Origin of the sequence: Pseudomonas koreensis, assembly GCF_024169245.1 — a bacterium.
Lineage (GTDB): Bacteria > Pseudomonadota > Gammaproteobacteria > Pseudomonadales > Pseudomonadaceae > Aquipseudomonas > Aquipseudomonas koreensis_F.
The window spans coordinates 567,690-623,271 of sequence record NZ_JALJWP010000001.1 but is presented as its reverse complement, the minus strand read 5'-3'; the positions used below and the strand labels follow the sequence as shown (position 1 = coordinate 623,271).

61 protein-coding genes (2 of these 61 only partly in view) are annotated in these 55,582 nt (G+C 57.9%); 48 read left to right on the top strand and 13 right to left on the bottom strand.

Features of this window, described 5'->3' with window-relative positions; genetic code table 11:
* From secE to bfr, 42 genes are all read left to right on the top strand, one after another.
* Nucleotides 1-285, top strand: partial view of a preprotein translocase subunit SecE gene (secE, locus tag J2Y90_RS02940; protein ID WP_253496296.1) — the 3' portion only. 84 nt of this gene lie to the left of the window's left edge; only the last 285 of its 369 coding nucleotides appear in the window; the start codon falls outside the window, past its left edge; it ends in the stop codon at nucleotides 283-285.
* A 9-nt stretch (nucleotides 286-294) separates the two neighbouring features.
* A complete protein-coding gene (nusG, locus tag J2Y90_RS02935; protein WP_007957598.1) occupies nucleotides 295-828 on the top strand; it encodes a transcription termination/antitermination protein NusG in 534 nt (177 codons plus the stop codon).
* 118 nt (nucleotides 829-946) lie between these two features.
* Nucleotides 947-1,378, top strand: coding sequence for a 50S ribosomal protein L11 (gene rplK, locus J2Y90_RS02930; protein WP_003176435.1), 432 nt, complete (start codon nucleotides 947-949; stop codon nucleotides 1,376-1,378).
* On the top strand, nucleotides 1,378-2,073 hold the full coding sequence (gene rplA, locus J2Y90_RS02925; protein WP_024014523.1) for a 50S ribosomal protein L1: 696 nt from the start codon (nucleotides 1,378-1,380) through the stop codon (nucleotides 2,071-2,073). The genes rplK and rplA overlap by 1 nt, the downstream gene beginning before the upstream one ends.
* Before the next feature lie 198 nt (nucleotides 2,074-2,271).
* A complete protein-coding gene (rplJ, locus tag J2Y90_RS02920) occupies nucleotides 2,272-2,772 on the top strand; it encodes a 50S ribosomal protein L10 (RefSeq protein WP_008081912.1) in 501 nt (166 codons plus the stop codon).
* 73 nt (nucleotides 2,773-2,845) lie between these two features.
* Nucleotides 2,846-3,211: a 50S ribosomal protein L7/L12 gene (gene rplL, locus J2Y90_RS02915; protein WP_003228750.1), complete on the top strand. Its 366-nt coding sequence runs from the start codon at nucleotides 2,846-2,848 to the stop codon at nucleotides 3,209-3,211.
* A 221-nt stretch (nucleotides 3,212-3,432) separates the two neighbouring features.
* A complete protein-coding gene (rpoB, locus tag J2Y90_RS02910) occupies nucleotides 3,433-7,506 on the top strand; it encodes a DNA-directed RNA polymerase subunit beta (RefSeq protein ID WP_016772939.1) in 4,074 nt (1,357 codons plus the stop codon).
* A 64-nt stretch (nucleotides 7,507-7,570) separates the two neighbouring features.
* Nucleotides 7,571-11,770, top strand: coding sequence for a DNA-directed RNA polymerase subunit beta' (rpoC, locus tag J2Y90_RS02905; protein ID WP_253496293.1), 4,200 nt, complete (start codon nucleotides 7,571-7,573; stop codon nucleotides 11,768-11,770).
* Between the two features lie 216 nt (nucleotides 11,771-11,986).
* Nucleotides 11,987-12,358 (top strand): 30S ribosomal protein S12, encoded by a 372-nt coding sequence (gene rpsL / locus J2Y90_RS02900; protein WP_003186084.1) that lies wholly within the window; start codon nucleotides 11,987-11,989, stop codon nucleotides 12,356-12,358.
* A 107-nt stretch (nucleotides 12,359-12,465) separates the two neighbouring features.
* Entirely contained in the window at nucleotides 12,466-12,939 is a 474-nt protein-coding gene (gene rpsG, locus J2Y90_RS02895) for a 30S ribosomal protein S7 (RefSeq protein ID WP_016772941.1), read from the top strand.
* Nucleotides 12,940-12,969: 30 nt separating this feature from the next.
* Complete coding sequence (fusA, locus tag J2Y90_RS02890) at nucleotides 12,970-15,075, top strand: elongation factor G (RefSeq protein WP_016772942.1); 2,106 nt, start codon at nucleotides 12,970-12,972, stop codon at nucleotides 15,073-15,075.
* A 31-nt stretch (nucleotides 15,076-15,106) separates the two neighbouring features.
* On the top strand, nucleotides 15,107-16,300 hold the full coding sequence (tuf, locus tag J2Y90_RS02885; protein ID WP_024014521.1) for an elongation factor Tu: 1,194 nt from the start codon (nucleotides 15,107-15,109) through the stop codon (nucleotides 16,298-16,300).
* 154 nt (nucleotides 16,301-16,454) lie between these two features.
* Nucleotides 16,455-16,766, top strand: a complete 312-nt coding sequence (gene rpsJ / locus J2Y90_RS02880) for a 30S ribosomal protein S10 (protein ID WP_003186070.1) — start codon at nucleotides 16,455-16,457, stop codon at nucleotides 16,764-16,766.
* 80 nt (nucleotides 16,767-16,846) lie between these two features.
* Nucleotides 16,847-17,482 carry a 50S ribosomal protein L3 gene (gene rplC, locus J2Y90_RS02875; RefSeq protein WP_003228738.1) on the top strand — a complete coding sequence of 212 codons (636 nt, stop codon included), beginning with the start codon at nucleotides 16,847-16,849 and terminating at the stop codon, nucleotides 17,480-17,482.
* Between the two features lie 12 nt (nucleotides 17,483-17,494).
* Nucleotides 17,495-18,097: a 50S ribosomal protein L4 gene (rplD, locus tag J2Y90_RS02870; RefSeq protein ID WP_003228735.1), complete on the top strand. Its 603-nt coding sequence runs from the start codon at nucleotides 17,495-17,497 to the stop codon at nucleotides 18,095-18,097.
* On the top strand, nucleotides 18,094-18,393 hold the full coding sequence (rplW, locus tag J2Y90_RS02865) for a 50S ribosomal protein L23 (RefSeq protein ID WP_002555488.1): 300 nt from the start codon (nucleotides 18,094-18,096) through the stop codon (nucleotides 18,391-18,393). Before rplD ends, rplW begins: the two co-directional genes overlap by 4 nt.
* Before the next feature lie 14 nt (nucleotides 18,394-18,407).
* Complete coding sequence (gene rplB, locus J2Y90_RS02860) at nucleotides 18,408-19,232, top strand: 50S ribosomal protein L2 (RefSeq protein ID WP_016772943.1); 825 nt, start codon at nucleotides 18,408-18,410, stop codon at nucleotides 19,230-19,232.
* 16 nt (nucleotides 19,233-19,248) lie between these two features.
* Nucleotides 19,249-19,524, top strand: a complete 276-nt coding sequence (gene rpsS / locus J2Y90_RS02855; RefSeq protein WP_011336172.1) for a 30S ribosomal protein S19 — start codon at nucleotides 19,249-19,251, stop codon at nucleotides 19,522-19,524.
* Between the two features lie 11 nt (nucleotides 19,525-19,535).
* The gene (gene rplV / locus J2Y90_RS02850) at nucleotides 19,536-19,868 is read left to right on the top strand and encodes a 50S ribosomal protein L22 (protein WP_003103908.1); all 333 of its coding nucleotides are present in this window, start codon (nucleotides 19,536-19,538) and stop codon (nucleotides 19,866-19,868) included.
* A gap of 13 nt (nucleotides 19,869-19,881) precedes the next feature.
* A complete protein-coding gene (gene rpsC / locus J2Y90_RS02845) occupies nucleotides 19,882-20,568 on the top strand; it encodes a 30S ribosomal protein S3 (protein WP_003176422.1) in 687 nt (228 codons plus the stop codon).
* Between the two features lie 12 nt (nucleotides 20,569-20,580).
* Nucleotides 20,581-20,994, top strand: a complete 414-nt coding sequence (rplP, locus tag J2Y90_RS02840; protein WP_003228729.1) for a 50S ribosomal protein L16 — start codon at nucleotides 20,581-20,583, stop codon at nucleotides 20,992-20,994.
* Nucleotides 20,994-21,185, top strand: coding sequence for a 50S ribosomal protein L29 (gene rpmC, locus J2Y90_RS02835; protein WP_002555481.1), 192 nt, complete (start codon nucleotides 20,994-20,996; stop codon nucleotides 21,183-21,185). Before rplP ends, rpmC begins: the two co-directional genes overlap by 1 nt.
* Before the next feature lie 2 nt (nucleotides 21,186-21,187).
* The gene (gene rpsQ / locus J2Y90_RS02830) at nucleotides 21,188-21,454 is read left to right on the top strand and encodes a 30S ribosomal protein S17 (RefSeq protein WP_003194644.1); all 267 of its coding nucleotides are present in this window, start codon (nucleotides 21,188-21,190) and stop codon (nucleotides 21,452-21,454) included.
* A gap of 23 nt (nucleotides 21,455-21,477) precedes the next feature.
* Nucleotides 21,478-21,846, top strand: coding sequence for a 50S ribosomal protein L14 (gene rplN, locus J2Y90_RS02825; protein ID WP_002555479.1), 369 nt, complete (start codon nucleotides 21,478-21,480; stop codon nucleotides 21,844-21,846).
* A gap of 11 nt (nucleotides 21,847-21,857) precedes the next feature.
* Nucleotides 21,858-22,172 carry a 50S ribosomal protein L24 gene (gene rplX / locus J2Y90_RS02820; RefSeq protein ID WP_003186046.1) on the top strand — a complete coding sequence of 105 codons (315 nt, stop codon included), beginning with the start codon at nucleotides 21,858-21,860 and terminating at the stop codon, nucleotides 22,170-22,172.
* 20 nt (nucleotides 22,173-22,192) lie between these two features.
* On the top strand, nucleotides 22,193-22,732 hold the full coding sequence (gene rplE / locus J2Y90_RS02815) for a 50S ribosomal protein L5 (protein ID WP_003210069.1): 540 nt from the start codon (nucleotides 22,193-22,195) through the stop codon (nucleotides 22,730-22,732).
* 13 nt (nucleotides 22,733-22,745) lie between these two features.
* A complete protein-coding gene (rpsN, locus tag J2Y90_RS02810; protein WP_003186042.1) occupies nucleotides 22,746-23,051 on the top strand; it encodes a 30S ribosomal protein S14 in 306 nt (101 codons plus the stop codon).
* A gap of 208 nt (nucleotides 23,052-23,259) precedes the next feature.
* Nucleotides 23,260-23,652: a 30S ribosomal protein S8 gene (gene rpsH, locus J2Y90_RS02805; RefSeq protein WP_016772944.1), complete on the top strand. Its 393-nt coding sequence runs from the start codon at nucleotides 23,260-23,262 to the stop codon at nucleotides 23,650-23,652.
* Nucleotides 23,653-23,664: 12 nt separating this feature from the next.
* Nucleotides 23,665-24,198: a 50S ribosomal protein L6 gene (rplF, locus tag J2Y90_RS02800; protein WP_003228722.1), complete on the top strand. Its 534-nt coding sequence runs from the start codon at nucleotides 23,665-23,667 to the stop codon at nucleotides 24,196-24,198.
* A 10-nt stretch (nucleotides 24,199-24,208) separates the two neighbouring features.
* On the top strand, nucleotides 24,209-24,559 hold the full coding sequence (gene rplR, locus J2Y90_RS02795; RefSeq protein WP_003186037.1) for a 50S ribosomal protein L18: 351 nt from the start codon (nucleotides 24,209-24,211) through the stop codon (nucleotides 24,557-24,559).
* Nucleotides 24,560-24,562: 3 nt separating this feature from the next.
* On the top strand, nucleotides 24,563-25,063 hold the full coding sequence (gene rpsE, locus J2Y90_RS02790) for a 30S ribosomal protein S5 (protein WP_093514287.1): 501 nt from the start codon (nucleotides 24,563-24,565) through the stop codon (nucleotides 25,061-25,063).
* Nucleotides 25,064-25,065: 2 nt separating this feature from the next.
* Nucleotides 25,066-25,242, top strand: a complete 177-nt coding sequence (rpmD, locus tag J2Y90_RS02785; protein ID WP_003176408.1) for a 50S ribosomal protein L30 — start codon at nucleotides 25,066-25,068, stop codon at nucleotides 25,240-25,242.
* Nucleotides 25,243-25,245: 3 nt separating this feature from the next.
* Entirely contained in the window at nucleotides 25,246-25,683 is a 438-nt protein-coding gene (gene rplO / locus J2Y90_RS02780) for a 50S ribosomal protein L15 (protein WP_003228720.1), read from the top strand.
* Nucleotides 25,684-27,012, top strand: coding sequence for a preprotein translocase subunit SecY (gene secY, locus J2Y90_RS02775; protein WP_042610655.1), 1,329 nt, complete (start codon nucleotides 25,684-25,686; stop codon nucleotides 27,010-27,012).
* A gap of 27 nt (nucleotides 27,013-27,039) precedes the next feature.
* On the top strand, nucleotides 27,040-27,156 hold the full coding sequence (gene rpmJ / locus J2Y90_RS02770) for a 50S ribosomal protein L36 (protein WP_002555468.1): 117 nt from the start codon (nucleotides 27,040-27,042) through the stop codon (nucleotides 27,154-27,156).
* A 130-nt stretch (nucleotides 27,157-27,286) separates the two neighbouring features.
* Nucleotides 27,287-27,643, top strand: coding sequence for a 30S ribosomal protein S13 (gene rpsM, locus J2Y90_RS02765; RefSeq protein WP_003186020.1), 357 nt, complete (start codon nucleotides 27,287-27,289; stop codon nucleotides 27,641-27,643).
* A gap of 30 nt (nucleotides 27,644-27,673) precedes the next feature.
* Complete coding sequence (gene rpsK / locus J2Y90_RS02760) at nucleotides 27,674-28,063, top strand: 30S ribosomal protein S11 (protein WP_002555466.1); 390 nt, start codon at nucleotides 27,674-27,676, stop codon at nucleotides 28,061-28,063.
* Nucleotides 28,064-28,081: 18 nt separating this feature from the next.
* Nucleotides 28,082-28,702: a 30S ribosomal protein S4 gene (gene rpsD, locus J2Y90_RS02755; RefSeq protein ID WP_003176404.1), complete on the top strand. Its 621-nt coding sequence runs from the start codon at nucleotides 28,082-28,084 to the stop codon at nucleotides 28,700-28,702.
* A 22-nt stretch (nucleotides 28,703-28,724) separates the two neighbouring features.
* Entirely contained in the window at nucleotides 28,725-29,726 is a 1,002-nt protein-coding gene (locus tag J2Y90_RS02750; protein WP_016772946.1) for a DNA-directed RNA polymerase subunit alpha, read from the top strand.
* A 42-nt stretch (nucleotides 29,727-29,768) separates the two neighbouring features.
* Entirely contained in the window at nucleotides 29,769-30,155 is a 387-nt protein-coding gene (gene rplQ / locus J2Y90_RS02745) for a 50S ribosomal protein L17 (protein ID WP_003176402.1), read from the top strand.
* 240 nt (nucleotides 30,156-30,395) lie between these two features.
* Nucleotides 30,396-31,850: a catalase gene (locus J2Y90_RS02740; RefSeq protein ID WP_253496290.1), complete on the top strand. Its 1,455-nt coding sequence runs from the start codon at nucleotides 30,396-30,398 to the stop codon at nucleotides 31,848-31,850.
* A gap of 149 nt (nucleotides 31,851-31,999) precedes the next feature.
* Nucleotides 32,000-32,467: a bacterioferritin gene (bfr, locus tag J2Y90_RS02735; protein ID WP_042610653.1), complete on the top strand. Its 468-nt coding sequence runs from the start codon at nucleotides 32,000-32,002 to the stop codon at nucleotides 32,465-32,467.
* A 65-nt stretch (nucleotides 32,468-32,532) separates the two neighbouring features.
* On the opposite strand, the gene uvrA is transcribed toward bfr, so the two are convergent.
* Nucleotides 32,533-35,367 carry an excinuclease ABC subunit UvrA gene (gene uvrA / locus J2Y90_RS02730; RefSeq protein ID WP_253496287.1) on the bottom strand — a complete coding sequence of 945 codons (2,835 nt, stop codon included), beginning with the start codon at nucleotides 35,365-35,367 and terminating at the stop codon, nucleotides 32,533-32,535.
* 191 nt (nucleotides 35,368-35,558) lie between these two features.
* Between uvrA and J2Y90_RS02725 the strand changes: the two genes are divergently transcribed.
* On the top strand, nucleotides 35,559-36,956 hold the full coding sequence (locus tag J2Y90_RS02725) for an MFS transporter (RefSeq protein WP_253496284.1): 1,398 nt from the start codon (nucleotides 35,559-35,561) through the stop codon (nucleotides 36,954-36,956).
* A 9-nt stretch (nucleotides 36,957-36,965) separates the two neighbouring features.
* A complete protein-coding gene (locus J2Y90_RS02720; protein WP_042610650.1) occupies nucleotides 36,966-37,487 on the top strand; it encodes a single-stranded DNA-binding protein in 522 nt (173 codons plus the stop codon).
* A 199-nt stretch (nucleotides 37,488-37,686) separates the two neighbouring features.
* Here the strand turns inward: J2Y90_RS02720 and J2Y90_RS02715 are convergent, their stop codons facing one another.
* The 7 genes from J2Y90_RS02715 to J2Y90_RS02685 all read right to left on the bottom strand — a co-directional run bounded on the left by J2Y90_RS02715 (nucleotide 37,687) and on the right by J2Y90_RS02685 (nucleotide 42,946).
* A complete protein-coding gene (locus tag J2Y90_RS02715) occupies nucleotides 37,687-38,844 on the bottom strand; it encodes a glutathionylspermidine synthase family protein (protein ID WP_253496282.1) in 1,158 nt (385 codons plus the stop codon).
* 1 nt (nucleotide 38,845) lies between these two features.
* Nucleotides 38,846-39,541 (bottom strand): DUF1190 domain-containing protein, encoded by a 696-nt coding sequence (locus tag J2Y90_RS02710; RefSeq protein ID WP_253496279.1) that lies wholly within the window; start codon nucleotides 39,539-39,541, stop codon nucleotides 38,846-38,848.
* A gap of 18 nt (nucleotides 39,542-39,559) precedes the next feature.
* Complete coding sequence (locus J2Y90_RS02705; protein WP_016772952.1) at nucleotides 39,560-39,985, bottom strand: DUF350 domain-containing protein; 426 nt, start codon at nucleotides 39,983-39,985, stop codon at nucleotides 39,560-39,562.
* 15 nt (nucleotides 39,986-40,000) lie between these two features.
* Nucleotides 40,001-40,651: a DUF2491 family protein gene (locus tag J2Y90_RS02700; protein ID WP_253496276.1), complete on the bottom strand. Its 651-nt coding sequence runs from the start codon at nucleotides 40,649-40,651 to the stop codon at nucleotides 40,001-40,003.
* A 212-nt stretch (nucleotides 40,652-40,863) separates the two neighbouring features.
* Entirely contained in the window at nucleotides 40,864-41,562 is a 699-nt protein-coding gene (locus J2Y90_RS02695; protein WP_253496273.1) for a PspA/IM30 family protein, read from the bottom strand.
* Nucleotides 41,563-41,579: 17 nt separating this feature from the next.
* Nucleotides 41,580-42,161: a YjfI family protein gene (locus tag J2Y90_RS02690; RefSeq protein ID WP_253505034.1), complete on the bottom strand. Its 582-nt coding sequence runs from the start codon at nucleotides 42,159-42,161 to the stop codon at nucleotides 41,580-41,582.
* A gap of 230 nt (nucleotides 42,162-42,391) precedes the next feature.
* Nucleotides 42,392-42,946 (bottom strand): cysteine hydrolase family protein, encoded by a 555-nt coding sequence (locus J2Y90_RS02685; RefSeq protein WP_253496270.1) that lies wholly within the window; start codon nucleotides 42,944-42,946, stop codon nucleotides 42,392-42,394.
* A gap of 101 nt (nucleotides 42,947-43,047) precedes the next feature.
* On the opposite strand from J2Y90_RS02685, the gene J2Y90_RS02680 reads away from it, so the two are divergent.
* The 3 genes from J2Y90_RS02680 to J2Y90_RS02670 all read left to right on the top strand — a co-directional run bounded on the left by J2Y90_RS02680 (nucleotide 43,048) and on the right by J2Y90_RS02670 (nucleotide 46,184).
* Nucleotides 43,048-44,028, top strand: coding sequence for a GlxA family transcriptional regulator (locus J2Y90_RS02680; RefSeq protein ID WP_253496267.1), 981 nt, complete (start codon nucleotides 43,048-43,050; stop codon nucleotides 44,026-44,028).
* A gap of 301 nt (nucleotides 44,029-44,329) precedes the next feature.
* The gene (locus J2Y90_RS02675; RefSeq protein WP_253496264.1) at nucleotides 44,330-45,439 is read left to right on the top strand and encodes a DUF3182 family protein; all 1,110 of its coding nucleotides are present in this window, start codon (nucleotides 44,330-44,332) and stop codon (nucleotides 45,437-45,439) included.
* Nucleotides 45,429-46,184: an alpha/beta hydrolase family protein gene (locus J2Y90_RS02670; RefSeq protein WP_071173737.1), complete on the top strand. Its 756-nt coding sequence runs from the start codon at nucleotides 45,429-45,431 to the stop codon at nucleotides 46,182-46,184. Before J2Y90_RS02675 ends, J2Y90_RS02670 begins: the two co-directional genes overlap by 11 nt.
* Before the next feature lie 94 nt (nucleotides 46,185-46,278).
* Here the strand turns inward: J2Y90_RS02670 and J2Y90_RS02665 are convergent, their stop codons facing one another.
* The 4 genes from J2Y90_RS02665 to J2Y90_RS02650 are packed head-to-tail and all read right to left on the bottom strand — an operon-like array spanning nucleotide 46,279 to nucleotide 50,256.
* Complete coding sequence (locus J2Y90_RS02665) at nucleotides 46,279-47,268, bottom strand: lysylphosphatidylglycerol synthase domain-containing protein (RefSeq protein ID WP_253496261.1); 990 nt, start codon at nucleotides 47,266-47,268, stop codon at nucleotides 46,279-46,281.
* Entirely contained in the window at nucleotides 47,265-48,539 is a 1,275-nt protein-coding gene (gene clsB / locus J2Y90_RS02660; RefSeq protein ID WP_253496258.1) for a cardiolipin synthase ClsB, read from the bottom strand. Before clsB ends, J2Y90_RS02665 begins: the two co-directional genes overlap by 4 nt.
* Nucleotides 48,536-49,333, bottom strand: coding sequence for an endonuclease/exonuclease/phosphatase family protein (locus tag J2Y90_RS02655; RefSeq protein WP_042610638.1), 798 nt, complete (start codon nucleotides 49,331-49,333; stop codon nucleotides 48,536-48,538). The genes clsB and J2Y90_RS02655 overlap by 4 nt, the downstream gene beginning before the upstream one ends.
* The gene (locus tag J2Y90_RS02650) at nucleotides 49,330-50,256 is read right to left on the bottom strand and encodes a DUF72 domain-containing protein (protein WP_253496255.1); all 927 of its coding nucleotides are present in this window, start codon (nucleotides 50,254-50,256) and stop codon (nucleotides 49,330-49,332) included. The genes J2Y90_RS02655 and J2Y90_RS02650 overlap by 4 nt, the downstream gene beginning before the upstream one ends.
* A gap of 403 nt (nucleotides 50,257-50,659) precedes the next feature.
* Between J2Y90_RS02650 and J2Y90_RS02645 the strand changes: the two genes are divergently transcribed.
* Nucleotides 50,660-52,762 carry a mechanosensitive ion channel family protein gene (locus tag J2Y90_RS02645; protein ID WP_253496252.1) on the top strand — a complete coding sequence of 701 codons (2,103 nt, stop codon included), beginning with the start codon at nucleotides 50,660-50,662 and terminating at the stop codon, nucleotides 52,760-52,762.
* Between the two features lie 114 nt (nucleotides 52,763-52,876).
* On the opposite strand, the gene J2Y90_RS02640 is transcribed toward J2Y90_RS02645, so the two are convergent.
* A protein-coding gene (locus J2Y90_RS02640) for a DEAD/DEAH box helicase (protein ID WP_253496249.1) crosses the window boundary here: on the bottom strand, nucleotides 52,877-55,582 show its 3' portion. 1,581 nt of this gene lie beyond the right edge of the window; 2,706 of the gene's 4,287 nt are visible here — the last part of the coding sequence; its start codon lies off the right edge, out of view; it ends in the stop codon at nucleotides 52,877-52,879.

Below are 55,582 nucleotides of genomic sequence, written 5' to 3'. Positions count from 1 at the left end.
GTTGGCAATCAGTATTACGCTGCTTCGCCGATCCTGTATCGTGTACTCGCTTTGCTTGCCATTGCTGCTGTAGCTGCCTTTGTAGGCCTGCAGACCGCGAAGGGCAAGTCTTTCTTTGTACTCGTTAAGGAAGCTCGTACCGAGATTCGTAAAGTCGTGTGGCCAACTCGCCAAGAAACCACGCAGACCACGCTGATTGTCGTGGCTGTTGTTCTGGTTATGGCGTTGCTGTTGTGGGGGCTTGATTCCCTGCTCGGCTGGCTTGTTTCCTTGATTGTCGGCTAAGGGTGTCCCGTGGCTAAGCGTTGGTATGTTGTGCATGCTTACTCGGGTTACGAGAAGCATGTGATGCGCTCGCTGATCGAGCGCGTAAAGCTGGCTGGCATGGAAGATGGCTTCGGCGAGATTCTGGTTCCCACTGAAGAAGTGGTTGAGATGCGTAACGGCCAGAAGCGCAAAAGCGAACGGAAGTTTTTCCCAGGCTATGTGCTGGTCCAAATGGATATGAACGAGGGTACTTGGCACTTGGTCAAGGATACTCCTCGGGTGATGGGTTTCATTGGCGGTACTGCCGACAAGCCTGCACCAATTACCGATAAAGAGGCAGAAGCGATTCTGCGTCGCGTTGCTGATGGTAGCGACAAGCCTAAGCCGAAGACGTTGTTCGAGCCAGGTGAGACGGTACGTGTCAACGACGGTCCATTCGCTGATTTCAATGGCGTTGTGGAAGAAGTTAACTACGAAAAGAGCCGGATCCAAGTGGCGGTGCTCATTTTCGGTCGCTCTACTCCGGTGGAGCTCGAGTTCAGTCAGGTCGAGAAGGTCTAACTGGACAAGCAATCCCAACCCCGCAGCCTTAGGCTGTGGGGTTTTGTCGTCACTGGGATAAACGCGCAAGTAACCGGGGAGCCTTTCGAGGCGTTCGAACCCGTAATTGGAGTGCCTCATGGCCAAGAAGATTACCGCTTACATCAAGCTGCAAGTGAAGGCCGCTCAGGCTAACCCAAGTCCACCTGTTGGTCCTGCTCTGGGTCAGCACGGCGTGAACATCATGGAATTCTGCAAGGCTTTCAACGCCCGTACTCAGGGTCTTGAGCCAGGTCTGCCGACTCCAGTGATCATCACTGTCTACAGCGACCGTAGCTTCACTTTCGAAACCAAATCCACCCCTGCTTCGGTTCTGCTGAAGAAGGCGGCCGGTCTGACCAGCGGTTCCGCTCGTCCGAACACCGTTAAGGTTGGCACCGTTACCCGTGCTCAGCTGGAAGAAATCGCGAAAACCAAAAACGCGGATCTGACTGCAGCTGATATGGATGCAGCCGTGCGTACTATCGCCGGTTCTGCTCGTAGCATGGGCCTTAACGTGGAGGGTGTGTAATGGCTAAGCTGACCAAGCGTCAAAAGGCTATCGCCGGCAAAATCGAAGCAGGCAAGGCCTACAACATTGTAGACGCCGCTGCTCTGCTGGCCGAGCTGTCGACTGTCAAGTTCAGCGAGTCGTTCGACGTTGCTGTAAACCTGGGTGTAGACCCGCGTAAGTCCGACCAGGTCGTTCGTAGCGCTACTGTGCTGCCACACGGCACTGGCAAGACCGTTCGCGTAGCTGTGTTCACCCAGGGTCCAGCTGCTGAGGCCGCTCTGGCTGCCGGCGCTGACCGTGTAGGTATGGACGACCTGGCTGCCGAAATGAAAGGCGGCGACCTGAACTATGACGTAGTGATCGCATCCCCGGATGCCATGCGTGTTGTAGGTCAGTTGGGTCAGATCCTCGGTCCACGTGGCCTGATGCCTAACCCGAAAGTCGGCACCGTAACTCCAGACGTAGCCAACGCGGTTAAAAACGCCAAGGCTGGTCAGGTTCGTTATCGCACCGACAAAAACGGCATCATCCACACTTCCGTTGGCAAGATCGGCTTCGACGCCGTCAAGCTGAAGGAAAACGTTGAAGCCCTGATCGCTGATCTGAAGCGTATCAAGCCAGCTTCTTCGAAAGGTATTTACGTCAAGCGCGTTACCCTGAGCACCACAATGGGCCCAGGTCTGGTTATCGACCAGAGCTCGCTCGACGCGTAAGACAAAGGTTGGCGCGGATTGCCGCGCCAATTGAAAGATTGGGGTCCCTGCCTGGCGGGGGCTATCCAAGACCGTAGGCGGCGCAAGCCTTAAACCTCAAGCCTACGCAGATGGTGCTCCCGGTTCCTTACCGAATCAGACACCAAAACGACATTCGGTTCCGATCGAATGAAACGGTAACAAGCAGGAGTTAAACCCGTGGCAATTAATCTCGAAGACAAGAAGGCCATCGTCGCTGAAGTCAACGAGGCTGCCAAAGTCGCTCTGTCCGCTGTCGTGGTTGATGCACGTGGCGTAACAGTAGGCGCAATGACCGGACTCCGTAAAGAGGCTCGTGAAGCTGGCGTTTACGTACGTGTTGTACGTAACACCCTGCTCAAGCGTGCTGTTGCTGACACTCAATACAGTGTCCTCAACGACGTGTTCACCGGCCCGACCCTGATTGCATTCTCCAACGAACATCCGGGCGCTGCTGCCCGTATCTTCAAAGAGTTTGCGAAGGGTCAGGACAAGTTCGAGATCAAGGCAGCTGCGTTCGAGGGCAAGTTCCTCGCAGCTAATCAGATCGACGTACTGGCAACTCTGCCGACCCGTGACGAAGCAATTTCTCAGCTGATGAGCGTGATTCAAGGCGCTACCAGCAAATTGGCTCGTACTCTGGCGGCAATTCGCGACCAGAAAGAAGCTGCCGCAGCCTAAGGCTCGTCACTTCTCGCGTTTTTTGTTTATTTCGATGGTCGCGTAGGCCGTCCCCCAATTCAGGAATTGAGTCATGTCTCTGACTAACGAACAAATCATCGAAGCAATCGGCCAGAAATCCGTAGTGGAAATCGTAGAGCTGATCAAAGCGATGGAAGAAACCTTCGGCGTTACCGCTGCTGCCGCTTCGGCTGGTCCAGCTGCAGCTGCCGCTGTTGTTGAAGAGCAAACCGAGTTCAACGTTGTTCTGCTGGAAGCTGGCGAGAAGAAGGTTAACGTGATCAAGGCAGTTCGTGAACTGACCGGTCTGGGCCTGAAAGAAGCCAAAGAGAAAGTAGACGGCGCTCCTCAGGTTGTAGCTGAAGGCGTTTCGAAAGAAGCGGCTGAAGACGCCAAGAAGAAGCTGGAAGAAGCAGGCGCTAAAGTCGAGCTGAAGTAAGCATCGACTTTGCTCCTCCAGCCCGAGCGTCAAGCGACAGGCTGATGGCTGGTGGCTCTTGCCACCGGCCTTTTTCCGTTATTGGCAGCCGACTGGGTCGGTGCCGATAAAGGCGCTGTAACCACCCGATGCGGTGGCGCAAACCATGGGGTTTGCACGATTTTCTGGCTGCTCCCGTCGGGAGGGGCCAAACAAGCAGGTGACCAAGCTGGGGAACGCTGATGGCTTACTCATATACTGAGAAAAAACGTATCCGCAAGGACTTTAGCAAGTTGCCGGACGTCATGGATGTGCCTTACCTCCTGGCCATCCAGCTGGATTCGTATCGTGAATTCTTGCAAGCGGGAGCGACTAAAGATCAGTTCCGCGACGTGGGCCTGCATGCGGCCTTCAAATCCGTTTTCCCGATCATCAGCTACTCCGGCAATGCTGCGCTGGAGTACGTCGGTTATCGCCTGGGCGAACCGGCATTTGATGTCAAAGAATGCGTATTGCGCGGTGTAACTTTCGCCGTACCTTTGCGGGTAAAAGTGCGCCTGATCATTTTCGACAAAGAATCGTCGAACAAAGCGATCAAGGACATCAAAGAGCAAGAAGTCTACATGGGTGAAATCCCCCTGATGACTGAGAACGGTACCTTCGTAATCAACGGTACCGAGCGTGTTATCGTTTCCCAGCTGCACCGTTCCCCGGGCGTGTTCTTCGACCACGACCGCGGCAAGACGCACAGCTCCGGCAAACTGCTGTACTCGGCTCGCATCATTCCTTACCGCGGTTCGTGGCTGGACTTCGAGTTCGACCCGAAAGACTGCGTCTTCGTGCGTATCGACCGTCGTCGCAAGCTGCCGGCTTCGGTACTGCTGCGCGCACTCGGTTACACCACTGAAGAAGTGCTGGACGCCTTCTACACCACCAACGTATTCCACCTGAGCGGCGAAACCCTCAGCCTGGAACTGGTGCCATCGCGCCTGCGTGGTGAAGTTGCGGTTCTGGACATCCAGGACGAGAAGGGCAAGGTCATCGTTGAGCAGGGCCGCCGTATTACCGCGCGCCACATCAACCAGATCGAAAAAGCCGGTATCAAGACGCTGGACGTGCCACTGGATTACGTCCTCGGCCGCACCACGGCCAAGGCTATCGTGCACCCGGCCACTGGCGAAATCCTGGCTGAATGCAACACCGAGCTGAACACTGAAGTCCTGGCAAAAATCGCCAAGGCTCAGGTCGTTCGCATCGAGACCCTGTACACCAACGACATCGACTGCGGTCCGTTCGTCTCCGACACGCTGAAGATCGACTCCACCAGCAACCAATTGGAAGCGCTGGTCGAGATCTATCGCATGATGCGTCCAGGCGAGCCGCCAACCAAGGACGCTGCCGAGACCCTGTTCAACAACCTGTTCTTCAGTCCTGAGCGCTATGACCTGTCTGCGGTCGGCCGGATGAAGTTCAACCGTCGTATCGGTCGTACCGAGATCGAAGGTTCGGGCGTGCTGTGCAAGGAAGACATCGTCGCGGTACTGAAGACTCTGGTCGACATCCGTAACGGTAAAGGCATCGTCGATGACATCGACCACCTGGGTAACCGTCGTGTTCGCTGCGTAGGCGAAATGGCCGAAAACCAGTTCCGCGTTGGCCTGGTACGTGTTGAGCGTGCGGTCAAAGAGCGTCTGTCGATGGCTGAAAGCGAAGGCTTGATGCCGCAAGACCTGATCAACGCCAAGCCAGTGGCTGCGGCGGTGAAAGAGTTCTTCGGTTCGAGCCAGCTCTCGCAGTTCATGGACCAGAACAACCCGCTGTCCGAGATCACCCACAAGCGTCGTGTCTCCGCACTCGGCCCTGGTGGTCTGACTCGTGAGCGCGCAGGCTTCGAAGTCCGTGACGTACACCCGACTCACTACGGTCGTGTCTGCCCGATTGAAACGCCGGAAGGTCCGAACATCGGTCTGATCAACTCGCTGGCTGCGTACGCTCGCACCAACCAGTACGGCTTCCTGGAAAGCCCGTACCGCGTGGTGAAAGAGGGCGTGGTTACCGACGAGATCGTGTTCCTGTCCGCTATCGAAGAAGCCGATCACGTGATCGCGCAGGCTTCGGCGACCATGAACGAGCAGAAAGTCCTGATCGACGAACTGGTAGCCGTACGTCACCTGAACGAATTCACGGTCAAGGCGCCGGAAGACGTCACCTTGATGGACGTTTCGCCGAAGCAGGTTGTGTCGGTTGCAGCGTCGCTGATCCCGTTCCTCGAGCACGACGACGCCAACCGTGCGTTGATGGGTTCGAACATGCAGCGTCAAGCTGTACCGACCCTGCGCGCTGACAAGCCGCTGGTAGGTACCGGCATGGAGCGTAACGTAGCCCGTGACTCCGGCGTTTGCGTCGTGGCTCGTCGTGGTGGCGTGATCGATTCCGTCGATGCCAGCCGTATCGTGGTTCGTGTTGCCGATGATGAAGTTGAAACCGGTGAAGCCGGTGTCGACATCTACAACCTGACCAAGTACACCCGCTCGAACCAGAACACCTGCATCAACCAGCGTCCGCTGGTGCGTAAAGGTGATCGCGTTCAGCGTAGCGACATCATGGCCGACGGTCCGTCCACCGACATGGGTGAACTGGCACTGGGTCAGAACATGCGCATCGCGTTCATGGCATGGAACGGCTTCAACTTCGAAGACTCCATCTGCCTGTCCGAGCGTGTGGTTCAGGAAGACCGCTTCACCACGATCCACATTCAGGAACTGACCTGTGTGGCCCGTGACACCAAGCTTGGCCCAGAGGAAATCACTGCGGACATCCCGAACGTGGGTGAAGCCGCACTGAACAAGCTGGACGAAGCCGGTATCGTTTACGTAGGTGCTGAAGTAGGCGCAGGCGACATCCTGGTCGGCAAGGTCACTCCGAAAGGCGAGACCCAACTGACTCCGGAAGAAAAACTGCTGCGTGCGATCTTCGGTGAAAAAGCCAGCGACGTTAAAGACACCTCCCTGCGCGTGCCAACCGGCACCAAAGGTACTGTCATCGACGTACAGGTCTTCACCCGTGACGGCGTTGAGCGTGATGCTCGTGCACTGTCGATCGAGAAGTCCCAGCTGGACGAGATCCGCAAGGATCTGAACGAAGAGTTCCGCATCGTTGAAGGCGCGACTTTCGAACGTCTGCGTTCCGCTCTGGTAGGCCACAAGGCCGAAGGCGGCGCCGGCCTGAAGAAAGGTCAGGACATCACCGACGAAGTTCTCGACGGTCTTGAGCACGGCCAGTGGTTCAAACTGCGCATGGCTGAAGATGCTCTGAACGAGCAGCTCGAGAAGGCTCAGGCCTACATCGTTGATCGTCGCCGTCTGCTGGACGACAAGTTCGAAGACAAGAAGCGCAAACTGCAGCAGGGCGATGACCTGGCTCCAGGCGTGCTTAAAATAGTCAAGGTTTACCTGGCAATCCGTCGCCGCATCCAGCCGGGCGACAAGATGGCTGGTCGTCACGGTAACAAGGGTGTGGTCTCCGTGATCATGCCGGTTGAAGACATGCCGCACGATGCCAATGGCACCCCGGTCGACGTGGTCCTCAACCCGCTGGGCGTACCTTCGCGTATGAACGTTGGTCAGATTCTCGAAACCCACCTGGGCCTCGCGGCAAAAGGTCTGGGCGAGAAGATCAACCGGATGGTCGAAGAGCAGCGTAAAGTGGCTGAGCTGCGCACCTTCCTGGACGAGATCTACAACCAGATCGGCGGTCGTAACGAAGATCTGGACAGCTTCTCCGATCAGGAAATCCTCGATCTGGCGAACAACCTGCGTGGCGGCGTTCCAATGGCCACTCCAGTGTTCGACGGCGCCAAGGAAAGCGAAATCAAGGCCATGCTGAAGCTGGCAGACCTGCCGGAAAGCGGCCAGATGCAGCTGACCGACGGCCGTACCGGCAACAAGTTCGAGCGTCCAGTTACCGTTGGCTACATGTACATGCTGAAGCTGAACCACTTGGTAGACGACAAGATGCACGCGCGTTCTACCGGTTCTTACAGCCTGGTTACCCAGCAGCCGCTGGGTGGTAAGGCGCAGTTCGGTGGTCAGCGTTTCGGGGAGATGGAGGTCTGGGCACTGGAAGCATACGGTGCTGCTTACACTCTGCAAGAAATGCTCACAGTGAAGTCGGACGATGTGAACGGCCGTACCAAGATGTACAAGAACATCGTGGATGGCGATCACCGTATGGAGCCGGGCATGCCCGAGTCCTTCAACGTGTTGATCAAGGAAATTCGTTCCCTCGGCATCGATATCGATCTGGAAACCGAATAACACGTGACGCGAATCGAGAGCGGGGCAGGACTGCCCGCTCTCTGCTCCGCCAGGAGGAAAGGCCTTGAAAGACCTACTGAATTTGCTGAAAAACCAGGGTCAAGTCGAAGAGTTCGACGCCATCCGTATCGGATTGGCCTCGCCGGAGATGATCCGTTCGTGGTCGTTCGGTGAAGTTAAAAAGCCGGAAACCATCAACTACCGTACGTTCAAACCTGAGCGTGATGGTCTGTTCTGCGCCAAGATCTTTGGCCCGGTAAAGGATTACGAGTGCCTGTGCGGTAAGTACAAGCGCTTGAAGCACCGTGGTGTGATCTGCGAGAAGTGCGGCGTTGAAGTTGCACTGGCCAAGGTTCGTCGTGAGCGCATGGCGCACATCGAACTGGCTTCGCCGGTTGCCCACATCTGGTTCCTGAAATCGCTGCCGTCGCGTATCGGCTTGCTGATGGACATGACCCTGCGTGATATCGAACGCGTTCTCTACTTCGAGAGCTATGTCGTTATCGATCCAGGCATGACCACCCTTGAAAAAGGTCAGCTGCTGAACGACGAGCAGTATTTCGAAGCGCTGGAAGAGTTCGGTGACGATTTCGACGCCCGCATGGGTGCCGAAGCTGTCCGTGAACTGCTGCACGCTATCGACCTGGAGCACGAGATTGGCCGTCTGCGCGAAGAGATTCCGCAAACCAACTCGGAAACCAAGATCAAGAAGCTGTCCAAGCGTTTGAAGTTGATGGAAGCCTTCCAGGGTTCCGGCAACCTGCCAGAGTGGATGGTGCTGACCGTTCTGCCGGTTCTGCCGCCAGATCTGCGTCCACTGGTCCCGCTGGATGGCGGTCGTTTCGCGACGTCCGACCTCAACGATCTGTATCGTCGAGTGATCAACCGTAACAACCGTTTGAAGCGCCTGCTGGATCTGTCCGCTCCGGACATCATCGTGCGCAACGAAAAGCGTATGTTGCAGGAAGCGGTCGATGCACTGCTCGACAACGGTCGTCGTGGCCGCGCTATCACAGGCTCCAACAAGCGTCCTCTGAAGTCCCTGGCTGACATGATCAAGGGTAAGCAGGGTCGTTTCCGTCAGAACTTGCTCGGTAAGCGTGTTGACTACTCCGGTCGTTCGGTAATTACCGTAGGCCCGACCCTGCGTCTGCACCAGTGCGGTCTGCCGAAGAAGATGGCTCTCGAGCTGTTCAAGCCGTTCATTTTCGGCAAGCTGGAAATGCGTGGTCTGGCGACCACCATCAAAGCAGCCAAGAAAATGGTTGAGCGCGAGCTGCCAGAGGTTTGGGACGTTCTCGCTGAAGTGATTCGCGAACACCCGGTTCTTCTCAACCGTGCACCGACCCTTCACCGTCTGGGCATCCAGGCGTTTGAACCGGTACTGATCGAAGGTAAGGCTATCCAGCTGCACCCGCTGGTCTGCGCCGCGTACAACGCCGACTTCGACGGCGACCAGATGGCCGTGCACGTACCGCTGACGCTGGAAGCCCAGCTCGAAGCGCGTGCGTTGATGATGTCGACCAACAACATTCTGTCGCCAGCCAACGGTGAGCCAATCATCGTTCCGTCGCAGGACGTTGTATTGGGTCTGTACTACATGACCCGTGAAGCGATCAACGCCAAAGGCGAAGGTCGTGTGTTCGCGGATCTGCAGGAAGTTGACCGTGTGTTCCGTGCCGGCGAAGCCGCACTGCACGCCAAGGTTAAAGTACGTATCAACGAAACCGTCAATGACCGTGACGGCAACAGCGTGAGCGGTACCCGTATCGTCGACACCACTGTCGGCCGTGCGCTGCTGTTCCAGGTTGTGCCAAAAGGTCTGTCGTACGACGTCGTCAACCTGCCGATGAAGAAAAAGGCGATCTCCAAGCTGATCAACCAGTGCTACCGCGTGGTTGGTCTGAAGGAGACCGTGATCTTCGCTGACCAGTTGATGTACACCGGTTTCGCTTATTCGACCATCTCCGGCGTTTCCATCGGTGTTAACGACTTCGTTATCCCTGACGAGAAAGCCCGCATCATCGGTGCAGCCACCGACGAAGTGAAAGAGATCGAGAGCCAGTACGCCTCCGGCCTGGTAACCCAGGGCGAGAAGTACAACAAAGTGATCGACCTCTGGTCGAAAGCGAACGATGAAGTTTCCAAGGCGATGATGGCCAACCTCTCGAAAGAGAAAGTCATCGACCGTCACGGCGACGAAGTCGACCAAGAGTCTTTCAACTCGATGTACATGATGGCCGACTCGGGTGCGCGGGGTTCCGCAGCACAGATTCGTCAGCTGGCCGGTATGCGTGGTCTGATGGCCAAGCCGGACGGTTCCATCATTGAAACGCCGATTACTGCGAACTTCCGTGAAGGTCTGAGCGTACTTCAGTACTTCATCTCGACTCACGGTGCTCGTAAAGGTCTGGCGGATACCGCGTTGAAAACTGCGAACTCCGGTTACCTGACTCGTCGTCTGGTAGACGTGGCGCAGGATCTGGTAGTGACCGAGATCGATTGCGGCACCGAACACGGTCTGCTGATGACTCCGCACATTGAAGGCGGTGACGTTGTAGAGCCGTTGGGTGAGCGCGTATTGGGTCGTGTGATTGCCCGTGACGTATTCAAGCCAGGTACCGAGGACGTTATCGTTCCTGCCGGCACTCTGGTTGACGAGAAGTGGGTCGAGTTCATCGAGCTGAACAGCATCGACGAAGTGATCGTGCGTTCGCCGATCAGCTGCGAAACCCGTTACGGCATTTGCGCCAAGTGCTACGGCCGTGATCTGGCTCGTGGTCATCAGGTGAACATCGGTGAAGCGGTCGGCGTTATCGCTGCCCAGTCCATCGGTGAGCCGGGTACCCAGCTGACCATGCGTACGTTCCACATCGGTGGTGCGGCAAGCCGTACTTCCGCAGCCGACAGCGTTCAGGTGAAGAATGGCGGTACTGTCCGTCTGCACAACCTGAAGCACGTTGAGCGAGTGGATGGCCACCTGGTTGCTGTGTCCCGTTCCGGTGAGCTGGCAATCGCGGACGACTTCGGTCGTGAGCGCGAGCGTTACAAGCTACCGTACGGTGCTGTGATTTCGGTCAAGGAAGGTGACAAGGTCGACGCTGGCGCAATCGTGGCCAAGTGGGATCCGCACACTCACCCGATCGTTACCGAAATGAAAGGTACCGTGACCTACGTGGGCATGGAAGAAGGCATCACGATCAAGCGTCAGACTGACGAATTGACCGGTATGACCAACATTGAAGTACTCGACGCGAAAGATCGTCCAGCTGCCGGTAAGGAAATCCGTCCAGCAGTGAAGATGGTCGACGACAACGGCAAGGATCTGTTGCTGCCAGGCACTGACGTTATCGCTCAGTACTTCCTGCCAGCCAACGCCCTGGTCGGTGTGGCTGACGGTGCGAAGATTGCGATCGGTGATGTTATCGCTCGTATTCCGCAGGAAACTTCGAAGACCCGTGACATCACCGGTGGTCTGCCGCGTGTTGCCGACCTGTTCGAAGCCCGTCGCCCGAAAGAAGCGTCGATTCTGGCTGAAGTCAGCGGCACCATCGCGTTCGGTAAAGAAACCAAAGGCAAGCGCCGTCTGGTCATTACCCCGAACGACGGTAGCGATCCGTACGAAGAGCTGATTCCGAAGTGGCGTCACCTGAACGTCTTCGAAGGCGAACAGGTAAACCGCGGCGAAGTTATCTCCGACGGTCCAAGCGATCCGCACGACATCCTGCGTCTGCTGGGTGTGAGCGCGCTGGCCAAGTACATCGTCAACGAGATCCAGGACGTTTATCGTCTGCAAGGCGTGAAGATCAACGACAAGCACATCGAGACCATCCTGCGTCAGATGCTGCGTAAAGTTGAGATCTCCGAGTCTGGCGATTCCAGCTTCATCAAGGGCGACCAGATGGAACTGACTCACGTGCTGGTCGAGAACGAGCGTCTGAGCACGGAAGACAAGTTTGTCTCCAAGTTCACTCGCGTTCTGCTGGGTATCACCAAGGCGTCGTTGTCCACCGAATCGTTCATCTCGGCGGCTTCCTTCCAGGAAACCACCCGCGTACTGACCGAAGCGGCAGTCACCGGCAAGCGCGATTACCTGCGCGGCCTGAAAGAAAACGTAGTCGTGGGTCGTCTGATCCCGGCTGGTACCGGTCTTGCCTATCACAGCGAGCGCAAGCGTCGCCGTGATGCCGACAAGCCGTTGCGCGTAAGCGCCAGTGAAGTGGAAGCTGCACTGACCGAAGCGCTGAACTCGAGCGGTAACTGAGTTCTGCGATAAACGAGCGTGAGGCCCTGATCGCTCCGTTCGTCGAATCGAGACATTTAGTCGAGGTTCGACGGGCGGGGAGGTCGGGGCCTTGCCTTGACTGGAATCAAGATCCTCTTTAGACTCTTGATCCCCTAAATTTGGCGGGAATTCGTTCCTGCCATTTTGCTTTTCTTGCAAGACAATAGCGTCGCAAGACAACAGTGGAGCTAGTAGATGGCAACTATCAACCAGCTGGTACGTCAGCCGCGTAAGCGTATCGTCGAGAAATCCGACGTACCTGCGCTGCAGAACTGCCCGCAACGTCGTGGCGTGTGCACCCGTGTGTACACCACCACGCCGAAAAAACCTAACTCGGCACTGCGTAAAGTATGCCGTGTGCGTCTGACCAACGGTTTCGAGGTTTCCTCGTACATCGGTGGTGAAGGCCACAACCTGCAAGAGCACAGCGTGGTACTGATCCGCGGCGGTCGTGTAAAAGACTTGCCAGGTGTTCGTTACCACACCGTTCGCGGCTCCTTGGATACCTCCGGCGTTAAAGGCCGTAACCAGGGTCGTTCGAAATACGGTACCAAGCGTCCGAAGTAATCGGCCGTTTTGCAGATTTTTATTTTATTGAGTCGATAAGAGTAAGGTCGGGCACGCATCCTCCGGATCTGTCCCGAGCTAACCTGAAGACCGCTTGAGGGCTTATCATGCCAAGACGTCGCGTAGCAGCAAAGCGTGAGATTCTGGACGATCCGAAATACGGAAGCCAGATCCTCGCCAAATTCATGAACCACGTTATGGAAAGCGGCAAGAAAGCCGTTGCCGAGCGTATCGTTTATGGTGCCCTGGAAACCGTTGCGGCCCGTAAGGCTGGCACCGATCCCCTGGAACTCTTCGAAAAAGCACTCGACGCCATCGCTCCGCTGGTCGAAGTGAAGTCGCGCCGCGTTGGTGGTGCTACTTACCAGGTTCCGGTCGAGGTTCGTCCTTCCCGTCGTAACGCTCTGGCAATGCGCTGGTTGGTAGACTTCGCCCGTAAGCGCGGCGAGAAGTCTATGGCTCTGCGTTTGGCTGGCGAACTGCTGGATGCTGCTGAAGGTAAAGGTGCTGCTGTTAAGAAGCGTGAAGACGTGCACCGTATGGCCGAAGCTAACAAAGCTTTCTCGCACTACCGCTTCTAATTTTAGCTTCACTAATTTTGCGAGGGCTTTATGGCTCGTACTACTCCGATTAGCCGCTACCGTAACATCGGTATCGTCGCTCACGTGGATGCTGGTAAAACCACCACCACCGAGCGCGTACTGTTTTACACCGGCAAAAGTCACAAAATGGGCGAGGTGCATGATGGCGCCGCGACCACAGACTGGATGGTTCAGGAGCAGGAGCGTGGTATTACCATTACTTCTGCTGCCATTACCGCCTTCTGGAAAGGTTCCGAGAAGCAGTACTCTCACGAGCACCGTTTCAACGTAATCGATACCCCGGGCCACGTTGACTTCACCATTGAAGTTGAGCGTTCCCTGCGCGTACTCGACGGCGCTGTCGTTGTGTTCTGCGGTACTTCGGGTGTTGAGCCGCAGTCGGAAACCGTATGGCGTCAAGCCAACAAATACGGCGTTCCACGTCTTGTTTACGTAAACAAGATGGACCGTGCCGGCGCCAACTTCCTGCGCGTGATCGGTCAGATCAAGCAGCGTCTGGGTCACACTCCGGTGCCGATCCAGTTGGCCATCGGTTCCGAAGACAACTTCCAGGGTCAGATCGATCTGATCAACATGCAAGCTGTCTACTGGAACGACTCCGACAAAGGTATGGTCCCTGTTCGCAAGGACATTCCTGCCGAGCTGCAAGAGCTGGCTGAAGAGTGGCGCAACAACATGGTTGAAGCTGCCGCCGAAGCCAACGAAGAGCTGATGAACAAGTACCTGGAAGGCGAAGAGCTGTCGATCGAAGAGATCAAGGCTGCTTTGCGTCAGCGTACTATCGCCGGCGAAATCGTTCTGGCCGTTTGCGGTTCTTCGTTCAAGAACAAGGGTGTTCCCCTGGTTCTCGACGCCGTTATCGACTACCTGCCTGCTCCGACCGACATTCCTGCTATCAAGGGTTCCAACCCTGATAACGAGGAAGAAGAGATGGAGCGTCATGCAGACGACAACGAGCCTTTCGCGGCTCTGGCGTTCAAGATCGCTACCGACCCATTCGTGGGTACTCTGACCTTCGTCCGCGTTTACTCGGGCGTGTTGAACTCCGGCGACGGCGTGATCAACTCGGTCAAAGGCAAGAAAGAGCGCGTGGGTCGTATGGTGCAGATGCACGCAAACGCCCGCGAAGAGATCAAGGAAGTACGCGCTGGCGACATCGCGGCCCTGATCGGCATGAAGGACGTCACCACTGGTGAAACCCTCTGCAACGCTGACAAGCCAATCATCCTGGTTCGCATGGACTTCCCGGAGCCGGTTATTTCGGTTGCCGTAGAGCCCAAGACCAAGGATGACCAGGAAAAAATGGGTATCGCTCTGGGCAAACTCGCTCAGGAAGACCCGTCTTTCCGCGTTAAAACTGATGAAGAGACTGGTCAGACGATCATCTCCGGCATGGGCGAGTTGCACCTGGACATCCTGGTTGACCGGATGCGCCGTGAGTTCAACGTCGAAGCCAACATCGGCAAGCCTCAGGTTTCCTATCGTGAGCGCATCACGAAGAACTGTGAAATCGAAGGCAAGTTCGTTCGTCAGTCCGGTGGTCGCGGCCAGTTCGGTCACTGCTGGATCCGTTTTGCTCCTGCTGACGAAGGTCAGGAAGGTCTGCAATTCGTGAACGAAGTTGTAGGTGGTGTGGTTCCTAAGGAATACATCCCGGCTATCCAGAAGGGTATCGAAGAGCAGATGAAGAACGGCGTTGTTGCCGGCTATCCGCTGATCGGCCTGAAGGCTACCGTGTTCGATGGTTCTTACCACGACGTCGACTCCAACGAGATGGCGTTCAAGGTGGCTGCTTCCATGGCGACCAAGCAACTGGCCCAGAAGGGCGGTGGTGAGTTGCTCGAGCCGATCATGGCGGTAGAGGTTGTTACGCCTGAAGACTATATGGGTGATGTGATGGGCGACCTTAACCGTCGTCGCGGCATGATCCAGGGTATGGAAGACACAGTGTCCGGCAAGGTTATCCGTGCCGAGGTTCCGCTGGGTGAGATGTTCGGTTATGCGACCGACGTTCGTTCCATGTCTCAGGGTCGCGCAAGCTACTCTATGGAATTCAAAAAATACGATACGGCTCCGTCGCACATCGTCGAATCCGTAACCAAAAAACAAGGCTGATTCAGCCCCTTTAGGCTAGGAGTTAATTGTCGTGGCTAAAGAAAAATTTGATCGTTCCCTACCGCACGTCAACGTTGGCACCATTGGTCACGTTGACCACGGTAAAACCACTCTGACTGCTGCTCTGACTCGCGTCTGCTCCGAAGTTTTCGGTTCGGCCGTCGTTGAATTCGACAAGATCGACAGCGCACCAGAAGAAAAAGCTCGCGGTATCACCATCAACACCGCTCACGTTGAGTACAACTCGACTATTCGTCACTACGCTCACGTTGACTGCCCAGGTCACGCTGACTACGTGAAGAACATGATCACCGGTGCTGCCCAGATGGACGGCGCGATCCTGGTTTGCTCGGCCGCTGATGGTCCGATGCCACAAACCCGTGAGCACATCCTGCTGTCCCGTCAGGTAGGCGTTCCGTACATCGTGGTTTTCCTGAACAAGGCTGACCTGGTAGACGACGCTGAGCTGCTGGAACTGGTTGAGATGGAAGTTCGTGACCTGCTGTCGACCTACGACTTCCCAGGCGACGACACTCCGATCATCATCGGTTCGGCTCGTATGGCGCTGGAAGGCAAAGACGACAACGAAATGGGCACCACTGCCGTTCGTAAGCTGGTTGAAACTCTGGATACCTACATCCCAGAACCAGTTCGTATGATCGACAAGCCATTCCTGATGCCAATCGAAGACGTATTCTCGATCTCCGGTCGCGGTACTGTTGTGACTGGTCGTATCGAGCGCGGTATCGTTCGCGTTCAGGATGCTCTGGAAATCGTTGGTCTGCGTGACACCACCACCACCACCTGCACCGGTGTTGAGATGTTCCGCAAGCTGCTCGACGAAGGTCGTGCTGGCGAGAACTGCGGCGTTCTGCTGCGTGGTACCAAGCGTGACGACGTTGAGCGTGGCCAGGTTCTGGTCAAGCCAGGTTCGGTCAAGCCGCACACCAAGTTCACCGCAGAAGTTTACGTTCTGAGCAAGGAAGAAGGCGGCCGTCACACTCCGTTCTTCAAAGGCTACCGTCCACAGTTCTACTTCCGTACTACTGACGTGACTGGTAACTGCGAGCTGCCAGAAGGCGTTGAAATGGTAATGCCAGGTGACAACATTCAGATGACTGTTACCCTGATCAAAACCATCGCGATGGAAGACGGTCTGCGTTTCGCTATCCGTGAAGGCGGTCGTACCGTCGGCGCTGGCGTCGTAGCCAAAATCATCGAGTAAGACTTTTAAAGTCAGCTTGATGGATTGAAAAAGCCCCCGCTCAGCGGGGGCTTTTTTATTGGGTTGACACCTATCGGGGGCGTCTATAGAATTGCGCCTCCTTTTAACGGGCGTATTGCGCCCGGTGGGAATAGCAGCCGGAGTCTGAAATCCAATGCAAAATCAGCAAATCCGTATCAGGTTGAAGGCTTTTGACCATCGCCTGATCGACCAATCAACCCAGGAAATCGTGGAAACCGCGAAACGTACTGGTGCTCAAGTGCGTGGTCCAATTCCACTGCCTACCCGTAAAGAGCGGTTCACCGTTCTGGTTTCCCCGCACGTCAACAAAGACGCGCGTGACCAGTACGAGATTCGCACTCATAAGCGTGTTCTGGACATCGTCCAGCCAACGGATAAAACCGTTGACGCGCTGATGAAGCTTGATCTTGCGGCCGGTGTGGAAGTGCAGATCAGCCTCGGCTAAGACTCGGTCTTGGTCGTGTAACGCTCTGAAATGGGCGGCCATAGCGGGTGAAAGCCCCGTACACTCATGAGGTTTACAACATGACTATTGGTGTAGTCGGTCGTAAATGCGGTATGACCCGTATTTTCACCGAAGAAGGTGTCTCCATTCCGGTCACGGTCATTGAGATCGAGCCGAATCGCGTCACCCAGTTCAAAACTGAAGAGACCGATGGCTATCGTGCAGTGCAAGTCACTGTCGGCGAGCGTCGCGCTTCGCGTGTAACAGCAGCTCAAGCTGGCCACTTCGCTAAAGCGAACGTTGCCGCTGGTCGCACCACCATGGAATTCCGTCTTGAAGAAGGCGAGTACCAGGCTGGCGATCTGATCAACGCTGAAATCTTCGCCGCTGGTCAACTGGTTGATGTAACCGGTCAGTCCAAGGGTAAAGGCTTCCAGGGTACGATCAAGCGTTGGAATTTCCGCGGGCAAGATAACACCCACGGTAACTCCGTATCCCACCGCGTCCCAGGCTCTATCGGCCAGTGCCAGACTCCTGGTCGTGTATTCAAGGGCAAAAAAATGTCCGGTCATATGGGCGCTGAGCGCGTGACCGTGCAGTCCCTGGAAGTAGTGCGCGTGGACGCTGAACGCAATCTGTTGTTGGTCAAGGGTGCTGTTCCTGGCGCTACTGGCGGCAACCTGGTTGTACGTCCAGCAGCCAAGGCTCGCGGTTAAGGGGAAGCTGACATGCAATTAAATGTAAATGACGCTCAAGCGATCGAAGTTTCCGAACTGACATTTGGCGGCGAATTCAACGAGACGCTGGTTCACCAAGCAGTCGTGGCCTACATGGCCGGCGGCCGTCAAGGTAGCAAGCAGCAGAAGACCCGTTCCGACGTTCGTGGTGGCGGCAAGCGCCCATGGCGTCAGAAAGGTACTGGCCGTGCTCGTGCCGGTACTATCCGTAGCCCAATCTGGCGTGGCGGCGGTACCACTTTCGCAGCTCGTCCACAGGATCACTCCCAGAAGCTGAACAAGAAGATGTATCGCGCAGCAATGCGTTCCATCCTTGCTGAGCTGGTGCGTACTGATCGTCTGGTCGTGGTTCAGGATTTCGCTGTTGAAACTCCGAAAACCAAAGATCTGCTGGGCAAACTGAACAACATGAGCCTGACCGACGTTCTGATCGTGTCGGACGCTGTTGATCAGAACCTGTACCTGGCTGCTCGCAACCTGCCGCACGTAGATGTACGTGACGTGCAAGGTTCCGATCCAGTTAGTCTGATCGCATACGACAAGGTGTTGATCACCGTGTCGGCCGTGAAGAAATTCGAGGAGCTGCTGGGATGAACCAGGAACGCGTATTTAAAGTTCTGCTTGGCCCGCACGTTTCCGAGAAGGCTACGGTTCTGGCAGACAAGAAAGGCCAGTTCGTTTTCAAGGTTGCTACCGATGCAACCAAGCTGGAAATCAAGAAGGCCGTCGAAAGCCTGTTCAGCGTGAAAGTAGAGCGCGTCACTACCCTGAATGTTCTGGGTAAGAGCAAGCGCACTGCTCGCGGTCTGGGCAAGCGTAATGACTGGAAGAAGGCAGTTATCTCCCTTCAGCCAGGCCAAGATCTCGATTTCAGCAGCAGTGCTGAGTAAGGAAGGGGTGCATCATGGCAATCGTTAAATGCAAACCGACTTCCCCTGGCCGCCGTTTTGTGGTCAAGGTGGTCAACCAGGAGCTGCATAAAGGCGCTCCTCACGCACCGCTGCTCGAGAAAAAATCGAAGTCTGGTGGTCGTAACAACAATGGCCGTATTACCACTCGTCACATCGGTGGTGGTCATAAGCAGCATTACCGTATGGTCGATTTCCGTCGCAACGACAAAGATGGCATCGTCGCCACTGTCGAGCGTATCGAATACGATCCAAACCGTACTGCTCACATCGCACTGCTCTGCTACGCAGACGGCGAGCGCCGCTACATCATCGCCCCTAAAGGCGTGAGTGCTGGCGACCAGCTGATCGCGGGCGCTCTGGCTCCAATCAAGCCAGGCAACGCTCTGCAACTGCGCAACATTCCAGTCGGTTCTACCGTACACGGCATCGAATTGAAGCCAGGTAAAGGTGCACAGATCGCTCGTTCCGCTGGTGCTTCGGCTCAGTTGATCGCTCGTGAAGGTGTCTACGTGACCCTGCGTCTGCGTTCCGGTGAAATGCGTAAAGTCCTGGCTGAATGCCGTGCGACCCTGGGTGAAGTCTCGAACTCCGAGCACAGCCTGCGTTCGCTGGGTAAAGCTGGTGCCAAACGCTGGCGTGGCGTTCGCCCAACCGTTCGTGGTGTTGCCATGAACCCGGTTGACCACCCACATGGTGGTGGTGAAGGTCGTACCTCTGGTGGTCGTCATCCGGTATCGCCATGGGGCTTCCCGACTAAGGGCGCGAAGACTCGTGGTAATAAGCGTACCGACAAAATGATCGTCCGTCGTCGCAAGTAAATAGAGGGATACGACAGTGCCACGTTCTCTGAAAAAAGGTCCTTTTATTGATCTTCACCTACTGAAGAAGATCGAAGTGGCGGCGGAAAAGAACGATCGCAAACCAATTAAAACCTGGTCGCGTCGTTCGATGATCCTGCCACAAATGGTCGGTCTGACCATCGCAGTACACAACGGTCGTCAGCACGTCCCAGTTCTCGTTAACGAAGACATGGTCGGCCACAAACTGGGCGAGTTCGCCGGTACCCGCAACTATCGCGGGCACGTGGCTGACAAGAAAGCCAAGCGTTAAGGGGTAAGGAAATGGAAGTAGCCGCTAAGTTGTCGGGCGCTCGAATCTCCGCCCAGAAAGCCCGCTTGGTCGCCGACCAGATCCGCGGGAAGAAGGTGGGCGAAGCGCTCAACCTGTTGGCTTTCAGCAGTAAGAAAGCCGCCGAGATCATGAAGAAAGTGCTGGAGTCGGCCGTAGCCAACGCCGAGCATAACGAAGGCGCAGACGTTGATGACCTGAAGGTCAGCACCGTTTTCGTCAACGAAGGGCGTTCGCTGAAGCGCATCATGCCACGTGCCAAAGGCCGTGCTGATCGCATCGTCAAGCGGTCTTGCCATATCACTGTCAAGGTTGCTGACAAGTAACGGAGTCGAAGAGATGGGTCAGAAAGTACATCCCATTGGCATTCGCCTGGGAATCGTCAAGGAGCACACCTCCGTCTGGTACGCAGACGGTCGGACTTATGCGGACTACTTGTTCGCAGATCTGAAAGTGCGTGAGTATCTCCAAGACAAACTAAAAAGCGCGTCCGTAAGCCGTATCGATATCCATCGTCCGGCCCAAACTGCACGCATCACCATCCACACCGCTCGTCCAGGTATCGTTATCGGGAAGAAAGGTGAAGATGTTGAGAAACTGCGTCAGGACCTGACCAAGCAAATGGGTGTGCCTGTGCACATCAATATCGAAGAGATCCGCAAGCCGGAGCTCGACGGTATGCTGGTTGCGCAGAGCGTAGCTCAGCAGCTGGAGCGTCGTGTAATGTTCCGTCGCGCTATGAAGCGCGCTGTACAGAACGCCATGCGCATTGGTGCCAAAGGCATCAAAATCCAAGTGAGCGGTCGTCTCGGCGGTGCTGAAATCGCACGTACTGAATGGTATCGCGAAGGTCGTGTGCCACTGCACACCCTGCGTGCCGACATCGACTATGCCAACTACGAAGCTCACACCACTTACGGTGTGATCGGTGTAAAGGTTTGGATCTTCAAAGGCGAAGTTATTGGTGGTCGCCAAGAAGAACTGAAACCACAAGCACCAGCGCCTCGTAAAAAAGCTGCTAAGTAAGGGGTACGCCAAATGTTGCAACCAAAGCGTACGAAGTTCCGCAAGCAGATGACCGGCCACAACCGTGGTCTGGCACTGCGCGGTAGCAAAGTCAGCTTCGGCGAGTTCGCGCTGAAGTCTGTTGCTCGTGGTCGTCTCACCGCTCGTCAGATCGAGTCAGCGCGTCGTGCTCTGACCCGTCACGTAAAACGTGGCGGCAAGATCTGGATCCGTGTATTCCCGGACAAGCCGATCTCCAAGAAACCTCTCGAGGTTCGTATGGGTAAAGGTAAGGGTAACGTGGAGTACTGGGTTGCCCAGATTCAGCCAGGCAAAGTCCTGTATGAAATCGAGGGTGTTTCTGAAGAGCTGGCGCGTGAGGCTTTCGCCCTGGCTGCTGCAAAGCTGCCGCTCGCCACCTCCTTTGTTAAACGGACGGTGATGTGATGAAAGCGAATGAACTTCGTGAAAAATCCGCACAGCAGCTGAACGAGCAACTGCTCGGCTTGCTGCGCGACCAGTTCAATCTGCGCATGCAGAAAGCAACTGGCCAGTTGGGGCAGTCTCATCTGCTCTCGCAAGTTAAGCGTGACATCGCTCGCGTGAAGACTGTGCTCAACCAGCAGGCAGGTAAGTGATCATGGCTGAAGCCGAAAAAACTGTCCGTACGCTGACTGGCCGTGTTGTCAGCGACAAGATGGACAAAACCATCACCGTTCTGATCGAGCGTCGCGTAAAGCACCCGATCTACGGTAAATACGTTAAGCGTTCGACTAAGCTGCACGCGCACGACGAAACCAATCAGTGCCACATCGGCGACAAAGTCACTATTCGTGAAACTCGTCCGATGGCCAAGACCAAGTCTTGGGCGCTGGTTGATGTTCTCGAACGCGCTGTGGAAGTCTAAGGGCTAGGGGTCGGAGAAATTATATGATTCAGACTCAATCCATGCTCGATGTGGCCGATAACAGCGGCGCTCGCCGTGTTATGTGCATCAAGGTGCTGGGTGGCTCCCATCGTCGTTACGCTGGTATCGGTGACATCATCAAAGTTACCGTGAAGGAAGCAATTCCTCGCGGTAAGGTGAAAAAAGGCCAAGTGATGACTGCTGTTGTAGTCCGCACTCGTCACGGCGTACGTCGTGCTGATGGCTCCATTATCCGCTTTGATGGCAACGCTGCTGTTCTTCTGAACAACAAGCAAGAGCCGATCGGCACCCGTATCTTTGGGCCAGTGACCCGTGAACTTCGTACTGAGAAGTTCATGAAGATCGTCTCGCTCGCCCCAGAAGTGCTGTAAGGAGATCCGACATGCAAAAGATTCGTCGTGACGACGAGATCATCGTGATCGCCGGCAAAGACAAAGGTAAGCGCGGTAAGGTGCTGAAGGTTCTTGCTGACAACCGTCTGGTTGTCGGTGGTCTGAACCTGGTCAAGCGTCATACCAAGCCTAACCCGATGTCGGGCGTACAGGGCGGTATCGTCGAGAAAGAAGCGCCACTGCACGCTTCCAACGTCGCCATCTTCAACGGCGAAACCAACAAGGCTGACCGCGTTGGTTTCAAAGTAGAAGACGGTAAGAAAATTCGTGTCTTCAAGTCGACCCAAAAAGCGGTTGATGCTTGAACACTGCTAGGTAGAAGACCATGGCACGACTAAAAGAGATTTACCGGAAGGAAATCGCTCCGAAACTTAAGGAAGAACTTAAGCTTTCGAACGTGATGGAAGTTCCGCGCGTTACCAAAATCACCCTGAACATGGGTCTGGGCGAAGCGATCGGCGACAAAAAAGTCATCGAGCACGCTGTTGCTGACCTGGAAAAGATCACCGGCCAGAAAGTCGTTGTGACCTACGCTCGTAAATCCATCGCTGGCTTCAAAGTCCGCGAAGGATGGCCGATCGGCGTCAAAGTGACCCTGCGCCGTGAGCGTATGTACGAATTCCTGGATCGTCTGCTGTCGATCTCCCTGCCTCGGGTTCGCGACTTCCGCGGCCTGAATGCCAAGTCCTTCGATGGTCGTGGTAACTACAGCATGGGCGTGAAAGAGCAGATCATCTTCCCGGAAATCGACTACGACAAGATCGATGCTCTCCGCGGTCTGGACATTACCCTGACCACCACTGCCAAGAACGATGATGAAGGCCGCGCTCTGCTGCGTGCTTTCAAATTCCCGTTCCGCAACTGATTGGAGTAGGAAAATGGCCAAGAAGAGCATGAAAAACCGTGAGCTGAAGCGTCAGCTCACCGTTGCCAAGTACGCCACCAAGCGTGCAGCGCTGAAAGCTATCATCGTCGACCTGAACGCAAGTCCAGAAGCACGTTGGGAAGCTACAGTAGCTCTGCAGAAGCAACCACGTGACGCAAGCGCTTCGCGCATGCGTAACCGTTGCCGCCTGACTGGTCGTCCGCACGGCGTGTACCGCAAGTTCGGCCTCGGCCGTAACATGCTGCGTCAAGCTGCAATGCGTGGTGACGTTCCAGGTCTGGTTAAAGCCAGCTGGTAACAGTTGTCAAAGTCTCGATGTTCGGGTTCGCAAGAACCTGACCATCGGTGGCCTTGAATCTGAATCAAGCCCCTTTTGGGGCTTGATTCATTTCTGGGGTGTGTCTAGAATGACCGGCTCGCCTGAGCCCGTGTTTTTCTGCCCGGAAGTTCTCGGCGACAAGTAGTAGCCGCAAGGCTAATTTTTCTGTATTAGGAGCGTCTAGCCCATGAGTATGCAGGACCCGTTAGCGGACATGCTAACTCGAATCCGTAATGCCCAGATGGCTGAAAAGTCTGTCGTAAGCATGCCGTCTTCCACGTTGAAGGCTGCTGTAGCAAAAGTCCTGAAGGACGAAGGTTACATCGCGGATTTTCAGATCACCACCGACGCCAAGCCGTCGCTGTCCATCTCGCTGAAGTACTTCGAAGGCCGTCCGGTTATCGAAGAAGTGAAGCGCGTTAGTCGTCCAGGCCTGCGTCAGTACAAGTCCGTTGAAGATCTGCCGAAAGTTCGTGGCGGTCTTGGCGTGTCTATCGTCTCCACCAACAAAGGTGTGATGACGGATCGTGCTGCGCGCGCTGCCGGTGTCGGCGGCGAAGTTCTTTGCACTGTGTTCTAAGGGGGGATAAGCATGTCTCGCGTCGCTAAGAACCCCGTTAAGCTGCCAGCCGGTGTCGAAGTCAAATTCGCAGGCCAACAGCTTTCGGTGAAGGGTGCCAAGGGTACTCTTGAACTGAACATCCATTCGTCCGTTGAGATCGTTGAAGAAGCTGGTGAGCTGCGTTTCGCTGCTCGCAATGGCGATCAACAAACTCGCGCAATGGCCGGTACCACGCGTGCGTTGGTAAACAACATGGTCCAGGGCGTAAGCCAAGGCTTCGAGCGCAAGCTCCAGCTGGTCGGTGTTGGTTACAAGGCGCAAGCAAAAGGTCAGGTTCTGAACCTGGCTCTTGGCTTCTCGCACCCAGTGGATTACGAACTGCCGGAAGGCATCACCGCTGAGACTCCTAGCCAGACCGATATCCTGATCAAGGGCATCGACAAGCAGCTGGTAGGTCAAGTGGCCGCCGAGATCCGCGACTTCCGTCCACCAGAGCCGTACAAAGGCAAAGGTGTGCGCTACGCGGACGAAGTCGTCCGTCGTAAAGAAGCCAAGAAGAAGTAGGGCATAGCAAATGACCGACAAAAAAGTTACTCGACTGCGTCGCGCTCGCAAAGCACGCCTGAAAATGCACGAACTCGAAGTCGTGCGTCTCTGCGTGTTCCGCTCGTCGCAGCACATCTACGCCCAGGTCATCTCGGCCGACGGCAACAAAGTCCTGGCAAGTGCCTCGACTTTGGATAAAGAACTGCGTGATGGTGCCACTGGCAACATCGACGCGGCCACAAAGGTTGGCCAGCTGGTCGCTACGCGTGCTAAGGCCGCTGGCGTATCGCAAGTGGCTTTCGACCGCTCTGGCTTCAAGTACCACGGCCGCGTTAAAGCGCTGGCTGATGCTGCTCGTGAAGCTGGGCTGGAGTTCTAAGTTATGTCAAATAACGACCAAAAGCGCGACGAAGGCTACATCGAGAAGCTGGTTCAAGTTAACCGCGTAGCCAAAACCGTTAAAGGCGGCCGTATCTTCACTTTCACCGCGTTGACCGTGGTTGGTGATGGTAAAGGGCGTGTTGGCTTCGGCCGTGGCAAGTCGCGTGAAGTGCCTGCTGCGATCCAGAAGGCAATGGAAGCTGCTCGCCGCAACATGATTCAAGTTGACCTGAATGGCACCACTCTGCAGTACGCAATGAAGTCCGCTCACGGCGCTTCGAAGGTGTACATGCAGCCTGCTTCTGAAGGTACCGGTATCATCGCTGGCGGCGCTATGCGTGCTGTCCTCGAAGTTGCTGGCGTTCAGAACGTTCTGGCCAAGTGCTACGGCTCGACTAACCCGGTAAACGTGGTTCACGCCACTTTCAAGGGTCTGAAGGCTATGCAGTCTCCTGAGTCCATCGCTGCCAAGCGTGGCTTGAACGTCAAGGAGATCTTCTGATCATGGCTACCGTTAAAGTTACGCTGATCAAAAGCATGACCGGCCGCATCCCTAACCACAAACTGTGCGTTAAGGGTCTGGGTCTGCGTCGCATCGGTCACACTGTAGAAGTCCAGGATACTCCCGAGAATCGCGGGATGATCAACAAGGCTTACTACATGCTGCGTGTCGAGGGTTAATCGATGAAACTCAATGATCTGAGTCCAGCGCCGGGTTCCCGTCGCGAAAAGCATCGTCCGGGCCGTGGTATCGGTAGTGGTTTGGGCAAGACTGGTGGCCGTGGTCACAAAGGTCAGACCTCCCGCTCCGGTGGCACCATTGCTCCAGGCTTTGAAGGCGGTCAACAGCCGCTGCATCGTCGCCTGCCGAAGTTCGGTTTCGTTTCCCTGAAGGCTATGGATCGCGCAGAAGTGCGTCTGTCCGAGCTGGCTAAAGTGGAAGGCGACATCGTCACCGTGCAGTCCCTGAAAGATGCCAACGTGATCAACGTCAACGTACAGCGTGTGAAAATCATGCTGTCCGGTGAAGTGACTCGCGCTGTCACTATCGGCAAGGGAATCGGCGCCACCAAAGGTGCGCGTGCGGCTATCGAAGCAGCTGGCGGCAAGTTCGAGGAATAAATGGCTAAGCAAGGTGCTCTCTCTGCGCTCGGCAAAGGCGGTATGTCTGAACTCTGGGCTCGTCTGCGTTTTCTGTTCCTGGCGATTATCGTCTACCGAATAGGCGCACACATCCCGGTTCCAGGTATCAACCCGGACCGACTCGCAGACCTGTTTCGACAGAATGAGGGGACCATTCTTAGCTTGTTCAACATGTTCTCCGGCGGCGCGCTGGAACGGATGAGCATCTTTGCACTGGGGATCATGCCGTACATTTCGGCATCGATCATCATGCAACTGATGACCGCCGTCAGCCCGCAGCTGGAGCAGTTGAAGAAGGAAGGTGAAGCTGGCCGTCGCAAGATCAGCCAGTACACCCGCTACGGCACCGTCGTCCTCGCTCTCGTTCAGGCTATTGGCATGTCCATTGGCCTGGCGGGGCAGGGCGTTGCGTTCACTGGTGACTTTGGCTTCCATTTCGTCGCGGTAACCACTTTTGTGGCTGGTGCGATGTTCATGATGTGGCTGGGTGAGCAGATTACTGAGCGTGGTGTAGGCAACGGTATCTCGATGTTGATCTTTTCGGGTATCGTCGCCGGTCTTCCGAGAGCAATCGGGCAGTCTTTCGAGTCTGCGCGTCAGGGTGATATCAACATCTTCGCCCTGGTTGCCATCGGTTTGCTGGCAGTAGCGATTATCGGTTTCGTGGTGTTCATTGAGCGTGGCCAGCGTCGTATCGCTGTTCACTACGCCAAGCGTCAGCAGGGCCGCAAGGTTTTTGCTGCGCAGACAAGCCACTTGCCGCTGAAGGTGAACATGGCCGGTGTTATTCCGGCTATTTTCGCGAGCAGCATTTTGCTGTTCCCGGCTTCGTTGGGTGCCTGGTTCGGTCAGTCTGAAGGTATGGGCTGGTTGCAGGACATCTCGCAGTCGATCGCTCCTGGTCAGCCGTTGAATATTCTGCTGTTTAGTGCAGGGATTATTTTCTTCTGCTTCTTCTATACGGCGTTGATGTTCAATCCGAAAGACGTAGCGGAAAACCTGAAGAAGTCCGGTGCCTTTATTCCGGGCATCCGTCCAGGTGAGCAGTCTGCGCGCTATATCGATGGCGTTCTGACCCGCTTGACCATGTTCGGTGCTCTTTACATGACGGCCGTGTGCCTGTTGCCCCAGTTCCTGGTGGTTGCAGCAAACGTTCCGTTCTACCTTGGCGGGACCTCGTTGCTGATCGTGGTCGTGGTTGTGATGGACTTCATGTCCCAAGTACAATCGCACCTCGTTTCGCACCAGTACGAATCCCTGATGAAGAAAGCCAACCTGAAGGGTTACGGCAGCGGCATGTTGCGCTGAGTACCCATAAGGTTCGAGGAGTTGGTGATGAAAGTTCGTGCATCGGTGAAAAAGCTGTGCCGTAACTGCAAGATTATTCGCCGCGAAGGTGTTGTTCGAGTAATTTGCAGCGCGGAACCGCGTCACAAACAGCGCCAAGGCTGAGTGTGATTGTGCTTCAAGCCCGGTAGCTAGTGCGCTACCGGGTTGATTATTTGTTATTACAGCGATATTATCTCGCGCCCTATTTCTTGGCTTCCGGGGCGTAGGTAGCTGTCAATTGGAGTCCCACTGAATGGCCCGTATTGCAGGCGTTAACATTCCAGATAACAAGCATACTGTTATCTCGCTGACCTACATCTATGGTGTTGGTCGCACTACTGCACAGAAGATCTGTGCAGTGACTGGGGTAAACCCAGCAGCAAAGATCAAAGATCTGAGCGACGAGCAAATTGAACAGCTGCGTGGCGAAGTGGCGAAGTTCACCACTGAAGGTGACCTGCGTCGCGAAATCAACATGAAAATCAAGCGCTTGATGGACCTCGGTTGCTATCGCGGTCTGCGTCATCGTCGTGGTCTGCCAGTACGCGGTCAGCGTACCAAGACCAACGCGCGTACCCGTAAAGGTCCGCGTAAGCCGATCCGCAAGTAATCGCCCCAGCGAATCGACAGGAATTTAATCATGGCAAAACCTGCTGCTCGTCCTCGTAAAAAAGTTAAAAAGACAGTGGTTGATGGCATCGCCCACATCCATGCATCTTTTAACAACACCATCGTGACCATTACCGACCGTCAAGGTAACGCTCTTTCCTGGGCTACCTCCGGTGGTTCGGGTTTCCGCGGTTCCCGCAAGTCCACCCCGTTCGCTGCTCAAGTAGCTGCTGAACGTGCTGGTCAAGCTGCGCTGGAATACGGCCTGAAAAACCTCGACGTCAACGTCAAGGGTCCAGGTCCAGGTCGTGAATCCGCAGTCCGCGCTTTGAACGGCTGTGGCTACAAGATCGCCAGCATCACCGACGTGACGCCAATCCCGCACAACGGGTGCCGTCCGCCGAAGAAGCGCCGCGTGTAATCCAGGAGATTGTAAAGAATGGCTCGTTACATTGGTCCAAAATGCAAACTCGCTCGTCGCGAAGGCACCGATCTCTTCCTGAAGAGCGGCGTGCGCGCGATCGAATCGAAGTGCAACATTGAAGCAGCACCTGGTATCCACGGCCAACGCCGCGGCCGCCAGTCCGACTACGGCACCCAACTGCGTGAAAAGCAGAAGGTCCGTCGTATCTACGGCGTTCTCGAGCGTCAGTTCAGCGGCTACTACAAAGAAGCTGCTGGCAAGAAAGGTGCAACCGGTGAAAACCTGCTGCAACTTCTCGAATGCCGTCTGGACAACGTTGTATACCGTATGGGCTTTGGTTCGACTCGTGCCGAATCCCGTCAGCTGGTATCGCACAAGTCGATCAGCGTCAACGGTCAGACCGTAAACGTCCCGTCGTATCAGGTTCGTGCTGGTGACGTGGTTGCAGTTCGCGAGAAAGCAAAAAACCAACTTCGCATTGTCCAAGCTCTCGATCTGTGTGCCCAACGTGGCCGCGTAGAATGGGTAGAAGTAGACACTGAGAAGAAGTCGGGCGTTTTCAAGAACGTTCCTGCTCGCAGTGATCTGTCCGCCGACATCAACGAAAGCCTGATTGTCGAGCTCTACTCCAAGTAAGGGCTAGAAAATAGGTGCATCCATGCAGATTTCGGTAAATGAGTTCCTGACACCCCGCCACATTGATGTGCAGGTTGTCAGTCCAACCCGCGCCAAGATCACTCTCGAGCCTCTCGAGCGTGGTTTTGGCCACACCCTGGGCAACGCGCTGCGCCGCATCCTGTTGTCCTCAATGCCCGGCTGCGCAGTAGTCGAGGCCGAGATTGACGGTGTGCTCCACGAGTACAGCGCCATCGAAGGTGTACAGGAAGACGTAATTGAAATCCTGTTGAACCTTAAAGGTCTGGCCATCAAGCTGCACGGTCGTGACGAAGTTACGCTGACCTTGTCGAAGAAGGGTTCGGGGGTGGTTACCGCTGCCGATATTCAGCTGGATCATGATGTCGAGATCGTTAATCCCGATCACGTAATCGCTAACCTGGCGTCTAACGGCGCCCTGAACATGAAGCTCACCGTAGCTCGTGGTCGTGGTTATGAACCAGCCGACTCGCGTCAGAGCGATGAAGACGAAAGCCGCAGCATCGGTCGCTTGCAGCTCGATTCTTCGTTCAGCCCGGTTCGCCGTATCGCTTACGTGGTGGAAAACGCCCGTGTCGAGCAGCGTACCAACCTGGACAAGCTGGTTATTGATCTGGAAACCAACGGTACTCTGGATCCTGAAGAGGCTATCCGTCGCGCTGCAACCATCCTGCAACAGCAGCTGGCTGCGTTCGTCGACCTCAAAGGTGAAAGTGAGCCGCTGGTTGTCGAGCAGGAAGACGAGATCGATCCGATCCTGCTTCGCCCGGTTGACGATCTGGAACTGACTGTACGTTCGGCTAACTGCCTTAAGGCGGAAAACATCTACTACATCGGCGACCTGATTCAGCGTACCGAAGTAGAGCTGTTGAAGACTCCGAACCTGGGCAAGAAATCCTTGACTGAAATCAAGGACGTTCTGGCCTCCCGCGGTCTGTCCCTCGGCATGCGCCTCGACAACTGGCCGCCTGCAAGTCTTAAGAAGGACGACAAGGCGACTGCCTGATCGTCGTAATCACCGAACGTAGTGTTTGGTAAGGAATGAACCATGCGTCATCGTAAAAGTGGTCGTCACCTGAGCCGCACCAGCTCGCACCGCAAGGCCATGTTCCAAAACATGGCGGTGTCGCTGTTCGAGCACGAGCTGATCAAAACTACTCTGCCAAAAGCCAAAGAACTGCGCCGCGTTGCCGAGCCGTTGATCACTCTGGCCAAGACAGACAGCCTGGCTAACCGCCGTCTGGCTTTCGACCGTACTCGTTCGAAAGCTATCGTTGGTAAGCTCTTCAACGACCTGGGCAAGCGTTACGCTACCCGTGAGGGTGGCTACCTGCGCATCCTCAAGTGCGGTTTCCGCGCTGGCGACAACGCGCCTATGGCGTACGTCGAGTTGGTTGATCGTGCTACTGCTGGCGAAGCTGTATCCGCCGAGTAAGACGTCAGTCTGAAACAAAGAACCGGGCCTAGTGCCCGGTTTTTTGTGCCCGTAAGAAATGCGCCGTCCGTACAAGTTTCTAACAGGGTCGAACTGCCACTATGTGCCGGGAAAACATAATTAGTAAATATCTATCGATGCCTGCAAGTTAATGAATTTGTGGCGATAACGTCGATGATCAATACTTCTCGCCAAGCCCATTAGCCGGCAGTTCAAAGACTGACAGAGGAAGAAGACCGCATGAGCCAGACCAAGACGCTTACAACCGCCAGTGGCGCGCCAGTCGCTGACAACCAGAATTCCCGCTCCGCCGGCCCACGCGGTCCGCTGCTGCTCGACGATTTCCATCTGCTCGAAAAGCTCGCGCACTTCAACCGTGAAAACATTCCTGAACGCCGTGTCCACGCCAAAGGCTCAGGCGCCTACGGTACGTTCACCGTCACCCGTGACATCACCGAATATACCAGCGCAAAACTGTTCGAATCGGTAGGTAAACAAACGCCAACCTTCCTGCGCTTTTCCACCGTAGGTGGCGAGCGTGGTTCGGCCGACACCGAGCGCGATCCGCGCGGTTTCGCCTTGAAGTTCTACACCGAGGAAGGCAACTGGGACATCGTTGGCAACAACACGCCAGTGTTCTTCATCCGCGATCCGCTGAAGTTTCCTGACTTCATTCACACTCAGAAGCGTCTGCCGCAAAGCAACCTGAAAAGTGCGCAGATGATGTGGGATTTCTGGTCGCATTCGCCCGAAGCGCTGCACCAGGTCACCATTCTGTTTTCTGATCGCGGCATTCCGGACGGCTACCGTCACATGCACGGCTTCGGTAGCCACACTTACAGCCTGATCAACGCCAAAGGCGAGCGTCATTGGGTCAAGTGGCATTACAAGACCCAGCAAGGCATCAAAAACCTTGCGCCAGCCGAGGCCGCCCGTTTGGCTGGTACCGACCCCGATTACGCCCAGCGTGACCTGTTCGAGGCCATCGAGCGCGGTGATTTCCCGAAATGGCGCGTGTGCATTCAGATCATGACTGAAGCTCAGGCGGCGGCTCATTACGAGAATCCGTTCGACGTGACCAAAACCTGGTCACAGAAAGAGTTTCCGCTGATCGAAGTCGGTGAGCTGGAGTTGAACCGCAACCCGCTGAACTACTTTGCCGAAGTTGAACAGGCTGCATTCGGCCCGAGCAACATGGTGCCCGGCGTGGGTCTGTCTCCGGACCGCATGCTGCAAGGCCGCGTATTCGCCTACGCTGACGCGCACCGCTACCGCGTTGGCACCAACCACCAGCAATTGCCGGTGAATGCTCCACGCAGTCCGGTGAACACTTATCAGCGTGACGGCTCCATGGCGTTCGGCAGCAATGGCGGCGCAGCGCCGAACTACGAGCCGAACAGCTACATCGAGTCGCCGAAACAAGCGCCACATTACGCCGAGCCAGCGTTGGCCTTGAGCGGTGCCGCAGATCGCTACGATCACCGCGAAGACACCGACTACTACAGCCACGCCGGTGCCTTGTTCCGCTTGATGAGCGACGAGCAGAGAGCACTGCTGGTCAGCAACATTGCCGGTGCAATGGCGGGTGTTTCGAGCGACGTGGTTGATCGCCAGTTGCAGCATTTCTACCAAGCCGATCCGGCGTATGGAGAAGCAATCGCAAAGCTGCTCAACGTACAGCTTAACGAAGTCTAAACGAGAAGCAGAACCGCCCTCATTTGGGCGGTTTTTGCGTTATTTGGCCTGCTTTTCTCAGATTGTCTTCGCTTTTATTGCGCCAGACGGGTGACCTAACGGTCAGGTTGGTTCAAACTACAGACTTTCAGGAAGGGAGATGTAGGGCGATGCAAGGCCACCCAGATGTAATCGATTACCTCAATACGTTGCTGACCGGCGAACTGGCCGCGCGTGACCAATATTTCGTTCATTCGCGGATGTATGAGGACTGGGGGTTCACCAAGCTCTACGAGCGCATCAACCACGAGATGGAAGAAGAAGCAGGCCACGCCGATGCATTGATGCGGCGGATCCTGATGCTCGAAGGCACGCCGCGCATGCGTCCGGATGATCTGGATGTCGGCACTACGGTGCCGGAGATGCTCGAAGCCGATCTGCGCCTCGAATACAAAGTCCGCGCTGCCCTGTGCAAGGGTATCGAACTCTGCGAGCAGCACCAGGATTATGTCAGCCGCGAGATTCTGCGGGTTCAGCTCAACGACACCGAAGAAGACCACACCTACTGGCTGGAAAAGCAGTTGGGCCTGATCAAACTGATCGGTCTTGAGAACTACCTGCAATCCCACGCGTCCTGATTGCAATGGCTACAAAAAAGCCCCTGTCACTTCAACGGTGACAGGGGCTTTTTCATGCCGGGCGGTTAAGCCCGGTCGCGGATCAGCAACGGCTTGAGGTAATGGCCGGTGTGAGATTGCTTCATCTCGGCGACTTCCTCCGGTGTACCGGTTGCAATGATCTGACCGCCCTTGGAACCGCCCTCTGGACCGAGGTCCACCAGCCAGTCAGCGGTTTTGATCACATCGAGGTTGTGCTCGATCACTACCACTGTGTTGCCGTGATCGCGCAGGCGATGCAGAACGTCGAGCAACTGCTGGATATCCGCAAAGTGCAGACCGGTAGTCGGCTCATCGAGGATATACAGGGTCTTGCCGGTATCGCGCTTGGACAGCTCGCGCGACAACTTGACCCGCTGTGCTTCACCGCCGGACAGGGTCGTCGCCGACTGCCCGAGTTTGATGTACGACAGGCCGACATCCATCAGCGTCTGCAGCTTGCGCGCCAGCGCTGGCACCGCGTCGAAGAACTCCCGCGCTTCCTCGATGGTCATTTCGAGGGTTTCGTGGATGTTCTTGCCCTTGTACTTGATCTCAAGGGTTTCGCGGTTGTAGCGCTTGCTCTTGCACACGTCGCACGGCACGTAGATGTCCGGCAGGAAGTGCATTTCCACCTTGATCAGGCCATCGCCCTGACACGCCTCGCAGCGACCGCCCTTGACGTTGAACGAGAACCGTCCAGGGCCGTAACCACGGGAGCGCGACTCGGGCACGCCGGCGAACAGTTCGCGGATCGGCGTGAACAGCCCGGTGTAGGTCGCGGGGTTGGAGCGCGGCGTACGACCGATCGGGCTCTGGTCGATGTCGACGACTTTGTCGAGATGTTCCAGCCCTTTGATGCTGTCGTGTGCTGCTGCTTCCAGCGTGGTCGCACCGTTGAGTGCCGTAGCGCTCAGCGGGAACAGCGTGTTGTTGATCAGCGTCGATTTGCCCGAACCGGATACGCCGGTCACGCAGGTCAGCAGGCCGATCGGGATGTCCAGATCGACATTGCGCAGGTTGTTGCCGCGCGCACCTTTGAGCGACAGGTTGAGCTTCTTGTTGCGTGGCGTGCGTTTGGCCGGCACTTCGATTTTCACCCGACCGGACAGGTATTTGCCGGTGAGCGAATCCGGGTGGGCCATCACTTCGTCCGGTGTGCCTTCGGCGACAATCTGCCCGCCATGCACGCCCGCGCCCGGGCCGATATCGACGACATAGTCGGCCAGACGAATCGCGTCCTCATCGTGCTCGACCACAATCACCGTGTTGCCGATATCGCGCAAATGCTTGAGCGTGCCCAGCAGTCGGTCGTTATCGCGTTGGTGCAGGCCAATGGACGGCTCATCAAGGATGTACAGAACCCCTACCAGACCTGCGCCAATCTGGCTGGCCAGACGAATCCGCTGCGCCTCGCCACCGGAGAGTGTGTCGGCGCTGCGATCCAGCGACAGGTAGTCGAGGCCGACATTGACCAGAAACTGCAGACGCTCGCGAATTTCCTTGAGAATCTTGTCGGCGATCTCGCCACGCCGACCGGTCATCTTCAGCGCGCCGAAATATTCGCAGGCATCGCCGATCGGCAGATTAGTCACTGCCGGCAGGGTTTTCTCACCAACCCAGACGTGCCGCGCTTCGCGACGCAGACGCGTGCCACGGCAATCCGGGCAGGCCTGGTGGCTGAGGAACTTGGCCAGCTCCTCGCGCACGCTTGCCGATTCGGTTTCGCGGTAACGGCGCTCCAGATTGGGCACGATGCCTTCGAACGGGTGCGAGCGTTTGACGATGTCGCCCCGGTCATTCAGGTATTTGAAGTCAACGTTCTGCGAGCCGCTGCCGTGCAGGATGAACTTCTGCTGCTCGGTGCTCAGGTCGTTGAAGGGCTTGTCCAGGCTGAACTTGTAGTGCGAGGCGAGTGAGCCGAGCATCTGGAAATAATAGACGTTGCGCCGGTCCCAGCCGCGTATCGCGCCCTCGGCCAGGGTCAGCTCGCCGTTGACCAGACGCTTGATGTCGAAGAACTGCTTCACACCCAGGCCATCGCAGGTCGGGCAGGCGCCGGCCGGGTTGTTGAAGGAAAACAGCTTGGGTTCCAGCTCGCTGATCGCATGGCCGCAGATCGGGCAGGCGAAGCGTGCGGAGAAGATCATTTCTTCACCCGGCTCGTCGTCCATCGGCGCGACCAGCGCGATGCCGTCGGCCAGTTTCAGCGCGGTCTCGAAGGATTCGGCCAGCCGCTGCTGCAGATCGGCGCGAACCTTGAAGCGGTCGACGATCACGTCAATCGAGTGCTTCTTCTGTTTATCCAGCTTCGGCAACTCGTCGAGTTCGCAAATGCGCCCGTTGACCCGGGCGCGAACGAAACCTTGTGCACGCAGCTCTTCAAAGACCGAAAGGTGTTCGCCTTTGCGTTCGCGGATCACCGGCGCCAGCAGCATCAGTTTGCTGCCTTCCGGCTGCGCCAGTACCAGATCGACCATCTGGCTGACGGTCTGCGCCTCCAGCGGGATGTCGTGATCCGGGCAACGCGGCGTACCCACGCGGGCGTAGAGCAAGCGCAGATAGTCGTAGATTTCGGTGATGGTGCCGACCGTGGAACGCGGGTTATGCGAGGTCGACTTCTGTTCGATGGAGATCGCTGGCGACAGGCCTTCGATGGTGTCGACGTCGGGTTTTTCCATCATCGACAGGAACTGCCGGGCGTAGGCCGACAGCGATTCGACATAGCGGCGCTGACCTTCGGCATACAGCGTGTCGAACGCCAGGGACGACTTGCCGGATCCGGACAGGCCGGTGATGACGATCAGTTTGTCCCGCGGCAGGGTCAGGTCGATGTTCTTCAGGTTGTGGGTACGGGCCCCACGTATCAGGATCTTGTCCAAAGTGGCCTCGCTTGGCGGGCGTCGAAAACGTAGGAGTATACGGGCAAACACTGGATGGATGCACACTATCCAACGAAGGGCCTTTTGCCGTTCATGAAGAGAGTTTCATCTATACGCGTCATAGCGTCGCGATATACCCCGTCTTCCGATGGGACTGGTAGAATCGCCGCCGGTTCACACGAGGTTTTTCCATGCACGATCCCCACAGCGAACGCATGAGTGGCAGCGAGACCCGCGCGGCGAGCGGTCTGGCCCTGGTGTTCGCCTTCCGTATGCTTGGCATGTTCATGGTGTTGCCGGTGCTGGCGACCTATGGCATGGATCTGGCGGGAGCGACCCCGGCCCTGATCGGGCTGGCGATTGGCGCTTACGGTCTGACCCAGGCGATTTTCCAGATCCCGTTCGGGATCATTTCGGATCGCATAGGTCGTCGACCGGTGATTTATCTCGGGCTGATCGTCTTCGCTCTTGGCAGTGTTCTCGCGTCGCAGGCCGATTCGATCTGGGGCGTGATCGCCGGGCGGATCCTGCAGGGTGCCGGGGCGATTTCCGCGGCGGTCATGGCGCTGCTTTCCGACCTGACCCGCGAACAGCATCGCACCAAAGCCATGGCCATGATTGGCATGACCATCGGCCTGTCGTTCGCCGTGGCCATGGTCGTCGGCCCGTTGTTGACCAGTGCGTTCGGGCTGTCTGGGCTGTTCCTTGCCACTGGCGCCATGGCGCTGGTCGGCATCCTGATCATCATGTTCATGGTGCCGCAGTCCACTGGGCCGTTGCAGCATCGTGAATCGGGCGTGGCGCGGCAGGCACTGATGCCGACGCTCAAACACCCGGACCTGCTGCGCCTGGATCTAGGCATCTTTGTGTTACATGCCATGTTGATGTCGAGCTTCGTTGCCTTGCCGCTGGCGCTGGTCACAAAGGCCGGCCTGCCCAAGGAGCAGCACTGGTGGGTCTACCTCACCGCGCTGCTGATTTCTTTCTTCGCCATGATCCCTTTCATCATCTACGGCGAGAAGCGACGCAAAATGAAACGAGTTTTGCTCGGCGCCGTCATGACACTGATGCTGACTGAACTATTCTTCTGGCAGTTCGGCGACAGCCTGCGCGCTCTGGTGATCGGCACGGTGGTGTTCTTCACCGCGTTCAATCTGCTCGAGGCATCGTTGCCGTCGCTGATCAGCAAGGTTTCACCGGCAGGCGGCAAGGGCACGGCCATGGGCGTGTACTCCACCAGCCAGTTCCTCGGGTCGGCACTCGGCGGAATACTCGGCGGCTGGTTGTTCCAGCATGGCGGTCTGTCGGTTGTGTTCCTCGGATGCGCCGCGCTGGCTGCACTTTGGCTGGCCTTTGCTGTTACCATGCGCGAACCTCCCTACGTGACGAGCCTGCGCTTGCCGTTGTCGCCCGAAGCGATCCGCGAAGCGGGTCTGGTCGAGCGCCTCAAGGCCCTGGTAGGGGTAACAGATGCAGTGATAGTCGCCGAAGAGGCGGCTGTTTACATCAAACTGGACAAAGAATTAGTGGATCGCACCACCCTCGAACGCCTGGTCAACAACCCGGCCGGGGCTGCGTGCGACGCTTAGGAGAACGTTATGGCCCGTGGGGTTAACAAAGTCATATTGGTCGGCACTTGCGGCCAGGATCCCGAAGTTCGCTACCTGCCTAACGGTAATGCCGTGACCAACCTGAGTCTGGCCACCAGCGAACAATGGACCGACAAGCAGACCGGTCAGAAGGTCGAGAAGACCGAGTGGCACCGTGTGTCGATGTTCGGCAAGGTTGCCGAGATCGCTGGCGAATACCTGCGCAAGGGTTCGCAGGTCTACATCGAAGGCAAGCTGCAGACCCGCGAGTGGGAAAAGGACGGCATCAAGCGTTACACCACTGAAATCGTGGTCGACATGCAAGGCACCATGCAACTGCTCGGCGGCCGTCCACAACAGGGCGATCAGCAAGGCGGCGGCAACAACTACCAGCAGCAGGCGCCACGTCAGCAGGCACCGCGCCCGCAGCAGTCGGCTCCGCAGCAGCGTTCGGCTCCACCAGCGCCGCAGCAGGCCGCACCGCAACCGGCTCCGGATTTCGACAGCTTCGATGACGATATTCCGTTCTGATTTGCCGCTGTAACCGTCTTGAATGAAAAAGGCCCGTCGCTTAAACGACGGGCCTTTTTTGTGAGGCAAAATCAGCGCCGCCCCCGAGGACCTGTAGGAGCTGACGAGTGCAACGAGGCTGCGATCTTTTGACGTTGCTTCTGAAGATCAAAAGATCGCAGCCTCGTTGCACTCGTCAGCTCCTACATGGGGAATTGTTTCAGTCGAGGATCAGGTGCGGCAGGAAGCGACTGGAATCCTTGGTGATCAGACTATCGTCCTCACGCACACCAATCCCCGCCGCCTCATCACCAATCACCCACGAGCCAATCAGCGTGTAGCTGTCGCCAAACTTCGGCAGCGGCGCGAACTCCTGCAGGATGAACGGCGCATCGGTGTAAGGCCCGTCCTCTTTGACGATCAGACCTTCCGTCGTTTGCAACTCGATGTTGGCACCTTCCCGGGAAAAGAACGGCTTGCGCACCCAGCCCTTCGGCACCGCGCTCTGCGGATTCGGATCAAGGTGCGCAGCGAGCAGATTCGGATGGCCTTGGTGCAACTCCCACAGCAACGGCAGCACCCCTTTGTTCGACAGAATCGCCTTCCACGCCGGTTCGAAAAACTGCGTATCGCACTCGGCGATCGCCGCGCCGAACGGTTCGTGGAAGATGAATTCCCAGGCGTGCAGCTTGAACAGGTGCGGGATCCAGCGATCCTGCAGATCGACGAAACGACCTTCAGCCGTCAGGCCGATGTCTTCGATATCGATGTGGCGTGATTCGATGCCGACCTTTTCCGCGATCAACCGCAAGTAGTCAGTGGTGCCTTTGTCTTCGACCGAATCCTTCATCGAAGCGAAGTAGAACGGCCGCTTCAACTGCAATTCGGCGAAGGCCTGGTGCAGCCTGGTGTCGATGCTGTTGAACTGGTCGGCATGCGCTGGCAGCGTGCCGCGCTCGATGCACTGCTCCAGCCAGCCCCACTGAAATGCCGCCGCTTCGTAAAGGCTGGTCGGCGTGTCGTAGTTGAGCTCCAGCAGTTTTGCCGGGCCGTTGCCATCGTAGGAAAAGTCCATGCGGCCGTACAGGTGCGGATGACCTTCGCGCCAGGACGTGCGGATCATGTCGTAGTACGCCGCCGGAATGCTCAGACGATCCAGCAGCTCCTCGCTGTTGACTACGCGATCGACCAGATCCATGCACATCTCGTGCAGTTCGGTGGTCGGGTCTTCGAGATCGTTTTCGATCTGCGCGAGGCTGAACTGGTAGTAGGCGCTTTCGTCCCAGTACGGTTCGTCGTCGATGGTGTGGAACAGGAAACCGAGACTTTCGGCGGTGTGTTTCCAGTCGGGGCGCTCGGCGCAGTGGATCTTTTTCATGTCAGCTGCTCGAGCGTCCGGAACTGCTGCCCCAGCCACCCCAACCGCTGCGGGCGCTGGACTGGCTGCCGAAGCCGCCCCGCGAAGTCGACGAAGCAACGTTCACCGGTTTGCTCTTGCTGCTCTCGTAATCCGGCTGCCTGCGCGTGGTCGTTTCAGCTCTGCGGTATTGCGTCGAAGTATTGTACGGCTGGCGCGTTTCGCGATCGCGGTAAACGGTGCGATTGGCGTTGTTGCTCATCGCATTGCCGATCAGCCAACCGGTCAGCCAGCCATTACCGCCGCCACCTGAACTGCCGGAATAATGCGAGCCGCCGTGACTTGCGCTGCTGGTGGCGTCGCCCGCCGGCATCTGCGCATCGGCAATGGCATCCAGATTTTGCGGCTCTTCACCGTTCTGCGGCACTTTGAAACCGCCGAGTTTGGGCACGAAGCGGCCATCGGAATTTTTCTGACACCAGTCGGCGGCAAAGTCTGCGTCGCACTTGGCCTTATCGTCGTAGGCCGGGGCGATGCGTCGGTGTTCGTTCAGGGCGGCGACGTAGGCGTTGGAGCAGACATCGGCGGCCACTTCGGCGTCGACGCACTGTTCAACGCTGGGGAAATTGCGCTGCTGATCAAGCGCCGCCGCTTCACCGGTAATCGCCAGCGCAACCGACGCGGCGAGAGACAACTGCACATATTTGCTGCGTTTCATCGCAAGGCTTCCTGCCGGTCAGTGGGACGGGGTCATGCACGCGGCATTGAGCATGCCGACGCTGATCGCCACGGCGGCCACATAAATGCCGGCCGCCACTTCGCCATTGGCGATGCGCTGGGAAGTGCCCTTGAGCACCAGCCCGGTAGCGACAAATGCCAGCAATTGCACAACGGCAGCGATGACCGCCCATAGCACGAAGTCGAGCACATTGACCGAATAGGCGATCACGTTGCTCGCCGGAATGGCGAAGCCGATGATCGCGCCGGACAGGGCAATGGCCGCAGCAGTATTGCCGGCGCGGATCAGCTCGAATTCCTTGTGCGCGGTGATGCGCGTGTAGACGAATTGAAACAGCATGAACAGCAACACGGCGCCGATCAGGTAGACGACAAAACCGACCAGCGCGGTTTTGTTCAGGGAAACGGCCAAGACTTCCAGCATGCAAAAACTTCCTTTTTAGATGGCGCTCAAATCAGTGGTGTACAGCGAAATGCCCAGCGAGGTGCTCAGGCTGACCGTGCCTTCTTCGTCCTGTTCGACGGAGAACAGCAGCAGTTCGCGGCGATCGGTCAGGCCGGTGTCGCGGGCATACAGCATCGCGTGGTGCTTGATGGTGTAGGACTCGTCCGGGTTGACCACGTGTTCGGTCATTGGCACCAGTTCGGTCTGTTGCAGTTCGGTGCCCCATTCGCGGGTGTATTCGACACCGTTGTGGGTGTAGGTCGGCAGGCCGATCAGGCTGTTGGGGCCGGCCAGACGCTGCAGTTCGGCGTCACTGTTGACCGTCACGTAGCTGAGGTAATTGAACAGGGTGACCGACTCGACCTGATCATCGCCGGTGACGTGGATCTGCACCCAGAAATCCTCGTCGTTCATGTAATAGCGATGCAGTTTGTTGGACTGGCCGAGATCGACCCAGCCGGCGCTCCACACCGCTTGATCGAACGGCACCCGCACCGACGTCGAGCCTTCCAGCAGCAGCGACAAGGTCGTGTCGAAACGCACGCCTTTGCCTTGCGCCATGCCCAGTGGGCCGCTGACGGCAGTGGTCGTTGGCGCAGCGGACTGCCAATTGCTGGTGCCGAGCAAGTCTTTAAACCATCCCATGGGTACGTTCCTTGAAGCGGGTGGAGGTGTTCGGGGGTGAAAAAGTGGCGGTAGTGTACCGAGCCGAGCGACGAACGAGCAGAGGCGATTGCTCAGCGCAAACAATGTAGGAGTGAGCCTGCTCGCGATGGCGGCGGGTCAGTCAACACTGAAGTTGAATGTTCCGGCCCCATCGCGAGCAGGCTCACTCCTACAAGGGTTTGCGTGACGGCTTACTGCGCGGACTTCTGCTTCAGCCGCTCAAGAATCGCGTTGGCGCTGCCTTCGTTCGGCGTGATGCCGGCGTCGCGCAGTTTGCGTTCCAGATCGTTGCCGGTGGAGGCGTCGGCCAGTTCGTCCGCTGCGCTCAGTTCGGCAGCGCGTTGCTGCTGCTTGGCTTGCAGACGGTTCAGGGTGCCGACCGCAGTTTCCAGTTTGCCGTTGGCGCCGCCACTGGCAATCGAGGCGCTGACCTGGGCTTTCTGCACGCTGTCGCGGGCCTTGGCCATGTCCACTTGCTGGCGCAGGCTCTTGATCCGCGATTCGGCTTTGCTGATGTCTTTGCGCATGTTGTCGGCGTAGGCGCCGAATTCATCGCTAAGCTTCTTCTCGGCAGCGAGGTCGTTGGTCAGGGTCGAAATTGCTTCGGCCACTTCCAGCGCCAGGTCTTCACGGCCGGCATTCAGTGCGGCGACGGCCTTTGCTTCGAGATCCTTGATCTTGGCGTCGTACTCGCTCACGCGGTCAGCGGCCAGTTTGTGCTTGGCCATGATCGTCACCAGTTCGCGGCGAGCGTTCGATAGCGCGCTGTCGGCGTCGCGAATTTCCTGATCGAGGATGCGCAGGGCCTGCTGGTCGGCGATGGCTTCGCCGACTTCATTGGCGCCGCCGCGCAGTGCGGTGAACAACTTGCTCCAGATGGACTGAGTCATTGGATATTCCCTGTTGATTACTTGAAGAAGTGTTCGAAGGCTTCGCTGGCGCGCTGCACGTTGTCGACCAGGGTTTTCACCTCGGTGACGACGTTGGTCAGGCTCGAATCAGCGCTGAGGGCGCCGAACATGTTGTAGACGGTTTGCCCATTGGGCATCGACTCGATACCGATCGACGACAGCGGGAACATCTCGCGGCTGCGCAGCACGGCATCGTTGAAAGCCTGGACGTTGCTGATCGAATCGATGTCGACCAGTACGGTATCGACGATGATCTGCTGGCCGGCCAGGGCGATGTGAATCGGCAGACCGCCGAATTCGTTCATTTCCAGCTTGATGCTCGGTTCGGAGCTCTGGATCAGGGACAGCGAAATCTCTTCGGAAGCCACCTCGTCCAGCGCCTTGAGGGCATTGAAGAGGCTGTCGATGGTCCAGTTGTTGCCTGCGCTCATGTATTTCTCCGACATGAAAGAGCCAGCCAGAATCGGTTGGCGTAGCTGTTGCTCCATTTGCTTGAGCAAGCTTCGGTTTTCCGGAAGCACCCAAGTTTCGTGTTTCACATAACCGGCGGCGGCCAGGCCTGCGCGCATCTGCTTCATGTAGAAGCTCGACGGTTTTTTCGCCGATGCTTTGGCACGCTCGCCCTTGGGGCTGGCGGCGGCAGGCGTCTGAGTACGGCTTGTCATGGCTGGAATCCGGTTATGAGCGTCTCACGCGTGGGCCACACTACAACCAATGCAAAGTGCCATCAATGCCTCACGCGTGAGATTTTCATGACAGACGCAAAAAGGCCCGCAACGCGGCGGGCCAGTGGGTTGTGCAGTTGTTGCTAGGCGTTGCCGTGCAGGAACTGGTCAGTCGATACCACGCTGGCGTAGGCAAAACCCAGCGCCGACATGAATGCCGCATGCACATGAGCCGCCGGCACTGTCAGACCATTGAACTCAAGATCACGGCTGGCGCAGGCATCGTGAATCACCGTGACGCTGTAACCCATGTCCGCCGCCGCGCGGGTGATGCCGTCAATGCACATATGGCTCATGCTGCCGACCACCACCAGGTCGGTGATGGCTTGTTGATCGAGCACCGATTTCAGTTCGGTTTCGCGGAACGAGTTGACGAAGTGCTTGAGCACCACCGGCTCGTCGGCGCGGTTGAGCACTTTCGGATGCAGTCTGGCGCCCTCGGAGCCTGGAGTGAAAAACGGCGCATCGTCGGAGGTGAATTCGTGACGAATGTGCACCACTGAATCGCCCGCGTCGCGAAAGGCTGCGATCAGCCGCGCGGCGTTGTCGGCGGCCGCGTCGGCGCCGACCAGCGGCCACTTGCCTTGGGGGAAGTAGTCGTTCTGGATATCGACTACGATGAGCGCTTGCTTGGCCATGGGATTGTCCTCGAGACGGTGATTGGGTGTGGCCTCAGTATTGGCGCTGGCCGAGGATTCGAGGATTGGCCGCACCGACAATAGGCAGGGGAAAACTGACAATGGCTGCACAAAAAGCCGCCACCGCTGAATTGGGCGTGCTGATTTACCCCGGCGCGCAACTGGCGGCGGTGCACGGTCTGACCGATCTGTTCGCGGTGGCCAACCGCATCGCTGCCGAGTATCAGGCTGCGCAGTTGCCCGTGCTGCGGGTCAGTCACTGGCAGGTTGCGGGCGAGCAGTTGCCGGCGCGGGTCTATGACAGTCATCCGGGCAACGAGGACGTTTTGCTCGCCGTGCTGATCCCGCCGTCTCTTGGCGGGTTCGATGCAGCGCAGATGACCGCGAGCCTGACGCAATGGCTGCGCGATCAGCATGCACGCGGCGCAACGCTTGGTGGTGTCTGCGTGGGCTCGTTGATGCTCGCTGAAAGCGGCTTGCTCGACGGTCGCAGCGCCACCACCCACTGGACCTCGGCCCAGGCTTTTGCCGAGCGTTACCCGAAGATCAAACTGAAGGCCGACACGCCGATTGTCGACGACGGCGACCTGATCACCACCGCCGGGCTGATGGCCTGGTCGGAACTGGGATTACGTCTGGTCGATCGCTTGCTCGGCCCGAGCATTGCCACCGCGACCGCGCGTTTTCTGGTAATGGAACACAGCGACAGCGCCAGTGAATGCGGGAGTAATTTCGCGCCGATCCTCAGTCATGGCGACGCGGCGATTCTCAAGGTCCAGCACTGGCTGCAAAGCACCGGGGCAACGGATGTTTCGCTGGCGGCGATGGCCGAGCGCGCGGGACTTGAAGAGCGCACGTTTCTACGCCGATTCCGCGCCGCGACAGGCTTGAAACCGACCGAGTATTGCCAGCATTTGCGGGTAGGGAAGGCGCGGGAAATGCTCGAGTTCACCAATGGCACGATCGATCACATCGCCTGGACGGAGGGCTATCAGGATCCGGGCGCGTTTCGCGCGATCTTCAAGAAGATCACCGGGCTGGGGCCGAGTGATTACCGGGGGCGATTTGGTCTGACGCGCTAAGCTGAATCAATGAGCTTCCTGTGGGAGCGAGCTTGCTCGCGAATTCGGTATGTCAGACACATCAGCTTCGATTGACATCCCGCATTCGCGAGCAAGCTCGCTCCCACAATGAACTCTGCAAAGGATGAGAGATCGTGCAATTTGCCGGAGTTTTACGCGCCGTCGTGCAGTTTGAAACAGGCTTGATGCCAGCACTTCAGCGGCAAACACCCGATTACCGGGCGGTTTGTTGAGATCGATGATTGGCCTGATCTCTGCAATTTCCATGAGTGAACCCATCGACTGATGAAAAGGGGAACGCATGACCCCGACACCCGGCAAGAAGATCGTCGTCGCTCATTCGGTGCGTGCCGAGGCGCCGCAACATGAGGTTGAGACCAACAAGGCCCTGGCGCGTTGGCTGGCGCAGATTCTCGGCTGCAAATTCGGCGGGAGTTACGACCCGGCCAAACATCAGGGCCGCGAACTGTACCTGCTGCCGACGCAAACCATCGTCGGCGCCGCCCATGCTCAAACGCTGGGCATCACAGGCCCTGATGATTTATGGGGCGGCTACGTCGAATACGATTTCATCTGCACCAAAGCCATCAGCCACGGCTTGCGCAGCCATCTGGCGCAGGCGCCGCAGGGCTGGTCGCCGCTGTTCTCGGAACGGGTGCGCAACGTTGTACTCGACGGTCTCAGCGTATTCGCCGTGGAAGATGCGCGGCCCGCCGCCGAGCATCTGCTGTACGCCGGGCCGATTCGCTTGAAGCCGATTCACGCCTGCGCCGGTCGCGGACAGGAAGTGATTAAAAGCCTTGATGTGTTCGATGAAATCCTCGCGCGGCCGGAAGCGCAAAGCTCGTTCAGTGACGGCGTAGTGCTGGAGCAGGACTTGAGCAATGTCGTCACCCATAGCGTCGGCCAGTCCTTCATCGGCGGTAAGGTTTTGAGCTACTGCGGTGATCAATACTTGACCGAGGACGGCCAGGGCGAAGAGGTCTACGGCGGTTCGAACCTGCTGGTGGTGCAGGGCGGCTATGACCAATTGCTGACACTGGATCTGCCCGACGATGTGCGTCTGGCCATTGAACAGGCGCAGGTATTCGACAGCGCTGCCAACGAAGCCTACCCACGCTTCTTCGCCTCGCGGCGCAATTACGATATCGCCCAGGGCCTGGACGCCGACGGCAACCCCCGCAGCGGCGTGCTCGAACAATCCTGGCGCATGGGCGGCGCGAGCAGTGCTGAAGTGGCCGCGCTGCAAAGTTTCGTCAACGATCCACAGATGCGCGCCATCCGCGTGTCGTCGGTGGAAACCTATACCGATCAGGCGCTGCCGGCGGACGCCATCGAGGTCTATCGCGGCCCGGCGGAAAACAGCGCGTTTCTTCTCAAATATGTGACGGTCAAATCCTATGACGGCTAGAAGCGAAAGCATTCAAATCGACATCGATGACGAACAGATGAGCGGGACCTTTCTCAGTCCCAAGTCGAAAGTCCCGGGGGTGTTGTTCGTGCACGGTTGGGGCGGCAGTCAGGAGCGCGATCTGGAACGGGCCAAAGGCATTGCCGGCCTGGGTTGTGTATGCCTGACCTTCGACCTGCGCGGGCATACCGGCGGCACCGGAATTCCGCTGACCCGGGTAACCCGTGAAGATAATCTGCGCGATTTACTGGCGGCCTACGATCGCCTGCTGGCGCACCCGGCCCTCGACACCTCGGCGATCGCCGTGGTCGGCACCAGTTATGGCGGTTATCTGGCCTCGATCCTGACGTCATTGCGCCCGGTGCGCTGGCTGGCGCTGCGCGTGCCGGCGCTGTACCGCGACGAGCAATGGCACACGCCCAAGCGCGATCTGGACAAGGCCGACCTGCGCGACTATCGCGGCACTCTGGTGCGGGCCGACAGCAATCGCGCACTGCACGCCTGCTCGCAATTCACTGGCGACGTGCTGCTGGTGGAATCGGAAACCGACGACTTCGTGCCCCACGCAACGATCATGAGTTATCGCGCGGCCTGTCAGCAGACACATTCATTGACGCACCGGATCATCGATGGCGCCGATCACGCGTTAAGTGATCCGGTGTCGCAGCAGGCTTATACGTCAATTCTGGTGGACTGGATTACCGAGATGGTGGTGGGGGAGCGGTTGAGCATTATCCAATCCTGAAAAATCAAAAGATCGCAGCCTTCGGCAGCTCCTACAGGGAGATTGCATTCCAAATGTAGGAGCTGCCGAAGGCTGCGATCTTTTGATCTTGATTCTAATGTGTGGGTTTCTTCTCGATCCGCAGCGCCTTGGCCTTGGCCTCCACCACCAGATACATCACCACCGTAATCAACAACGGCAACAGAAAATAAATCGCCCGATACGCCAGCAACCCCGCGACCAGACTGCCGCGCGAAGCCTCGTGCTGCAGTAGCGCAACGAACACCGCTTCCAGCACACCCAGCCCCGCCGGAATATGCGTAATGACCCCGGCAATCGCGCTGATCAACAGCACGCCCAGCACCAGCGGGTAATCCAGTTTGCTCGGCAGCAAAGTGAAGATCACCGCCGCCATCAGCGACCAATTCAGTGCGCCCAGCAGTAATTGCAGGACCGCCATGCGTAGCGACGGCAGGTTGATTTCCACGCCGCGAATCGACCACTCGCGGCGTTTGGAAAACTGGCATGCCGCCAGATATCCAGCGCTGAGCAACAGCAACAACACACCCACCAGTTGCAGCGCGTCACTGCTGAGTTTCCAGCCTGGCGGCATGCGCACCAGACCGCTGCTGAACACTACGCCGGCGATGGTCATGTAGCCGAACCAGTTGGTTGCCAGGCTCAGGCCGAGAATCTTGGCGATGTTGCCCTTGCTCACGCCAAGCCGCGAATAGAGACGATAGCGCATGGCAATACCGCCGACCCAGGCACTGAGATTGAGGTTGAAGGCGTAGCTGATAATGCCCACCGGCAGGATCTGCTTCCAGGTCAGGTCCTGACGGATGTAGGTGCGGCCGATCAGGTCGAAACTGGCGTACACCAGAAAACTCAGCAAGGTCAGGCTGGCGGCGATGATCAGCGTGCGCACCTTGAAATCGGCGAGAGTCTCCAGCACCTCGGCCCATTCGATGCGCGTGGCGAACATCGTCAGCAGGACGATCAGCGCGAGGAAAAACAGGATGGTCAGCGGACGTTTCCAGCGGCTCCATTTCGACGGCGCCGCGGGTGCCGAATGGCTAGTGGAATGGACTTCGGAATGACTCATGGACGCGCACCTCGGAAAGGCTTCAGACGCGGTTTATGCGCCGGCAGCCAACCGGCCATGGCCGGGAAGTGCCGCAGAAAGTGGAAGACCAGAAAACCCACGGTCATGTGCCAGATGCGCCCGCGCGGCAACAACTTGGCGTCCATGGCCTTGCAGTGGTTCTGGCTGAGGTCTTCGAGGCGTTCGTACAGGTGCTGGTTGAAGGCGCGGTCGCGGATCAGCACGTTGGCTTCCAGGTTCAGCGACAGGCTCAGCGGGTCGAGATTGCTTGAGCCCACGGTGCTCCAGTCATCGTCGACCAGCGCGACTTTGCCGTGCAGCGGGCGCTGGCAGTATTCATGAATCTGCACGCCGGCGCGCAGCAGATAATCGTAAGTCATGCGCGCTGCCAGTTTCGCGACGAGCATGTCTGGCTGGCCTTGCAGGATCAGCCGCACCTCGACGCCACGGCGCGCGGCGTTGCGGATCTCGCGCAGCAAACGGTAACCGGGGAAGAAGTAGGCGTTGGCGATGATCACCCGACGCTTGGCCTTGCGCAGCACCTGCAGGTAGACGTCTTCGATGTCGGTGTTGTGTTGATCGTTATCGCGGAATACCAGCCTTACCTGGCCGTCGTGTTCGGTGAAAGCCATGTCCGCCAGACGCTGGCGCCGGCGCTGCCACCAGAATCGCGCGCGCCCCGGACGACCGCTTTGCAGCAGGGCAAAATGATGGATATCGGCGACCACCGGGCCCTGGATCTCCACCGAGTAATCCTGCTTGGCTTCGGGGCCGAAGTCGGCCAGGTGATCGCCGGAAAAATTGATCCCGCCAATGAACGCGATCAAACCGTCGACCACCACGATTTTGCGATGCAGGCGGCGGAACCAGTTGGTGCGGATGCCCAAATGCTTGGGCGCCGGATCGAAGATCTGCAGATGCACGCCGGCATCGCTCAGTGCCGACAGATAGCCGGTGCTCAGCTCGCCGCAGCCGAAGCCGTCGAGGCTGACCGTGGTGCGCACGCCACGCTGGGCGGCTTCGATGAGGATTTGCTGCAGCTCGGCGCCGACCTTGTCTTCGAAGACGATGAAGGTCTCCAGGAGGATTTCGCTCTTGGCCGCGCGCATCGCTTCAAACACGCGGGGGAAATATTCCTCGCCGTTTTCCAGCAGCTCTACGCGGTTGTTGCTGTGCCATTGATACTCGACGTCAACGTGGCCGGGCTCGCGCACCGGCGGGTTCAGCGTGACCGGTTCGACGGCGGATTTTTCCAGTGGCGCACTGTTCATAGTTCAATCTCCACCGATAACGGTGCGTGGTCGGAAAGGTGCGACCAAGGCCGGTTGGTCAAAACTTTCGGCCGGCTGGCCTTGAGGTTGCGCACGTAGATGCGGTCGAGCCGCAGCGCCGGCAGTCGCGCCGGAAAGCTGCGCGCCGGTTTGCCGTGGTGTTCAGCGAACACTTCACGCAGGCCACAGGGCTTGAGCTGCGCATCGGCGCGCTGGCGCCAGTCATTGAAATCGCCGGCGACGATCACCGGCGCATCGGCGGGCAGTTCGGCGAGGCGTTGCAGCAGCAGATCCAGCTGGGCGTTGCGATGGCTTTCGCGCAGGCCCAGATGCACGCAGATCGCATGCACCTCAGTGCCGTCTCCGGGCAGGCGCAGTACGCAATGCAGCAGGCCACGGTTTTCATGGCCGCTGATCGACACGTCGAGGTTGTCGTGGCGAATGATCTGAAATTTCGACAGCAGCGCATTGCCGTGGTCGCCCGCCGGGTACACGGCATTGCGCCCGTAGGCGAACTGCGGCCAGAGGCTGTCGGCGAGGAATTCGTATTGCGGCATGGTCGGCCAGTTGTCGTAGCGTTTCGGATGCTGCTCGTGGGTGCCGTGGACTTCCTGCAGAAAAACCACGTCAGCGGCGACACTGCGCACCGCTTCGCGCAGCTCCGGGAGAATGAAACGCCGGTTCAGCGCGGTGAAGCCCTTGTGGGTGTTGACTGTCAGTACGGTAAATGTGCGCACCGAGGGTGAAACCACGGAGCCTTCGTCGGTAAAACCGACCGGTTCGGGAATGCTCATGACAGAACTCCTTCAGCGGCGACTTGCCCGGGAGTTGTAGCGAGTTCTTTGTCGAGGCCGAAGCGCTGCAACAGGTTGCGCGCGTCGTAGGGCGCACGGACTTTGATGTCGTTGTCGAAGTAGCAGAACACTTCGCGGGATTTGCGGGCGCGGGGTTTCAGGCGGGGCGCTATCAGGTGAGCGTCGTCTGGCTGTTTACCGTGATGCCAGGCGTCGATGCGCTTGGCCCAACGCTTGAGCGCTTGTTCGGAGTAGCCGCTGGCGTAGAGTTCTTCGGCGCCGTGCAAACGCAGATAGACGAAATCGCTGGTGAGGTCTTCGCGGTACGGCCATTTGCCGGCGGTGTCGGCGACCACCAGTGCAACGTTATGGCGCTTCAAGAGGCGCACGAATTCCGGGTCGATGAAACTTTCATGACGGATTTCCACCGCATGGCGCAGCGGCTTCTTGCGCCAGGCCTTGACGCTGGCATGGCCGGGCAGATGCGAATCGTGCTGGCGGGCGAGGGCGGCTGCGGCTTGGGTATCGTGGGGCAGTTGCGCGAGAAACTGGTCGAAGCGCTCGGCATCGAATTTGAAGTTCGGCGGAAACTGCCAAAGGATCGGCCCGAGTTTTTCCTTCAGCTCCAGCACCCCGGAGGCAAAAAAGTTCGCCAGGGGTTTTTCGATTTCGCGCAGGCGGCGCACGTGGGTGATGAAGCGCGGCGCCTTGACGCTGAAGACGAAGTCATCGGGGGTTTCGGCGTACCACTGGGCGTAACGTTCGGGACGTTGCAGGGCGTAGAACGATCCATTGATTTCAATGCTGTTGACCGCGCGGGAAGCGAACTGCAATTCGCGCTTCTGCGCCAGTCCCTTCGGGTAGAAATCCCCGCGCCACGGGGTGTAGCGCCAGCCTGAAATACCGATGTGAATCGTCGCCATCCCATCCTCCCGTAGAAAGTCCTCGTGTTGCCGTTGTTCTGTGATGACTGCGGCGGGGGCGGGAAAGTTTCGGTGGTGTTACGGACGGTCGGCTGTGGTGATCGCCTTTAAGGCAAAGATCAAAAGCTTACCCCCTCACCCCAACCCTCTCCCCCAAGGGGGCGAGGGGGAAGGGAGCAGATCTTCATGTCTCCTGAAATCGCGTACGACTGTGAAGGGAGCAGATCTTCATGGTCTTCAGAACCTGAGTCCGACTCGGGACGTGCAGGTCGGTGAGATGGATCAGGCAACTCGGTCGGCTCCCTCTCCTGGGGGAGAGGGCTGGGGTGAGGGGGCTCTTGAACTTGCCGCGCAATTACCGATCAGTTCCTTACAGGTTGTTCAGCCACGGGAGATCGGAGTTTTGCGCAATTTCAGGATCGCCATTCTGCTGGGAGCGCTGCTGTGCTTCGGCGTCAACACATCGCACGCCGCCGCGCTACCGGGCGTTCCGGCTCCCGCCGACTCGGCGGAGAAACCCGCCGAACCCGAACCGCTGGTGCAGGGCGGTCTGCTCGGGGCGATCAGTACGAGCATCGACGATGTGCAGGACAAACTTGACCTCAACGAACATCTGGTCGACGCCTGGCGTCTGCGCGCCGACCGTGCGGCGGATGAAGTCGATCGGCTGGTCAAGCAGCCGTCGAACCGCTCGGGCTGGAGCGTGGCCGGGGATTTCCTCACGCTGTCGGGTGTGTGGCTGGGCAGTTTCGCCCTGTTGACCGTGCTTGGCAGTCTGCTGGCCAAGCGTCTGCGCGAGGGCCGCTGGTTGCGCACTCGCCAGCGCAGTCAGGACCTGCTCGGCTATGTACTGCCGTACACCGTGCCGGCACTGATCTGCCTGCCGCTGACGCTGTATGTCAGCCACTTTTTGCAAGGTTCGGTGGGGCGCGCGCTGGCGCTGTGTCTGGCCTACGCCACCAGCAGCGGCATTTTTTCCACGTCGATGTTGTTGTGCGTGGTGGTGATGTTCAACGTTGGCCACAAGCGCGCCGCCGCGCGAATCATCCGTGAATACTGCCCGCGCCCGTTGTTCCTGATCGGCTTTCTCGCCGCCCTCAGCGATGCCCTGACCAGCCCGCAGATCGCCCGGCAACTGGGCGGCAATATCACCAGCAGTATCGCCGTGTTCACCGGACTTATCGCCTCGGTCATCTTCGGCTTGCTGGTGATTCGCCTGCGCCGGCCGGTGGCGCATCTGATCCGTAATCGCCCGTTGACCCAGCGTTTGAAACAACCGTCGCTGCAAGAGTCGCTGCGGATATTTTCCGGGCTGTGGTACTGGCCGATCGTGCTGATGGTGCTGGTTTCGGCGGTCAGTCTGATCGGCATCGGCGAGGACAATCAGAAAGCCCTGCGCTGTGCCTTGTTCACTACCGTGCTGCTGATCGCCACGGTGTTTCTCAGCACCGTGTTGCAGCACCTGTTCAAGTCGCGCAAGGCCGAGGCGCTCCAGCGCAGCAGTGCCTACAAGGAACGTTTTCTCAGCCTGTTGCATGCGTTGCTGCGGATCGTCATGGCGATTGTCTTTATCGATATCCTCGGGCGGATCTGGGGCGTGTCGTTGCTCGATTTCGCCCAGAGCAGCACGGTCGGCCGAGCGATCAGCAACGCCTTGAGCAGCATTGGTCTGATCTTCCTGGTGACGTGGCTGCTGTGGGTGGTGCTCGATACGGCGATTCAGGAAGCGCTGAAACCACCGGTCAGCAAACGCGCAGCGCGCCAGCCGAGCACGCGGGTGAAAACCATCCTGCCGTTGCTGCGCAACGCGATCAAAATCATCCTCGTGGTGATCTGCGCGATTACTACCATGGCCAATCTCGGCATCAACGTCGCGCCGCTATTGGCCGGTGCCGGCGTCGTCGGTCTGGCCATCGGTTTCGGCTCGCAGCAACTGGTGCAGGATGTGATCACCGGGCTGTTCATCATCATCGAAGACACCCTGTCGATCGGCGACTGGGTGGTGCTCGATTCCGGTCACGCCGGCACTGTCGAAGGCTTGACCATCCGTACCCTGCGCCTGCGTGACGGCAAGGGTTTTGTGCATTCGGTGCCGTTTGGGCAGATCAAGGCTGTGACCAACCAATCGCGGCAGTTCGCTTTTGCGTTTTTCTCGGTGCAGTTCACCTACGACACCGATGTCGACAAGGCCATCGAGCTGATCCGCGAGGCCGGTGATTCGATCCGCGAAGACCCGTTCCTCAAGTACAACTTGCAAGGGCCGCTGGATGTGTTCGGGGTGGACAAGATGGACTTGAACGGCGTGGTACTGACGGCGCAATTCCGCACGGTGTCCGGTGGGCAGTATGCGGTGAGCCGCGCGTTCAATCAGCGCTTGAAGAAGCTTGTGGATAACACAGCGAATGTGCATTTTGCGCAGACTTATCCACAGCAGGTGCTGTTGCCGAAGCGGCAGGAGGAGGGGGCGGTGGTTGCGGCGCAGGTGCCGCAGGAGTCGCGGACCTGATCTGAGCTGTGCGTTGAATGTCCCGGCCTCATCGCGAGCAGGCTCACTCCTACAGGGGAACGCATTCCAAATGTAGGAGTGAGCCTGCTCGCGATGGCGGCAAAAGAAACGCCGTCAATTGCGGATCAACTTCCGGCCTATCTGCTCCATGGCCACCTGATCCGCCTCTACCCAAACCTGCGGCTTGCCCGCAACCATCGCGGCCACTGGAATCCCATCGCGATACACCAGCCGATTACTCACCAGCGCCGGCACTTTCACCCCAGGCAACAGCGTCCCCGCCAGATTCAGCGGATCAACTCCGCACACCGCCACCAGACTGCCGTCCTGCGGGCGGCGGCGTACTTCGCGCAAAAGCGGAATCGCCTCCGGCAGCGCAAATTGCTCGCCCGCCAGACCACTGACAAACCGTCCGCCACGAATCTCGCCCCGGGCTTCCAGCCGATGAAAAGTACGCAGCAATTCGCGCCAGCTCGGCAGCCAGTCCGCCTCCCGTTCCAGCAAGCGCCAGAACACCACGCCGTAGCGGCGCAGCAGGGTCATTGCCACATGTTCAAGTGTCTCGGCCGCATCCACGGTTGTTCCACGGCGCAGCAATGCCCAGCGTCCGGCATCGTCCATGCCGCCGATAAACGCGCCGCGCCCGCGCCGACTGCTGCGTTGCTGGCGCTTGCTCGCCGGGGTGATCAGCGCGCGCAGACCGGCGAAGCTGTCGGCGTTCACCAAACCTGCGGCGACCAGTTCCTGCAAGGCGATTTCCAGTTCGCTGCGCAGCAGGCGCGCTTCATGAATCAGCTCATCGAAAAACAGTGCGCCGTGCTGACTCAGCGCCTCGAATACTTTCTGTGTTTTCGGCGATAACTCACTCACTGGGGTCTGTTCAGCCAGCGCACTCCACAAACCCACCTGACTGCGCGGCAGCAGGACAATCGGCGTACTGCGCAATGCTGAGCCGCTGACTTTCTGCCGCGCACTGATGCGCGTCCACACCAGTTTGCCGTTGCGGCACAGTTCATCCAGCCAGCTCGGCGAATAGTCCTTGAGGCGGGCCGGCAGGATGTCGCTGTCCCATGCCGAAGCGGCCGCCGGATAGCCTTCGAACTGCCCGACAATAGCTGGCAGCACTGCGCTGCCCTGACCCTGAGTGGCCGGCGTCAGATGCTGCCAGTCGAACAGAAAACGCATGAAGTCCTGCAACGCCACCGGTTCGATTTCCCGGCGCAGGCGCTTGACCGTGTAGCGATGAATGCGCGCCAGCAGATGGCGTTCGCACCATTCTTCAATCGCGCTGTTCGGCGTGAACTGGCCACGCAACACATAGCCTTCGCGTTCCAGTTGCGCGAGGGCCTGATTGACTTGCGCGGTTGGCAGGGCGAGCGGTTCGGCGATAGCAGGCAACGGGATTGGCCCGAACGCACCGAGGCGGGCGCGGATCACTTCGATCAGGGCCTCATCGAATGTCCACGCTTCGTCGAATCCGGGTAGCTCTACCGCTGCGCTCGCCAACGTCGCCTGTGGATAAAGCGCTTGCAGGCAACTCAGCCGCTCGCGAGGCAGCCATAACTGATGCTCAGCGTCGATCCGCAGCAGACAGGCGCGCCCGCTGGCCATCAGCGCTTGCAACCAATCCAGCCAAGCCGTGTTGGCTCGCGCTTCGGCGTCACTGATGCAGGTAAGGCTCATCAGCGCTTCGTGCATTTCATCCATGGAGTCGGGCGACGGCCAGGCTTCTTCGCGCACGGCGGTGATCGCATCGGCGTCCAGCGCGCCGAGGTCGTCGGTCGATTGCGGATCGCTCCAGCGCCGGTTGATCACCGCTTGCGTGCGGCGCTCCTCAAGCGGCGCGTCGTCGAGAAAAGTGTACGGCCGGGCGCTGAGGATTTCCGCCGCCAGTGGCGACGGCGCCGGCAGGTCGCGGCTGATCAGCCGTACTTCGCCACGCTCCATGCGCCGCAGCAGGGTCAGCCAGCCTTCGCTGTCCATCGCTTCGTGCAGGCAATCGTCAAGGGTCTGTTCCACCAGCGGATGCTCGGGGACTTCGCGCTCGCCGGCGAGGTTTTCCAGGCAGGCGATCTGGTCGGGAAACACGCTGGCGATCAGGTCTTCGCTTTTCATCCGTTGCAGCTGCGGGGCGACTTTGCGTCCGCCGGTAAAGCGCGGCAACGCCAGCGCCACCCCGGCATTCCAGCGCCAGCGCACGCCGAATAACGGCGCATCGAGCACGGCCTGGATGAGCGTGTGTTCGGCGCTGTTGCTGTGCAGGTAACGCCAGACTTCGTCGAGCTCGAAACTGTGGCTGGTGGACAGCGACAGCACGATCGCGTCTTCGCTGGCAGCGGCCTGCAATTCAAAGTTGAAGGTGCGGCAGAAACGCTTGCGCAAGGCCAGGCCCCAGGCGCGGTTGATACGGCTGCCGAACGGCGTGTGGATGATCAGTTGGGTGCCGCCGGACTCGTCGAAAAACCGCTCCATCAACAGCGTGTCCTGCGAGGGCAGGGCGCCGAGGGTTTGCCGCGCGCGGGCCAGATATTCGACCAGTTGCTCGGCGCTGGCGAGGTTGAGGCCAAGTGTCGCGGTCAGCCAGTCGAGCGCCGGTTGCAGATTGCCGGGGCTGGCGCTGAGCAGCTCATCCAGCTGCCCTTGCAGACGCGCGACGGCGGCCGACAGTTCGTCGCTGCGCCCCGGCGCTTCGCCGAGCCAGAACGGAATGGTCGGCGGCATGCCTTGCGCGTCCTCAACGCGGACCTTGCCGCTTTCTACCCGCAAAATGCGGTATGAGGTGTTGCCGAGCTGGAACACATCGCCGGCGATACTTTCCAC

Coding starts and splice junctions, on each gene's coding strand:
- rplK (WP_003176435.1), top strand. CDS start 947: ATGGCCAAGAAGATTACCGCTTACATCAAGCTGCAAGTGAAGGCCGCT.
- rplA (WP_024014523.1), top strand. CDS start 1,378: ATGGCTAAGCTGACCAAGCGTCAAAAGGCTATCGCCGGCAAAATCGAA.
- rplL (WP_003228750.1), top strand. CDS start 2,846: ATGTCTCTGACTAACGAACAAATCATCGAAGCAATCGGCCAGAAATCC.
- rpoB (WP_016772939.1), top strand. CDS start 3,433: ATGGCTTACTCATATACTGAGAAAAAACGTATCCGCAAGGACTTTAGC.
- rpsL (WP_003186084.1), top strand. CDS start 11,987: ATGGCAACTATCAACCAGCTGGTACGTCAGCCGCGTAAGCGTATCGTC.
- rpsG (WP_016772941.1), top strand. CDS start 12,466: ATGCCAAGACGTCGCGTAGCAGCAAAGCGTGAGATTCTGGACGATCCG.
- fusA (WP_016772942.1), top strand. CDS start 12,970: ATGGCTCGTACTACTCCGATTAGCCGCTACCGTAACATCGGTATCGTC.
- rpsJ (WP_003186070.1), top strand. CDS start 16,455: ATGCAAAATCAGCAAATCCGTATCAGGTTGAAGGCTTTTGACCATCGC.
- rplC (WP_003228738.1), top strand. CDS start 16,847: ATGACTATTGGTGTAGTCGGTCGTAAATGCGGTATGACCCGTATTTTC.
- rplD (WP_003228735.1), top strand. CDS start 17,495: ATGCAATTAAATGTAAATGACGCTCAAGCGATCGAAGTTTCCGAACTG.
- rplW (WP_002555488.1), top strand. CDS start 18,094: ATGAACCAGGAACGCGTATTTAAAGTTCTGCTTGGCCCGCACGTTTCC.
- rplB (WP_016772943.1), top strand. CDS start 18,408: ATGGCAATCGTTAAATGCAAACCGACTTCCCCTGGCCGCCGTTTTGTG.
- rplV (WP_003103908.1), top strand. CDS start 19,536: ATGGAAGTAGCCGCTAAGTTGTCGGGCGCTCGAATCTCCGCCCAGAAA.
- rpsC (WP_003176422.1), top strand. CDS start 19,882: ATGGGTCAGAAAGTACATCCCATTGGCATTCGCCTGGGAATCGTCAAG.
- rplP (WP_003228729.1), top strand. CDS start 20,581: ATGTTGCAACCAAAGCGTACGAAGTTCCGCAAGCAGATGACCGGCCAC.
- rpmC (WP_002555481.1), top strand. CDS start 20,994: ATGAAAGCGAATGAACTTCGTGAAAAATCCGCACAGCAGCTGAACGAG.
- rpsQ (WP_003194644.1), top strand. CDS start 21,188: ATGGCTGAAGCCGAAAAAACTGTCCGTACGCTGACTGGCCGTGTTGTC.
- rplN (WP_002555479.1), top strand. CDS start 21,478: ATGATTCAGACTCAATCCATGCTCGATGTGGCCGATAACAGCGGCGCT.
- rplX (WP_003186046.1), top strand. CDS start 21,858: ATGCAAAAGATTCGTCGTGACGACGAGATCATCGTGATCGCCGGCAAA.
- rplE (WP_003210069.1), top strand. CDS start 22,193: ATGGCACGACTAAAAGAGATTTACCGGAAGGAAATCGCTCCGAAACTT.
- rpsN (WP_003186042.1), top strand. CDS start 22,746: ATGGCCAAGAAGAGCATGAAAAACCGTGAGCTGAAGCGTCAGCTCACC.
- rpsH (WP_016772944.1), top strand. CDS start 23,260: ATGAGTATGCAGGACCCGTTAGCGGACATGCTAACTCGAATCCGTAAT.
- rplF (WP_003228722.1), top strand. CDS start 23,665: ATGTCTCGCGTCGCTAAGAACCCCGTTAAGCTGCCAGCCGGTGTCGAA.
- rplR (WP_003186037.1), top strand. CDS start 24,209: ATGACCGACAAAAAAGTTACTCGACTGCGTCGCGCTCGCAAAGCACGC.
- rpsE (WP_093514287.1), top strand. CDS start 24,563: ATGTCAAATAACGACCAAAAGCGCGACGAAGGCTACATCGAGAAGCTG.
- rpmD (WP_003176408.1), top strand. CDS start 25,066: ATGGCTACCGTTAAAGTTACGCTGATCAAAAGCATGACCGGCCGCATC.
- rplO (WP_003228720.1), top strand. CDS start 25,246: ATGAAACTCAATGATCTGAGTCCAGCGCCGGGTTCCCGTCGCGAAAAG.
- secY (WP_042610655.1), top strand. CDS start 25,684: ATGGCTAAGCAAGGTGCTCTCTCTGCGCTCGGCAAAGGCGGTATGTCT.
- rpmJ (WP_002555468.1), top strand. CDS start 27,040: ATGAAAGTTCGTGCATCGGTGAAAAAGCTGTGCCGTAACTGCAAGATT.
- rpsM (WP_003186020.1), top strand. CDS start 27,287: ATGGCCCGTATTGCAGGCGTTAACATTCCAGATAACAAGCATACTGTT.
- rpsK (WP_002555466.1), top strand. CDS start 27,674: ATGGCAAAACCTGCTGCTCGTCCTCGTAAAAAAGTTAAAAAGACAGTG.
- rpsD (WP_003176404.1), top strand. CDS start 28,082: ATGGCTCGTTACATTGGTCCAAAATGCAAACTCGCTCGTCGCGAAGGC.
- J2Y90_RS02750 (WP_016772946.1), top strand. CDS start 28,725: ATGCAGATTTCGGTAAATGAGTTCCTGACACCCCGCCACATTGATGTG.
- rplQ (WP_003176402.1), top strand. CDS start 29,769: ATGCGTCATCGTAAAAGTGGTCGTCACCTGAGCCGCACCAGCTCGCAC.
- J2Y90_RS02740 (WP_253496290.1), top strand. CDS start 30,396: ATGAGCCAGACCAAGACGCTTACAACCGCCAGTGGCGCGCCAGTCGCT.
- bfr (WP_042610653.1), top strand. CDS start 32,000: ATGCAAGGCCACCCAGATGTAATCGATTACCTCAATACGTTGCTGACC.
- J2Y90_RS02725 (WP_253496284.1), top strand. CDS start 35,559: ATGCACGATCCCCACAGCGAACGCATGAGTGGCAGCGAGACCCGCGCG.
- J2Y90_RS02720 (WP_042610650.1), top strand. CDS start 36,966: ATGGCCCGTGGGGTTAACAAAGTCATATTGGTCGGCACTTGCGGCCAG.
- J2Y90_RS02715 (WP_253496282.1), bottom strand. CDS start 38,844: ATGAAAAAGATCCACTGCGCCGAGCGCCCCGACTGGAAACACACCGCC.
- J2Y90_RS02710 (WP_253496279.1), bottom strand. CDS start 39,541: ATGAAACGCAGCAAATATGTGCAGTTGTCTCTCGCCGCGTCGGTTGCG.
- J2Y90_RS02705 (WP_016772952.1), bottom strand. CDS start 39,985: ATGCTGGAAGTCTTGGCCGTTTCCCTGAACAAAACCGCGCTGGTCGGT.
- J2Y90_RS02700 (WP_253496276.1), bottom strand. CDS start 40,651: ATGGGATGGTTTAAAGACTTGCTCGGCACCAGCAATTGGCAGTCCGCT.
- J2Y90_RS02695 (WP_253496273.1), bottom strand. CDS start 41,562: ATGACTCAGTCCATCTGGAGCAAGTTGTTCACCGCACTGCGCGGCGGC.
- J2Y90_RS02690 (WP_253505034.1), bottom strand. CDS start 42,161: ATGAAGCAGATGCGCGCAGGCCTGGCCGCCGCCGGTTATGTGAAACAC.
- J2Y90_RS02685 (WP_253496270.1), bottom strand. CDS start 42,946: ATGGCCAAGCAAGCGCTCATCGTAGTCGATATCCAGAACGACTACTTC.
- J2Y90_RS02680 (WP_253496267.1), top strand. CDS start 43,048: ATGGCTGCACAAAAAGCCGCCACCGCTGAATTGGGCGTGCTGATTTAC.
- J2Y90_RS02675 (WP_253496264.1), top strand. CDS start 44,330: ATGACCCCGACACCCGGCAAGAAGATCGTCGTCGCTCATTCGGTGCGT.
- J2Y90_RS02670 (WP_071173737.1), top strand. CDS start 45,429: ATGACGGCTAGAAGCGAAAGCATTCAAATCGACATCGATGACGAACAG.
- J2Y90_RS02665 (WP_253496261.1), bottom strand. CDS start 47,268: ATGAGTCATTCCGAAGTCCATTCCACTAGCCATTCGGCACCCGCGGCG.
- clsB (WP_253496258.1), bottom strand. CDS start 48,539: ATGAACAGTGCGCCACTGGAAAAATCCGCCGTCGAACCGGTCACGCTG.
- J2Y90_RS02655 (WP_042610638.1), bottom strand. CDS start 49,333: ATGAGCATTCCCGAACCGGTCGGTTTTACCGACGAAGGCTCCGTGGTT.
- J2Y90_RS02650 (WP_253496255.1), bottom strand. CDS start 50,256: ATGGCGACGATTCACATCGGTATTTCAGGCTGGCGCTACACCCCGTGG.